Source organism: Pararhizobium sp. P1_E7, assembly GCF_056405855.1.
Genome location: NZ_JBFUBH010000021.1, coordinates 1 through 55,888, shown reverse-complemented (window position 1 = coordinate 55,888; position 55,888 = coordinate 1). Strand labels below are relative to the sequence as shown.

57 protein-coding genes (1 of these 57 cut by a window edge) are annotated in these 55,888 nt (G+C 61.4%); 36 read left to right on the top strand and 21 right to left on the bottom strand.

Features of this window, described 5'->3' with window-relative positions; all coding sequences use genetic code 11:
- The 3 genes from AC1D17_RS18590 to rnd all read left to right on the top strand — a co-directional run.
- Positions 1-151: the final stretch of an MFS transporter gene (locus AC1D17_RS18590; protein WP_477566821.1), read on the top strand. Its footprint begins 1,082 nt before the window's first position; 151 of the gene's 1,233 nt are visible here — the last part of the coding sequence; its start codon lies beyond the left edge, outside the window; the stop codon is at positions 149-151.
- Between the two features lie 109 nt (positions 152-260).
- Positions 261-1,664 (top strand): multicopper oxidase family protein, encoded by a 1,404-nt coding sequence (locus AC1D17_RS18585; protein WP_477566820.1) that lies wholly within the window; start codon positions 261-263, stop codon positions 1,662-1,664.
- Positions 1,665-1,750: 86 nt separating this feature from the next.
- Positions 1,751-2,896, top strand: a complete 1,146-nt coding sequence (gene rnd / locus AC1D17_RS18580; protein WP_477566819.1) for a ribonuclease D — start codon at positions 1,751-1,753, stop codon at positions 2,894-2,896.
- A 112-nt stretch (positions 2,897-3,008) separates the two neighbouring features.
- Here rnd and AC1D17_RS18575 read toward each other — a convergent pair whose 3' ends face one another.
- Positions 3,009-3,416 carry a DUF2000 family protein gene (locus AC1D17_RS18575; RefSeq protein ID WP_477566818.1) on the bottom strand — a complete coding sequence of 136 codons (408 nt, stop codon included), beginning with the start codon at positions 3,414-3,416 and terminating at the stop codon, positions 3,009-3,011.
- Between AC1D17_RS18575 and AC1D17_RS18570 the strand changes: the two genes are divergently transcribed.
- The 3 genes from AC1D17_RS18570 (at position 3,415) to AC1D17_RS18560 (ending at position 7,046) form a co-directional block, all read left to right on the top strand.
- Positions 3,415-4,323, top strand: coding sequence for an AraC family transcriptional regulator (locus AC1D17_RS18570; RefSeq protein ID WP_477566817.1), 909 nt, complete (start codon positions 3,415-3,417; stop codon positions 4,321-4,323). The two genes, AC1D17_RS18575 and AC1D17_RS18570, sit on opposite strands and share 2 nt — an antisense overlap.
- Before the next feature lie 90 nt (positions 4,324-4,413).
- Entirely contained in the window at positions 4,414-5,481 is a 1,068-nt protein-coding gene (locus AC1D17_RS18565; RefSeq protein ID WP_477566816.1) for an adenylate/guanylate cyclase domain-containing protein, read from the top strand.
- A 206-nt stretch (positions 5,482-5,687) separates the two neighbouring features.
- Positions 5,688-7,046: an esterase-like activity of phytase family protein gene (locus tag AC1D17_RS18560; protein ID WP_477566815.1), complete on the top strand. Its 1,359-nt coding sequence runs from the start codon at positions 5,688-5,690 to the stop codon at positions 7,044-7,046.
- Between the two features lie 126 nt (positions 7,047-7,172).
- On the opposite strand, the gene ppx is transcribed toward AC1D17_RS18560, so the two are convergent.
- From ppx to AC1D17_RS18540, 4 genes are all read right to left on the bottom strand, one after another.
- Positions 7,173-8,693, bottom strand: coding sequence for an exopolyphosphatase (gene ppx, locus AC1D17_RS18555; RefSeq protein WP_477566814.1), 1,521 nt, complete (start codon positions 8,691-8,693; stop codon positions 7,173-7,175).
- Between the two features lie 11 nt (positions 8,694-8,704).
- Positions 8,705-10,891: an RNA degradosome polyphosphate kinase gene (locus AC1D17_RS18550; protein ID WP_477566813.1), complete on the bottom strand. Its 2,187-nt coding sequence runs from the start codon at positions 10,889-10,891 to the stop codon at positions 8,705-8,707.
- Between the two features lie 66 nt (positions 10,892-10,957).
- Positions 10,958-11,644, bottom strand: coding sequence for a DnaA regulatory inactivator HdaA (hdaA, locus tag AC1D17_RS18545; protein WP_477566812.1), 687 nt, complete (start codon positions 11,642-11,644; stop codon positions 10,958-10,960).
- 7 nt (positions 11,645-11,651) lie between these two features.
- Entirely contained in the window at positions 11,652-12,788 is a 1,137-nt protein-coding gene (locus tag AC1D17_RS18540; protein WP_477566811.1) for an AI-2E family transporter, read from the bottom strand.
- Positions 12,789-13,019: 231 nt separating this feature from the next.
- Between AC1D17_RS18540 and purM the strand changes: the two genes are divergently transcribed.
- Positions 13,020-14,102, top strand: a complete 1,083-nt coding sequence (gene purM / locus AC1D17_RS18535) for a phosphoribosylformylglycinamidine cyclo-ligase (protein ID WP_477566810.1) — start codon at positions 13,020-13,022, stop codon at positions 14,100-14,102.
- 8 nt (positions 14,103-14,110) lie between these two features.
- Positions 14,111-14,752: a phosphoribosylglycinamide formyltransferase gene (gene purN, locus AC1D17_RS18530; protein WP_477566832.1), complete on the top strand. Its 642-nt coding sequence runs from the start codon at positions 14,111-14,113 to the stop codon at positions 14,750-14,752.
- 171 nt (positions 14,753-14,923) lie between these two features.
- On the opposite strand, the gene AC1D17_RS18525 is transcribed toward purN, so the two are convergent.
- Positions 14,924-15,517, bottom strand: a complete 594-nt coding sequence (locus tag AC1D17_RS18525; RefSeq protein ID WP_477566809.1) for an NUDIX domain-containing protein — start codon at positions 15,515-15,517, stop codon at positions 14,924-14,926.
- Between the two features lie 7 nt (positions 15,518-15,524).
- Positions 15,525-17,657 carry a molybdopterin-containing oxidoreductase family protein gene (locus tag AC1D17_RS18520; protein ID WP_477566808.1) on the bottom strand — a complete coding sequence of 711 codons (2,133 nt, stop codon included), beginning with the start codon at positions 17,655-17,657 and terminating at the stop codon, positions 15,525-15,527.
- A 68-nt stretch (positions 17,658-17,725) separates the two neighbouring features.
- Between AC1D17_RS18520 and AC1D17_RS18515 the strand changes: the two genes are divergently transcribed.
- From AC1D17_RS18515 to AC1D17_RS18500, 4 genes are all read left to right on the top strand, one after another.
- Positions 17,726-18,592: a 23S rRNA (adenine(2030)-N(6))-methyltransferase RlmJ gene (locus AC1D17_RS18515; RefSeq protein WP_477566807.1), complete on the top strand. Its 867-nt coding sequence runs from the start codon at positions 17,726-17,728 to the stop codon at positions 18,590-18,592.
- A gap of 100 nt (positions 18,593-18,692) precedes the next feature.
- Positions 18,693-19,127 (top strand): hypothetical protein, encoded by a 435-nt coding sequence (locus AC1D17_RS18510; RefSeq protein ID WP_477566806.1) that lies wholly within the window; start codon positions 18,693-18,695, stop codon positions 19,125-19,127.
- Positions 19,128-19,135: 8 nt separating this feature from the next.
- Positions 19,136-19,894 (top strand): ribonuclease T2 family protein, encoded by a 759-nt coding sequence (locus tag AC1D17_RS18505; RefSeq protein WP_477566805.1) that lies wholly within the window; start codon positions 19,136-19,138, stop codon positions 19,892-19,894.
- A 41-nt stretch (positions 19,895-19,935) separates the two neighbouring features.
- Positions 19,936-20,526 (top strand): glutathione S-transferase, encoded by a 591-nt coding sequence (locus AC1D17_RS18500; protein WP_477566804.1) that lies wholly within the window; start codon positions 19,936-19,938, stop codon positions 20,524-20,526.
- Positions 20,527-20,844: 318 nt separating this feature from the next.
- Here the strand turns inward: AC1D17_RS18500 and AC1D17_RS18495 are convergent, their stop codons facing one another.
- Complete coding sequence (locus AC1D17_RS18495; RefSeq protein ID WP_477566803.1) at positions 20,845-21,483, bottom strand: outer membrane protein; 639 nt, start codon at positions 21,481-21,483, stop codon at positions 20,845-20,847.
- 358 nt (positions 21,484-21,841) lie between these two features.
- Here AC1D17_RS18495 and AC1D17_RS18490 point away from each other — a divergent pair, with 358 nt between their 5' ends.
- Together AC1D17_RS18490 and uvrC are read left to right on the top strand one after the other, a co-directional pair.
- Positions 21,842-22,609, top strand: a complete 768-nt coding sequence (locus AC1D17_RS18490; protein ID WP_477566802.1) for an SDR family oxidoreductase — start codon at positions 21,842-21,844, stop codon at positions 22,607-22,609.
- Complete coding sequence (gene uvrC, locus AC1D17_RS18485; RefSeq protein WP_477566801.1) at positions 22,606-24,633, top strand: excinuclease ABC subunit UvrC; 2,028 nt, start codon at positions 22,606-22,608, stop codon at positions 24,631-24,633. Before AC1D17_RS18490 ends, uvrC begins: the two co-directional genes overlap by 4 nt.
- Positions 24,634-24,698: 65 nt before the next feature.
- On the opposite strand, the gene AC1D17_RS18480 is transcribed toward uvrC, so the two are convergent.
- Positions 24,699-25,388, bottom strand: coding sequence for an alpha/beta hydrolase (locus AC1D17_RS18480; RefSeq protein WP_477566800.1), 690 nt, complete (start codon positions 25,386-25,388; stop codon positions 24,699-24,701).
- Between the two features lie 72 nt (positions 25,389-25,460).
- A complete protein-coding gene (locus AC1D17_RS18475; RefSeq protein ID WP_477566799.1) occupies positions 25,461-25,601 on the bottom strand; it encodes a hypothetical protein in 141 nt (46 codons plus the stop codon).
- 113 nt (positions 25,602-25,714) lie between these two features.
- Between AC1D17_RS18475 and pgsA the strand changes: the two genes are divergently transcribed.
- Genes pgsA through AC1D17_RS18460 form a run of 3 tightly spaced genes read left to right on the top strand, consistent with a single transcriptional unit; the run spans position 25,715 to position 27,034 of the window.
- Positions 25,715-26,302: a CDP-diacylglycerol--glycerol-3-phosphate 3-phosphatidyltransferase gene (gene pgsA / locus AC1D17_RS18470; protein WP_264219306.1), complete on the top strand. Its 588-nt coding sequence runs from the start codon at positions 25,715-25,717 to the stop codon at positions 26,300-26,302.
- A complete protein-coding gene (moaD, locus tag AC1D17_RS18465; protein WP_477566798.1) occupies positions 26,302-26,562 on the top strand; it encodes a molybdopterin converting factor subunit 1 in 261 nt (86 codons plus the stop codon). The genes pgsA and moaD overlap by 1 nt, the downstream gene beginning before the upstream one ends.
- A 4-nt stretch (positions 26,563-26,566) precedes the next feature.
- On the top strand, positions 26,567-27,034 hold the full coding sequence (locus AC1D17_RS18460; protein WP_477566797.1) for a molybdenum cofactor biosynthesis protein MoaE: 468 nt from the start codon (positions 26,567-26,569) through the stop codon (positions 27,032-27,034).
- A gap of 10 nt (positions 27,035-27,044) precedes the next feature.
- Here the strand turns inward: AC1D17_RS18460 and AC1D17_RS18455 are convergent, their stop codons facing one another.
- Positions 27,045-27,941 carry a branched-chain amino acid ABC transporter permease gene (locus tag AC1D17_RS18455; protein WP_477566796.1) on the bottom strand — a complete coding sequence of 299 codons (897 nt, stop codon included), beginning with the start codon at positions 27,939-27,941 and terminating at the stop codon, positions 27,045-27,047.
- 65 nt (positions 27,942-28,006) lie between these two features.
- On the opposite strand from AC1D17_RS18455, the gene AC1D17_RS18450 reads away from it, so the two are divergent.
- Both AC1D17_RS18450 and AC1D17_RS18445 read left to right on the top strand, forming a co-directional pair.
- A complete protein-coding gene (locus tag AC1D17_RS18450) occupies positions 28,007-28,567 on the top strand; it encodes a CGNR zinc finger domain-containing protein (RefSeq protein WP_477566795.1) in 561 nt (186 codons plus the stop codon).
- Positions 28,564-29,079: a hypothetical protein gene (locus tag AC1D17_RS18445; RefSeq protein ID WP_477566794.1), complete on the top strand. Its 516-nt coding sequence runs from the start codon at positions 28,564-28,566 to the stop codon at positions 29,077-29,079. The genes AC1D17_RS18450 and AC1D17_RS18445 overlap by 4 nt, the downstream gene beginning before the upstream one ends.
- Positions 29,080-29,181: 102 nt before the next feature.
- Here the strand turns inward: AC1D17_RS18445 and ndk are convergent, their stop codons facing one another.
- Both ndk and AC1D17_RS18435 read right to left on the bottom strand, forming a co-directional pair.
- Complete coding sequence (ndk, locus tag AC1D17_RS18440) at positions 29,182-29,604, bottom strand: nucleoside-diphosphate kinase (RefSeq protein WP_264219311.1); 423 nt, start codon at positions 29,602-29,604, stop codon at positions 29,182-29,184.
- A gap of 126 nt (positions 29,605-29,730) precedes the next feature.
- Positions 29,731-30,420: a glutathione S-transferase family protein gene (locus tag AC1D17_RS18435; protein ID WP_477566793.1), complete on the bottom strand. Its 690-nt coding sequence runs from the start codon at positions 30,418-30,420 to the stop codon at positions 29,731-29,733.
- Positions 30,421-30,618: 198 nt separating this feature from the next.
- Between AC1D17_RS18435 and AC1D17_RS18430 the strand changes: the two genes are divergently transcribed.
- The 4 genes from AC1D17_RS18430 to AC1D17_RS18415 all read left to right on the top strand — a co-directional run bounded on the left by AC1D17_RS18430 (position 30,619) and on the right by AC1D17_RS18415 (position 34,608).
- Positions 30,619-31,134 (top strand): DinB family protein, encoded by a 516-nt coding sequence (locus AC1D17_RS18430; RefSeq protein ID WP_477566792.1) that lies wholly within the window; start codon positions 30,619-30,621, stop codon positions 31,132-31,134.
- Between the two features lie 116 nt (positions 31,135-31,250).
- A complete protein-coding gene (locus AC1D17_RS18425; protein WP_477566791.1) occupies positions 31,251-31,472 on the top strand; it encodes a hypothetical protein in 222 nt (73 codons plus the stop codon).
- A gap of 108 nt (positions 31,473-31,580) precedes the next feature.
- The gene (locus tag AC1D17_RS18420) at positions 31,581-32,660 is read left to right on the top strand and encodes a GGDEF domain-containing protein (protein WP_477566790.1); all 1,080 of its coding nucleotides are present in this window, start codon (positions 31,581-31,583) and stop codon (positions 32,658-32,660) included.
- Positions 32,661-32,718: 58 nt separating this feature from the next.
- Positions 32,719-34,608 (top strand): ABC-F family ATP-binding cassette domain-containing protein, encoded by a 1,890-nt coding sequence (locus tag AC1D17_RS18415; RefSeq protein WP_477566789.1) that lies wholly within the window; start codon positions 32,719-32,721, stop codon positions 34,606-34,608.
- An 84-nt stretch (positions 34,609-34,692) separates the two neighbouring features.
- Here AC1D17_RS18415 and AC1D17_RS18410 read toward each other — a convergent pair whose 3' ends face one another.
- Both AC1D17_RS18410 and AC1D17_RS18405 read right to left on the bottom strand, forming a co-directional pair.
- Positions 34,693-35,598 carry a DMT family transporter gene (locus tag AC1D17_RS18410; protein ID WP_477566788.1) on the bottom strand — a complete coding sequence of 302 codons (906 nt, stop codon included), beginning with the start codon at positions 35,596-35,598 and terminating at the stop codon, positions 34,693-34,695.
- 107 nt (positions 35,599-35,705) lie between these two features.
- Complete coding sequence (locus AC1D17_RS18405; protein ID WP_477566787.1) at positions 35,706-37,211, bottom strand: winged helix-turn-helix domain-containing tetratricopeptide repeat protein; 1,506 nt, start codon at positions 37,209-37,211, stop codon at positions 35,706-35,708.
- A gap of 136 nt (positions 37,212-37,347) precedes the next feature.
- On the opposite strand from AC1D17_RS18405, the gene AC1D17_RS18400 reads away from it, so the two are divergent.
- Entirely contained in the window at positions 37,348-37,605 is a 258-nt protein-coding gene (locus AC1D17_RS18400) for a DUF1127 domain-containing protein (RefSeq protein WP_477566786.1), read from the top strand.
- Between the two features lie 13 nt (positions 37,606-37,618).
- Complete coding sequence (locus AC1D17_RS18395; RefSeq protein WP_477566785.1) at positions 37,619-38,785, top strand: MFS transporter; 1,167 nt, start codon at positions 37,619-37,621, stop codon at positions 38,783-38,785.
- A 25-nt stretch (positions 38,786-38,810) separates the two neighbouring features.
- Here AC1D17_RS18395 and AC1D17_RS18390 read toward each other — a convergent pair whose 3' ends face one another.
- The gene (locus tag AC1D17_RS18390) at positions 38,811-39,674 is read right to left on the bottom strand and encodes a DMT family transporter (RefSeq protein ID WP_477566784.1); all 864 of its coding nucleotides are present in this window, start codon (positions 39,672-39,674) and stop codon (positions 38,811-38,813) included.
- A 105-nt stretch (positions 39,675-39,779) separates the two neighbouring features.
- On the opposite strand from AC1D17_RS18390, the gene AC1D17_RS18385 reads away from it, so the two are divergent.
- Together AC1D17_RS18385 and AC1D17_RS18380 are read left to right on the top strand one after the other, a co-directional pair.
- Positions 39,780-41,177 (top strand): aminotransferase-like domain-containing protein, encoded by a 1,398-nt coding sequence (locus tag AC1D17_RS18385; RefSeq protein ID WP_477566783.1) that lies wholly within the window; start codon positions 39,780-39,782, stop codon positions 41,175-41,177.
- 91 nt (positions 41,178-41,268) lie between these two features.
- Complete coding sequence (locus tag AC1D17_RS18380) at positions 41,269-41,487, top strand: hypothetical protein (protein ID WP_477566782.1); 219 nt, start codon at positions 41,269-41,271, stop codon at positions 41,485-41,487.
- A gap of 8 nt (positions 41,488-41,495) precedes the next feature.
- Here AC1D17_RS18380 and AC1D17_RS18375 read toward each other — a convergent pair whose 3' ends face one another.
- A complete protein-coding gene (locus tag AC1D17_RS18375) occupies positions 41,496-42,338 on the bottom strand; it encodes a GNAT family N-acetyltransferase (RefSeq protein WP_477566781.1) in 843 nt (280 codons plus the stop codon).
- A 174-nt stretch (positions 42,339-42,512) separates the two neighbouring features.
- Here AC1D17_RS18375 and AC1D17_RS18370 point away from each other — a divergent pair, with 174 nt between their 5' ends.
- From AC1D17_RS18370 to AC1D17_RS18360, 3 genes are all read left to right on the top strand, one after another.
- Entirely contained in the window at positions 42,513-43,439 is a 927-nt protein-coding gene (locus tag AC1D17_RS18370) for a Gfo/Idh/MocA family protein (RefSeq protein WP_477566780.1), read from the top strand.
- A gap of 132 nt (positions 43,440-43,571) precedes the next feature.
- On the top strand, positions 43,572-43,859 hold the full coding sequence (locus AC1D17_RS18365; protein WP_477566779.1) for a ribbon-helix-helix domain-containing protein: 288 nt from the start codon (positions 43,572-43,574) through the stop codon (positions 43,857-43,859).
- On the top strand, positions 43,859-44,020 hold the full coding sequence (locus tag AC1D17_RS18360) for a type II toxin-antitoxin system RelE/ParE family toxin (RefSeq protein ID WP_477566778.1): 162 nt from the start codon (positions 43,859-43,861) through the stop codon (positions 44,018-44,020). Before AC1D17_RS18365 ends, AC1D17_RS18360 begins: the two co-directional genes overlap by 1 nt.
- 138 nt (positions 44,021-44,158) lie before the next feature.
- Here the strand turns inward: AC1D17_RS18360 and AC1D17_RS18355 are convergent, their stop codons facing one another.
- Positions 44,159-44,608 carry a DNA polymerase III subunit chi gene (locus AC1D17_RS18355; protein ID WP_477566777.1) on the bottom strand — a complete coding sequence of 150 codons (450 nt, stop codon included), beginning with the start codon at positions 44,606-44,608 and terminating at the stop codon, positions 44,159-44,161.
- 8 nt (positions 44,609-44,616) lie between these two features.
- Positions 44,617-46,113: a leucyl aminopeptidase gene (locus AC1D17_RS18350; RefSeq protein WP_477566776.1), complete on the bottom strand. Its 1,497-nt coding sequence runs from the start codon at positions 46,111-46,113 to the stop codon at positions 44,617-44,619.
- Between the two features lie 323 nt (positions 46,114-46,436).
- Here AC1D17_RS18350 and lptF point away from each other — a divergent pair, with 323 nt between their 5' ends.
- From lptF to rsmA, 6 genes are all read left to right on the top strand, one after another.
- Complete coding sequence (gene lptF / locus AC1D17_RS18345) at positions 46,437-47,612, top strand: LPS export ABC transporter permease LptF (protein WP_477566775.1); 1,176 nt, start codon at positions 46,437-46,439, stop codon at positions 47,610-47,612.
- On the top strand, positions 47,609-48,694 hold the full coding sequence (gene lptG / locus AC1D17_RS18340; RefSeq protein WP_477566774.1) for an LPS export ABC transporter permease LptG: 1,086 nt from the start codon (positions 47,609-47,611) through the stop codon (positions 48,692-48,694). The genes lptF and lptG overlap by 4 nt, the downstream gene beginning before the upstream one ends.
- On the top strand, positions 48,694-51,027 hold the full coding sequence (locus tag AC1D17_RS18335) for an LPS-assembly protein LptD (RefSeq protein WP_477566773.1): 2,334 nt from the start codon (positions 48,694-48,696) through the stop codon (positions 51,025-51,027). The genes lptG and AC1D17_RS18335 overlap by 1 nt, the downstream gene beginning before the upstream one ends.
- Positions 51,028-51,275: 248 nt before the next feature.
- On the top strand, positions 51,276-52,214 hold the full coding sequence (locus AC1D17_RS18330; protein ID WP_477566772.1) for a SurA N-terminal domain-containing protein: 939 nt from the start codon (positions 51,276-51,278) through the stop codon (positions 52,212-52,214).
- Between the two features lie 10 nt (positions 52,215-52,224).
- The gene (pdxA, locus tag AC1D17_RS18325) at positions 52,225-53,253 is read left to right on the top strand and encodes a 4-hydroxythreonine-4-phosphate dehydrogenase PdxA (protein WP_477566771.1); all 1,029 of its coding nucleotides are present in this window, start codon (positions 52,225-52,227) and stop codon (positions 53,251-53,253) included.
- A complete protein-coding gene (gene rsmA, locus AC1D17_RS18320; protein ID WP_477566770.1) occupies positions 53,253-54,080 on the top strand; it encodes a 16S rRNA (adenine(1518)-N(6)/adenine(1519)-N(6))-dimethyltransferase RsmA in 828 nt (275 codons plus the stop codon). The genes pdxA and rsmA overlap by 1 nt, the downstream gene beginning before the upstream one ends.
- 237 nt (positions 54,081-54,317) lie before the next feature.
- Here the strand turns inward: rsmA and gmk are convergent, their stop codons facing one another.
- Entirely contained in the window at positions 54,318-54,983 is a 666-nt protein-coding gene (gene gmk / locus AC1D17_RS18315) for a guanylate kinase (RefSeq protein WP_477566769.1), read from the bottom strand.
- A gap of 2 nt (positions 54,984-54,985) precedes the next feature.
- Positions 54,986-55,873, bottom strand: coding sequence for a YicC/YloC family endoribonuclease (locus AC1D17_RS18310; protein ID WP_477566831.1), 888 nt, complete (start codon positions 55,871-55,873; stop codon positions 54,986-54,988).
- Positions 55,874-55,888 lie beyond the last annotated feature (15 nt).

Below are 55,888 nucleotides of genomic sequence, written 5' to 3'. Positions count from 1 at the left end.
CGTGCTTGCCGCCTTCATGCTCTATACGCTGCAGCGCATGATGGCCCGAGGTGCTGTGCCTGCCGGCGAGCGCTCGATGCGGTTTCGCAATCTGCTGCGTACCTCCTTTTTCTTCAACAAGCTGGCGGCAAAACCCGAGGACAAAAAATAAGGCGGTTGAATGCAGACTTGGCGGCTGCGGCAAGATGCACGCAAATGCCAATTGATGAATGCCGCCATCAAGTTTAAACGGAAGCATCTCAATCTGCGGAATCCTGCCCATGCCGTTCATCAGCCGCCGCACAATCCTGAAAGGATCGGCCGCAGCCGCAGCCTCCTTCGCAATCGGCGGGGGGCTTGCGGCGCGAAACGGGATTGCGGCGGCAGCACCGCTGCTGCTCAAGGCGCAGTTTACCGAGGCGGCACTGGCCAGCGACGGCATCACCCCGAAAGTCATGACTTACGGAACAGGCGAAGCGGCTGCGACCGGCATGCCGCCGGTCATCCGCATGAAAAAGGGCGAGCCCTTTGCCGCCCGGCTGATGAACGCGCTCGACGAGCCGACCACGATCCACTGGCATGGCCTGCGCATCGTCAACGCCATGGATGGCGTGCCGGAAATGACACAACCCTATGTCTATCCCGGCGACGGCTTCGACTATGCCTTCACGCCGCCCGATGCCGGCACTTTCTGGTATCATCCGCATTGCAACACGCTGACCCAGATGGGTCACGGACTGACCGGCGTGATCGTCGTCGAGGATCCGGCAGATCCTGTCTTCGATGCCGAGATCGTGCTGAACCTTCGAGACTGGCGGCTCGGCACCGGCGGCGCCTTCATCGCGCCGTTCAAGCCGCGCGATGCGGCCCGCGGCGGTACCTACGGCACGGTCCGCACCACCAACTGGCAGCAGCAGCCGAGCTATGACGCGCCGGCCGGCGGTCTGGTCCGCATCCGGATGGCGGCCACCGACGTGACACGCATCTATACGCTCGCAGCAGAAGGAGCGCCTGCGGTGGTGATCGCGCTTGATGGCAACCCGGTCGATGCGCCCTTCCCGCTCGATCTTCTGGATTTCGGCCCCGGCCAGCGCGTCGAATTGATTGTGCGCATGCCGGACCAGGAAGGCACCGAGGTCAAGCTCGGCAACGTCCGTGGCTCAAGTCCCTTCACGATTGCGACGTTGCGGGCGGCCGGCGCCTCGCTGAAGCGCGATATCCGCGATGTGAAGCCGCTGCCGGCCAACCCGGTTGCCGAGGCGGATCTTTCGACGGCTAAGCGCATTCCGCTCGATTTTACCGCAACGGCCGAGCATGCGCCGGTTCCCAGCATCTGCGGCACCATCGGCTATACGTTCTGGGCGATCAACAAAGTACCATGGCAGGGCGATACGCCCGATCCCGGAGCGCCGGTTTCCGAGCTGAAGCTCGGCAAAAGCTATGTGCTGCAGGTCAGGAACCGCACGCCGCATGCGCACCCGATCCACCTGCATGGCTTAAGCTTCCGCATCCTCAATTCCAACAAGCGGACCGTCCTGCCGCCGCCGACCGACACCATCCTGCTTCTGCCGGACGAACAGGCCGAACTCGGTCTCGTCGCCGACAACCCCGGCGACTGGCTGCTCCATTGCCATATCATCGAGCACCAGAAGACGGGAATGTCCGGATATTTCCGCATCGTTTGAGCTTTTTTCATTGTGACACCCGGCGCGAAGAGATACATCGGGTGAGTTTTTAACGGCCGCATTTCCGCCACAGTGATTGAAGTTTGATGATAGAGACAACCGCCGAACTTGCCGCCGCCTGCGAAACGCTGGCCAGCGGGCAATACCTGACTATCGATACGGAATTTCTCCGTGAAACGACCTTCTGGCCGCAGCTCTGTCTGATCCAGATGGCCGGGCCGGACATTGCCGTCATCGTCGATCCGATGGCAAAGGACATCGACCTTGCGCCGTTTTTCGAACTGATGGCCAATACGGCTGTCGTCAAGGTGTTCCATGCGGCGCGCCAGGATATCGAAATCATCTACAATCTTGGCAAACTGATCCCGCATCCGATCTTCGACACGCAGGTTGCTGCCATGGTCTGCGGCTTCGGCGACAGCGTCTCCTATGACCAGCTCGTCAGCCGCATCAAGAACGTCCATATCGACAAGTCCTCGCGCTTCACCGACTGGAGCCGGCGGCCGCTGTCGGAAAAGCAGCTTGATTATGCGCTGGCCGACGTCACCCATCTGCGCGATGTCTACCTGCACCTGAAGGCCGAGCTTGAGCGCGAAGGCCGCTCGCTGTGGCTGACCGAGGAAATGGCGATCCTCGAAGCCAAGGAAACCTACGATATCCATCCGGATGATGCCTGGCAGCGCTTGAAGATGCGGCTGAAAAAGCCGGTGGAACTCGCCGTCCTGCAGAAGGTGGCCGCCTGGCGCGAGCGCGAAGCCCGCAGCCGCAACGTCCCGCGCGGCCGCATCATCAAGGATGACGGCCTCTACGAGATCGCCCAGCAGCAGCCGAAGGACATGGAAGCCCTCTCGCGCCTGCGCACCATCCCCAAGGGCTGGGAGCGCTCCTCTGCCGGAACCGCGATCATCGAGGCGGTCAATGCAGCGCTCGAATTGCCGAAATCCGAGATGCCGAAGCTGCCGCGGCAGAACCAGGCACCGGAAGGCGCCCAGGCTGCCAGCGAAATGCTCAAGGTTCTGCTCAAGCTGATCGCCGAAAAGCAGGGTGTCGCCGCCAAGATCATCGCCAATAGCGAGGACCTCGAACGGATCGCCTCTGAAGGCCCTAAGGCCGATGTCGGCGCCTTGAAGGGCTGGCGGCGCGAGCTGTTTGGCGACACCGCGCTGAAATTGATCAACGGCGAAGTCGCCTTGCGTTTCGTCGATCGCAAGATCGAGGCCGTCGAGCTTTAAGACTTTTTGATGGAGCTTTTCCGCTTTTCTTCGAATCGCGAAAACGCTCTATCTTTTTTGCTTCGCCGCAATTCCGGACGCAAAACCGCTGCGCACGTTTGCTGGATTTGCTCTAGGGGTGCATCTTTGCGCCCTTGGTGATCTTGTCGGCGATCTTCTTGTCGGCGTGAAGCGCAATGCCGACAACCCTGGCATCGTCTGGACCGAACCGCGAAAACACCTCGCGGTTTGCTGCGTCATGGCCGGTCGCAAACATTTCTTCGACATAGAGCGACGTCTTCACGTCGCGCTCCAGTGCGCGGCGATGAATGGTGCTCATGGTCTTTTCGTCGGCGGATAGCACGATCACCGGCTGGATGCTCAAGGGATTGTAGACGTTGCCATCCGCATCGCGGTAGACTTCGCCGATGATGCCCGGCTTATCGGCAATGATGCCGCTGGTCAGGAACGCTGTAACGTTCAGCTTTTGCCAAACGGCCAGGTCCTCACGTAGCACGATTGCAAATTTGGTATCGAACATGAATGCCAACTCCACTTTAGGAAACAGGACGCTTGAAGCGTCCGGGGGTCCCATAGCCCAAGCCGGAGGCGGCGATCTTGAACGTTTGTGCACACCGGCAGCATCAGACAGCATCAAGGTCGCGCCCGCCTCGGGTGGCATCGAGCGGATCGAGGCGCATTTTCACGGCAATGCCTTCGAACCGCATCGTCACGATACGTATGCGCTAGGCCTGACGCTGCAGGGCGTCCAGGCCTTCCACTATCGTGGAATAGTCCATTACAGCCAGCCCGGTAACATCATCGTGCTGCATCCGGACGAGGTCCATGATGGCGGTGCGGGGACGGACGAAGGCCTGCGCTACCGGATGATGTATCTGCCGCCGGAAATGCTGATCGACACACTTGGAGAAAGGCCGCGCGGCCTGCCCTTCGTTCCCTCGCCCGTTATTGCCGACCGGGCCTTTGCCGCAAACCTTGCGGACGTGATGCGGGATCTCGACGAAGATATCGGCGAATTGCAGATCGACGGTGTGCTGGCCGGGATCGCCGACGCCCTGATGCGGCATGCGGACGCTCCGGGTACGGTGTCCGGCCGGAAATACGACCACGCCGCCATCCGCCGCGCCTGCGACTATCTGCAATCGCGGTCAGACCGGCAGATAAGCTCTGGCGAACTTGAAAACGTCAGCGGCCTCGACCGCTTTACCCTTGCCCGGCAATTCCGCATGAGCCTCGGCACCAGTCCGCATCGCTATCTGGTCATGCGCAGGCTGGAAAAGGCGCGCGCGATGATCGGCAGCGGCAGGAGCCTCGTCGATATCGCGCTCGAAACCGGCTTTTCCGATCAGGCGCATTTCACCCGGCATTTCAAACGAACGCACGGGATGACGCCGGGCCGATGGGCCAACCTGTGTGGCCGGGCCTGAGCAGTCACAGACCGTTACACGAAATACCTTGACCCACAGCCATCGAGGGAAACAATGCCGTTGAACCACCGAGGTGGGCGGAGCTGATTCATGAGAGAAATATCCGCAACGGAAAATTGGCTGCTGATCACGCTCGGCATGGCGCTGAGCGGCGTGATTTATGGCCTGATCGCCTTTCCGGGCGAACCGATCATCATCGGTGCGGTCTTCGCGGTTTTCATGGGCGTCCCGATGATTGCCTTCGAACGGCGAGTTCTTCTCCGTCCGCTCTACAGGCGGATCGAGCGGCTTCCCACATTCGCCTATATCGTCGTGGCATTGGTGATCTACGAGATCCTGATGAGTGTTGGCTATGCGGCGGCCGCGCTTCTGATGTGGTCGCTGAAATTTATCGAGCCGGAATCGCTGACAGATATCCTCATCATGCCGTTTCATGTTTTCCTCTACGCACTTGCCGTTTGCGCCCTGATTGTCTTCATCCTGCGCGTGCGTGACCTGCTCGGCCGTGACGTCTTCACCAGCATGCTGATCAGCCGATACCGGCGTCCGGTGAGGGAGGAGCGCGTTTTCCTGTTCATCGACCTCGCCGATTCGACGACTTTTGCCGAAAGGCATGGCGACCTGCGTGCGCAGGAATATCTGAAGGCCCTTTTTGCCACATTCGCCGAACCGGTTCGGCGCCATAAGGGCGCGATCGATGACTATGTCGGCGATGCGGCGATCGTCACGTGGCCGCTGGAACGCGGCGTCAAATTTGCACGCTGCGTCCGTTGTGTCTTCGATATTCTCGACGAGATCGAAAAGAATGCGGCGACGTGGCGCAAGAACTTCGGTCAGGTTCCCCGGCTGCGGGCCGCCCTTCACGGCGGTTTCATCATCACCGCCGAAATCGGCGTAGACCATCACAAGATCGCCTTTTTCGGCGATACGGTGAACACCACCGCACGGTTGGAAGCCCTATGCAAATCTCTGGGCAAACAGGTGCTGATCTCCACCGAACTTGTGCAACGCATCAAACTGCCGAAAACGGTCGAAATCGAGGACCTGGGCACCCACGCCGTCAAGGGCCGCGGCCAGACGCTTGGCGTCATGGCGTTGAAACAGCAGGAAAAAGTCGAAATGGCGCCGGCGTTCGACCTGCGTATCCCCGCCGAATAGACGGCTTGCCTCGTTACCGTCACCAAAGCTTCATCCAGGCGTCAATTCGCCGACATCAATGCCCTGCTACTGCATAAATTCCTTAAATCGGAATCGATTTAAGGGAAAATTATGCAGCAGATTTAAAGCGCTACGGCGCCGCGCGGCATGAATGACGCGCGCGCCGTAGGCGGAACGTCTCGTTTCAACCGCTCAATGGGGACATGATGAAAAACGCTCTTTTCGCTTCCGTGGCATTCAGCCTTCTGATGACATCCGCAGCTCTTGCCGAAGACACGGTCTTCCCGGCCAAGCTTGCCGCCCATGCCATCCTGCCGGCCCACACGATCATCGCGGCGCCTGCTGACGCGGCCGATTRCCTGAAGACCTCCGGCAAGTTCACGACCCCGGACCGCAAGCGCACGGAAGCTCTAGGCACCGTTCCCGGCAAGGATGGCGTGCGCCTCACCGGCCTGTCGCTGCCCTTCGACGGCCAGCCGATGCAGGGCTTTTCCGGCATCAAGACAATGGCCGACGGCACCTTCTGGAGCATGTCGGACAACGGCTTCGGCTCGAAGCTGAACTCGTCCGACACGATGCTGATGCTGCACAACATCAAGATCGACTGGGATGGCGGCAAGGTCGAGGCGTTGAAGACGCTGTTCCTTTCCGATCCCGACAAGAAGGCGCCCTTCCCGATCGTCATGGAAGGTGCGGCCAAGCGTTACCTGACGGGCGCTGATTTCGACGTCGAATCCATCCAGCCGGTTGCCGACGGTTTCTGGGTCGGAGAGGAATTCGGCCCCTATATCCTGAAGTTCGACCTTGACGGCAAGCTGACCGACGTCATCGCCACCACCGTCAACGGCAAGCCGGTGATGTCGCCCGACAACCCGACGCTCACTGTTCAGGCTGATCCCTCCAAGCCGGTGCCGGCGCTCAACATCAAGCGGTCCGGCGGCTACGAAGGTCTTGCCCTGTCGAAGGACGGCACCAAGCTTTATGGCCTGCTCGAAGGCCCGCTCTGGACCGACGCCGAAACCGTCGAACAGGCCGAAGGCCGCCCGGCCCTGCGCATCATCGAACTCGACGTCGCATCGAAGGCCTGGACCGGCCGCAGCTGGCTCTATCCGCTCGCTGAAGGCGGCGAAGCGATCGGCGATTTCAACATGCTGGACGACAAGACCGCTCTGGTGATCGAGCGCGACAATGGTGCAGGCACCATCGACAAGGCCTGCGCCAACCCGAAGGAACCCAAGCCGGATTGCTTTGCCGTCGGCTCCAAGGTCAAGCGCGTCTACAAGATCGAGTTGACCGACGACAATGCCGGCAAGGCTGTGCGCAAGATCGGCTATATCGATCTCCTGAAGATCGCCGATCCGGACAACAAGAAGCGCCAGGGCGGCGGCGAAGGCTTTTACGACATGCCGTTCGTCACGATCGAGAACGTCGATCGCGTCGATGACACCCACATCATCGTCGGCAACGACAACAACCTGCCGTTTTCAGCCGGCCGGTCGCTCGACAAGGCCGACGACAACGAATTCGTCCTGCTCGAAGTTGGCGAATTCCTGAACGCCAAGTAAGTCACTGTAAAAATAWGTCACTGCAAACGACGAAGACCCCGCAACCGGGTTGCGGGGTCTTCGCTGCATTTTTGAACCGATGCTGGCGTGACCAGGCGCCCTAGCCGTCGCCGGGTCATCTACTGATTACTCGAACCGAAACCCAATCCGCTTGCCCGTCAGCTTGGCAAGCTGCTGCAATCGGCCGTCGAGCCGTTCGCCGGCGAATTCCGAATAGGCGGATGGAACGACGAATTCGAGATCCAGATCGGGCGAGTTCGATGGCCGGATATCGAGATTGCGCACGACGCCGGGCATCGAGGCCGACAAGAGATAGACGACCCTGAGAAGGCCGCCCAGAAGCTTTGCCAGTTCCAAGAGGCGCGGCGTTGCAATGGCAGCGAGCGGCTCGGTGGCGCCGTCGTCGTTCAGGCCCTCGAAACGGTAATAGTTGGCAAGGGCGATATAGGCGCGGCCGGCATGGGTGATGCCGGAGAAGGTGCTATGGGCGATGATGTTGAGCGCCTGCAGGCCCCGATAATCCGGATGGGCGCGCCAACTGATATCGGCGAGCAGACAGGCAGCCTGACGGTAGCGCCCCTCTTCCTCGGTTTCGGTGATGCCGAAATGCGGCACCATCTTGCCGCTCCAGTCGGCAAGCTCGCGGGCATGTTCGGGCGAGCGGGCGCGCAGGATGGCGATTTCACGCGCCGCGGCGAGCAGCGGATCCTGAGCGCGCACAGTGTCAGACAGCAGCGAATAGAGATAGCCTTCGCGAACGCCGAGCGCTGAAAACGAAATCACTGCCGGCTTCATCTGGGCAATGATTTCCTGCACGGCAACGGCCCCGAACGGCAGGAGCGCACGGCGGCTTTTCGAAATGTGGGCATAAGCCGGCGACTTGACATCCTTGGGCTCGATCACCTCCGGCAGGAAGGCCATGGCTTCCTCGAAGGTGATTTCATAGCCCTGCATCATGTGCAGCGGATAGTTGCGCAGTTCCATATGCAGCTTGGCGATCGAGCGCCAGGTACCGCCGACGGCGTAGAAGGTACGGCCGCTGACGTTCTGCAGGACCTGTGCGCCCTTGATGTAGCGGCGCACATGGCTGCGGGCCTTGACGATCGATCCCTCGGCATGTTCCGACAGCCGGATACCGCCAAGCGGTAGGGTGATGCCCCGGCCGATCTTGCTGCCGGCGACATCGACAAGCTCCAGCGAGCCGCCGCCAAGGTCGCCGACGACGCCATCGGGATCATGGTAGCCGCTGATGATGCCGAGCGCGGAGAAATAGGCCTCCTCCTCGCCGGTCAGCACGCGAACTTTCTGATCGAGGATGATTTCGGCCCGGCGGATGAAATCGGGGCCGTTGGAAGCGTCGCGGGCAGCCGCTGTCGCCAGCACGAAAACCGTGGAGGCGCGCGCCTGCGTTGACAGCGCCCGGAACCGGTGCAGCGCTTTGAGCGCCCGCTCGACGCTCTCGGCGTCCATCCGGCCGGTCGCATCGATGCCCTTGCCGAGGCCGCACATGACTTTTTCATTGAACAGAACGGCCGGAGACCGGCTCAGCCCCTCATAGATCACCAGTCGAATCGAGTTCGATCCAATATCCACGACGGAGACCGGGGCAATTCCAGGCAAACGCCCCTGGGCTTCAGACTCTACCATGCAATTCCAGTTTATCTTCTACGGCCGCTATCCCAGCCGGCAATTACCTTCGGCGTGCTGGATTTCAAGGCCTCTCCCCGGCCCGACAGGCTAGGATTGGTCATGAAGTAGACCTGCGCATTGAACGGCTCGGAATCCTTGGCGACTTCCATACGCCGCGACGTTCCGTCAGGAAGGATCTCGTAGCTCTGCTGGTTATCGATGAGATTACCCAGCATGATCTGCGACAGAACCTGTTCATGCACAGTCCGGTTGATGAGAGGCACAAGGGTCTCCACCCGCCGGTCCAGATTACGCGGCATCATGTCCGCCGATCCGATATAGACGAGCGCATGCTCGGAGGGAAGCCCATAGCCGTTGCCGAAGCAGAAGATGCGGGAATGCTCGAGGAAACGCCCGACAATCGATTTGACACGAATATTGTCGGATAGTCCCCGGACCTGCGGCCGCAGGCAGCAGATGCCGCGCACCACCAGATCGATCTCGACGCCGGCGCGGCTGGCGCGGTAGAGCGCATCGATGATCTCCGGGTCGACCAGCGAATTCATCTTCATCCAGATCGATGCCGGGCGGCCAGCCTCTGCATGGGCGATCTCTTCGCCGATATGCTGCAGGATGCGCGGCCGCAGCGTGTGCGGCGAAATCGCCAGCTTCATGCCGGCCTCGGGCTCGCCGTAACCGGTGATGAAATTGAAGATATTGGCCATGTCATGAGCAATCTTCGGATTGCAGGTGAAGAAGGACAGGTCGGTATAGATCTTCGCCGTGACCGGGTGATAGTTGCCGGTGCCAAGGTGACAGTAGGTCCGGAGCTTGCCTTCCTCGCGGCGCACCACCATCGACATTTTCGCATGCGTCTTCAATTCGATGAAGCCGAACACGACCTGCACGCCGGCGCGCTCCAGATCGCGCGCCCAGCGGATGTTGGCCTCCTCGTCGAAGCGGGCCTTCAGTTCAACCAGCGCCGTTACCGACTTGCCAGCCTCGGCGGCGTCGATCAGCGCACGCACGATCGGGCTGTCGTTCGAGGTGCGGTAAAGCGTCTGCTTTATCGCCAGAACGTCAGGATCGCGCGCAGCCTGGAGCAGAAACTGGACCACCACGTCGAAGCTCTCATAGGGGTGGTGGACGACCATGTCCTTTTCGCGGATGGCGGCAAGGCAGTCTCCGGCGTGTTCGCGGACACGTTCGGGAAATCGCGCATTGTACGGCTCGAAACGCAGATCCTCCCGCGGCGCCTTGGTGATTTCGGAGAGCGTGTTGAGGGCCAGAAGACCCGGCAGAACGGCGACGCGGTTTTCCGGCACGCCGAGTTCGCCGACGACGAACTGGCGCAGTTCCAGCGGCATTTCCGAATCGATCTCGATGCGGATCACCGAACCGCGCCGGCGCCGTTTCAGGGCCGTCTCGTAGAACCGGACAAGATCTTCGGCTTCTTCCTCGACCTCGATATCGCTGTCTCGAATGATGCGGAACGTGCCGGAACCCTTGACCTCATAGCCCGGGAACAGCCGCTCGATGAACAGGCTGACGGCATCCTCCAACGTGATGTAACGGATCACCGATTTTGCATCGGGCAGCCGAATGAACCGGTCGAGCGCCACCGGCAGGCGCAACAGCGCCGTCATCGGCTCGCGCCCGCGCGTGCTCACCAGTTGCAGGCCCATGGTGAAACCAAGGTTGGGGATGAACGGGAACGGATGAGCGGGATCGATCGACAGCGGCGTCAAGACCGGAAAGATCGACTGCTCGAATTCGTTGGCGAGCCAGCCGCGGTCCTGCACGGAGAGCGAGATCGGCCGGACGATCAGAATGTCTTCCTTGGCGAGATATTGCTGCAGGACGGCGAGAGAGGCCTGCTGCTCCATCTGCAGATTGTCGATTTCCTTGAGGATGTCTTCCAGCTGTTCGGCCGGCGTCTTGCCGTCCGGGCTGCGAACAACGACTCCCTGGCGGACCTGGCCCTCGAGGCCGGCGACGCGCACCATGAAGAATTCGTCGAGATTGGCGGCCGAGATCGACAGGAAACGCACGCGTTCCAATAGGGGATGCGCGGTGTTGAGGGTTTCTTCAAGGACACGGCGGTTGAACTGCAGCCACGAAAATTCGCGGTTGATGAAGCGCTCCGGGCTGGTCATCAGGTCGATGTCGTCGGCGACCGGCGCGTTTGCGATCGTTGCAGATGTCACAGTATCCATTATCCCCGGTCCGCCTTTTGCTTTTCTCGAAGCTGCTAGCGCAGTTTGACGACCTAACTATGACAGTCAATCGATTTCGCGTGTCTTTCCAAGGGTGTTGAGCACTTCCAGCGCCAACGCCCTGTTGATGCGGGTCCCCCGTGCAAGCGCCAGGTGATCCAGCCGCTCGACGATCGTCTGGGCGGATTCGAGCGAACGCTCCATACGGGCAACGATATAGCCGATCAGCCGGTCATCGACGGCAAGCTGGCGGTCGGCCAGAAGCTTGACCAGAACCTGCGCCAGCAATTCGTCATCCGGCTCGCCGATCTCGACCACTGTCGCCGCCTTTAGGCGCGAGCGCAGATCCGCCAGTTCGACCGGCCAGGACATCGGCCAGAGCCGGCTGGTGATCAACAGGCTGGTGCCGTTTTCGCGGACGCTGTTGATGACATGGAACAACGACCTGTCGTCGAAGCCGCGCCGGTCGGCGTCCTCGAACAGCACCGGATTTGCCGCCGCGATCCCGGCCGCATTGCTATCCACCGTCGGGTGAATGGAAACGGCTTGACTATTTTCCCGCCAGATCGCCGCAAGGTGCGATTTTCCCGATCCCACCGGTCCTGCCAGGATCACCACGGGCGACGGCCAGCGCGGCCAGCTGTCGATAATGGAGACGGCTGCCTTCAAGCGCTCGGACACGAGCAGGTCGTCACGACCCGTCTGCGGTTCGTGCTCGAAAACGAGCGGCAACTGTTCGAACTTGCGGACCATTACGCTGTTACTCTGGAAGCTTGTACTCGGGGCTCTTGTATTCCGGCTCGACCATCGGCCTGTGGCGGTGGCCGTGGTAGAGCGTGCTATCAAGGTACCGGCCGATGCCGAAGCGGACAAGCACGCCGATGGCAGCAGCGCACGGCACCGCCACCAGCAGCCCGACGAACCCGAACAGCGCGCCGAAGGCCAGAAGCGCAAACATCAGCCAGACGGGATGCAGGCCGACGCTCTTGCCGACAAGCCGCGGCTGGAGGATATTGCCCTCCATGAACTGCCCGGCGAAGAAGATCGCCGCGACGATGCCGATATGCAGGTAATCCGGCCAGAACTGCACAAGCGCCACGCCGACGGCAAGCACCAGGCCGACCATCGAGCCGACATAGGGAATGAAGCTGATCATGCCGGCAAACAGGCCGATCAGCAGGCCGAAATTCAGGCCGGCCAGGGTCAGGGAAATACCGTAGAACAGGCCGAGAATGATGCAGAGCGAGCCCTGCCCGCGCACGAAGCCAGCAATCGTCGTGTTCATGTCGCGGGAAATCTGGCGGACGGTCGCAACATGGTCGCGCGGAATCCAGCTGTCGACCCTATCGACCATCCGGTCCCAGTCCAACAGCAGATAGAAGGCGACCACCGGCGTGACCACGAACAGCGAGATGATATCGAGCAGCGCCATGCCCGAATTCCACAATTGCTGGAACAGCGTGCCGAGGAAACCGGCACTTTGCTCAAGCAGCTTGGCGGAATTCTGCTTGATCGTGTCCATCTGCCCGGAAATCCAGTCGGGCAGCCAGGCGGCATCCGGGCTGGTCAGAAACGCCTGCAGCATGGAAACATAACCCGGCATCTTCTGGATGAATTCGGACGCCTGGGTAAACACGATCGGGATGATGAGGACCAGCGACAGCGCAAAGACGACGATGAAGGCGACCAGAATGACGACCGTTGCCATCAACCGGCTAAGACCAATTCTTTCCAGACGGTCAGCGACAGGATCTAGGAAATAAGCGAGCGCCATGCCGGCGATGAACGGCAGCAGAATGGTAGAGAACACCATCAGGAAGGCAATGAATGCGGCAAGGAAAAGCAGCCAGAAGACGATCTGGCGCTGCAGCCCGCTGCCGCTCAATTTGTTGACCATGCCGCTGTTCCGATGCCCTGTCCGGTGTCTTGCCGCTGGCGCTGCCCAGCGCTGCTTTCGTTACTGGAGATAGGATGTGGCAGCGACCATGGTCAAGCCTGTGGCGTAAAAGGGCCGACAATGGCTGGCAAAACATCAAAAAAGCGGGAGTATCGTGGGCAATATGCTTGCACTTGCGCCACCACCATGCCAATCGCAATCCAAATATGACGAGCCGGCGGAGATCAAGCCATGAGCGAGCCAGGAAAGAACGGTCTGACCTACAGCGATGCGGGTGTGGATATCGACGCCGGAAACCTTTTGGTGGAGAAGATCAAGCCGCATGTGCGCTCGACACGGCGCCCGGGCGCTGACGGCGAGATCGGCGGGTTCGGCGGCCTTTTCGACCTGAAGGCGGCCGGTTTCAAGGATCCGGTCCTGGTTGCCGCCAATGACGGCGTCGGCACCAAGCTGAAGATCGCCATCGACGCCAACAAGCACGACACGGTCGGTATCGATCTCGTCGCCATGTGCGTCAACGACCTGGTCGTGCAGGGCGCCGAGCCGCTGTTCTTCCTCGACTACTTCGCCACCGGCAAGCTCGACCCCGACCAGGGTGCATCGATCGTTGGCGGCATTGCGGCCGGCTGCCGCGAGGCGGGCTGCGCGCTGATCGGCGGCGAGACCGCCGAAATGCCGGGCATGTATTCCGGCGGCGACTACGATCTCGCAGGCTTTGCCGTCGGTGCCGCCGAACGCGGCCAGCTGCTGCCGGCCGGTGATATCGCCGAAGGCGACGTCATCCTTGGCCTCGCCTCCTCCGGTGTGCATTCCAACGGCTACTCGCTGGTCCGCAAGATCGTTTCGCTTTCCGGTCTCGCCTGGGACGCTCCGGCACCGTTCGGTGAAGGCACCGGTTCTGAAACATTGGCCGACGTTCTGATGACGCCGACGCGCATTTATGTGAAGCCGCTTTTGAAGGCGATCCGCGAAACCGGAAAGCTGAAGGCGCTCGCCCACATCACCGGCGGCGGTTTTCCGGAAAACATTCCTCGGGTCCTGCCAAAGCATCTGGCGGCAGAAATCGATCTTTCCGCCATCAAGGCGCCAGCCGTCTTCTCGTGGCTTGCCAAGACCGGCGGCGTCGCGGCGAACGAGATGCTACGCACATTCAACTGCGGCGTCGGCATGATCGTGGTCGTCGCCGCTGAAGATGCCGAACAGGTCACCTCGGTGCTGACGGCCGAAGGCGAGACCGTCTTTGCGCTCGGCCGCATGGTTGCCCGCGAAGAAGGCGCTGCCGGCACGGTCTACAAGGGCACGCTTGCTCTATGAACGATACGGTGAAAGCGGCCCGCAAACGGGTCGTGGTGTTCATTTCCGGCGGCGGCTCCAACATGCTGGCGCTGGCAAAGGCCGCCAGCGAACAGGACTATCCCGCCGAAATTGTCGCCGTCATCTCCGACAAGGCGGATGCGGGCGGACTGGCAAAAGCGGCGGCCCTCGGGATTGCCACGTTTTCCTTCGTGCGCAAGGACTATGACAGCAAGGACGCGCACGAGGCGGCGATCCTTTCGGCGCTCGAAAACCTGTCGCCCGACATCATCTGCCTGGCCGGGTATATGCGGCTGCTCACCGCCACCTTCATCAATGCCTATGAAGGCCGGATCATCAACATCCACCCGTCCCTGCTGCCCCACTTCCCGGGCCTGCACACCCACCAGCGGGCAATCGACGCCGGCATGACGAAAGCCGGCTGCACCGTGCATTTCGTCACCGAAGGCATGGACGAAGGGCCGGTCATCCTGCAGACCAAAGTCCCGGTGTTGCCGAACGACACGGCGGAAACGCTAGCTGCACGGGTGCTGGTCGAAGAGCACAAATCCTATCCGGCAGCACTGCGGCTCGTGGCCGAGGGCAAGGTGCGGATGGATGGTGGGCGGACCTTGCACTATCAAGGCGACCTCACGGAAGACCTATCGTAAATCCGGTCATCACCTTGACCCTTTTTACGGTCATTTTTATCCCGTTGAAACCAAAGTCGGTCAACGTAGAAGCCAAAGTTGCGCCCTTGCTGTGGCGCGCAGCACTGCGCTGGTTACCCTGGACCGCAAGCTTGATGCAGCAGCGCGTGTGGCAGGGTTGAAAACGTTTGGTTAGCCGAGCCTCTCCCGATTCAGCATCGCCCACTGCAAAAGCATGATGGTCTTGCCGTCGCAGATTTCGCCCGTGCCGATCATCGCCATCGCCTCGGTGAGCGGGACCTCCAGAACCTCGATATCCTCATCCTCGTGCAGGGCGCCGCCGCCATCTTCGGCGCGGACCGTTACGTCGATGATCGCGGCGAAGAAATGGACTGTCTCCGTCACCGCGCCGGGTGACATGAAGGCGTGAAAGAGCGGCCGGACGTCCGTCACCAGATAACCGGTTTCCTCCATCACCTCGCGCTTGATCGCCTCGGCCGGATGGTCGCCATCGAGCAGTCCGGCCGGAGTTTCGAGAAGCCAGCCGGAATGGCCGTTCAGATGTGCGGGCATGCGGAACTGGCGCACCAGGATGACGCTGTCGCGGCCGGGATCGTAGAGCAGGATGGTGGCGCCGTTGCCGCGATCATAGACCTCGCGCTTCAGCGTCTTGGTGATCCCGTTCGAGCCGGTATAGTTGAAGGTGACGTTGCGCAGATGGTACCAGTTTTTCGAAAGCGTCTCGTCCTTGAGGATGTCGACTTCCGCATTTGCAAATTTCGTCATTGATCGTTCAACCCTTGCGCAGCCATACGTGATTGTCGTGGAAGGCAGCACCGCCATAGGGGGCTGCAGCGTCGGCGCCGGTCAGCACATTGATGCCCTCGCCGTCCAGATGCGCGTCGTTCGGCCAGAGGCCTTCGGCGATGACCACGCCACGCCGCGTGCCGCCGCCGATTTTCGCATGCAGGCGGATCTCGCCGCGCTTATTGCCGATCCGCACGATATCGCCATCGGCAATTCCCAGAGCGATCGCATCGTCCGCCTGGATCATCACTTCCGGCCGAACCTCCTTCTGCAGGGAAGATGGCGTCTCAGTGAAGGTCGAGTTCAGGAACGACCGCGCCGGTGAGGTCGCCAGCCGGAATGGATGGGTCTCGTCGGCCACTTCGATCAGATCGACATGATCGGGAAACTGCGGCAATTGACCATGGGGTCCGAAAACGCCCAGCGCCTTCGGTGGCCGGTTCGGCGCCGGCGTGCCGGTCCAGTCGGCCTTGAAGCGGAATTTGCCATCGGCATGGCCGAAGCCGTTGATGAAATGCGCCGTGTCGAAATCCGGCTGGACATCCAGCCATTTCTCGCGTTTCAGCCCTTCGTAGCCGATGCCGTAATTCACCAGGATATGGTCGATATGCTCGCGCTCGCTCAAGCCGAAGCCGGGCCGGTCTGAAACGCCGAGGCGCTTGGCCAGCTCCTCGATAACGAACAGATTGGTGCGCACGGTCGAAGGCGGTTCGACGACCTTGGGACCGAGCAGGATGTGCTGGTGGCCGCCGCCGCGATAAAGATCGTCATGTTCGAGGAACATGGTGGCGGGCAGCACGATGTCGGCGAGCTTGGCCGTATCGGTCATGAATTGTTCGTGCACGGCGACGAACAGATCGTCGCGCAGAAAACCCTGCTTCACCAGCCGCTGCTCCGGCGCGACATTGACCGGATTGGTATTCTGGATGAGCAGCGCCGTCACAGGGCCGCGATGGCGCAGCGCCTCGGCATCGCCGGTCAGCACCCGGCCGATCTGCGATTGATCCAGCATGCGGATATCCGGATCCAGCATCACTGAGCCAACCAGTTCGCGCTTGTCGAACTTGAAGATATCGTTGTTGGAATGGAATGCCCCGCCGCCCTCATGCTTCCAAGAGCCGAGCACGGTCGGCACCGAGGCTGCCGCATGGATTGCGACCGCACCGTTGCGCTGGCGGGTAAACCCGTAGCCGAGACGGAAGTAGGTTTTCGGGGTGGTGCCGACGAGTTTGCCGAACGCTTCGATCTCGTCGACCGGCAACCCGGTAATGACTGACGCCCATTGCGGCGTGCGCGTCTTCAGGTGCTGTTCGAGACCAGCCGGATCATCGGCATACTGGGCCAGATAGGCGCGGTCCGCATAACCGTCGCGAAAGGCGATGTGCATGACGGCGCAGGCAAGTGCCGCGTCGGTGCCCGGCTTCAGCACCAGGCCCATATCGGCCTGCTTGATGGTTGGATTGTCGTAGATGTCGATGACGACGATCTTGGCGCCGCGCTCCTTGCGAGCCTTTACCGCATGGGTCATCACGTTGACCTGGGTGGAAACCGCGTTCGTCCCCCAGATGACCACACAGTCGGATTTGGCCATCTCGCGCGGATCGGGACCGCGCAGCGAGCCGGTCGCCATGCTCATTCCGGTCCAGGCAAGGTTGGTGCAGATCGAGCCGAAGAATCCGGAATATTTCTTGGCATGCCGCAGGCGATCGATCGAATCGCGCTGCACCTGCCCCATCGTACCGGCATAAAAATAGGGCCAGACGGCCTCGGAGCCATGGCTCTGCTCGGCCCTGACGAAGGCCGACGCGATCTCGTCCAGCGCGTCCTCCCAGGAAAGCTCCTGCCAGTTGCCCTCGCCCTTCGCACCCTTGCGGCGCTGCGGCACCATCAACCGGCCGGGATGGTAGATGCGCTCGGAATAGCGGGCGACCTTGGCGCAAATGACGCCCGCCGTATAGCTATTGGCGCCCGAGCCGCGCACCCGGCCGATCCGGCCCTCGGGCGTCACATCGACCTCCAGCGCACAGGCTGAAGGACAATYGTGCGGACAGACAGTGTGGCCGACGGACTTTTCTGGTTTTATGGGGGTCGCAACGTTCATGGCTTTTCTATATGGCATCGCGAAAGGGTCTCAAAGTCCCAACCGCCATCCATTCAAACATTTCATCCGGACGATAAGGGACGCGAATGAATTACCGTCACATCTACCACGCCGGAAATTTCGCCGATGTCCTCAAGCACGCGGTGCTTGCCCGGCTGATCGTCTACATGGCGCAGAAGGACAAGGCGTTTCGCGTGCTCGATACGCATGCGGGCATCGGGCTCTATGACCTCTCCAGCGAAGAGGCGCAGAAGACCGGCGAATGGGTTGACGGTATCGGCCGCATTCTCGATACGGACATTCCGGCCAAGGCAAAGGCGATCCTTCAGCCCTATCTCACCGCCGTTCGCGATCTCAATCCGGATGGCGGCCTGACGCTCTATCCCGGATCTCCGAAGCTGACGCGCATGCTGATGCGGCCGCAGGACCGGCTGTCGGCGATGGAACTGCATCCCGACGACTACGAGACGCTGCACCGCCTGTTCGACGGCGATTTCCAGAGCCGCATCACCGAGCTCGACGGCTGGCTGGCGCTCGGCGCCCATCTGCCGCCGAAGGAAAAGCGTGGCGTCGTGCTGGTCGATCCGCCGTTCGAGATCGCGGGCGAATACGAACGTCTGGCCGATGGCCTCGCCAGGGCCTGGCGGCGTTTTTCCGGCGGGACGTTTTGCCTGTGGTACCCGCTCAAGCAGGGCGCGCCGATCGCCGAGTTCCATACCGCACTAAAGGCACTGGAAATCCCGAAAATGCTCTGCGCCGAACTCTCGGTCCGCAGCGACCGGGATACAACCGGCCTGTCGGGTTCCGGCCTGATCATCGTCAATCCGCCTTTCACGCTGAAGGACGAACTGGATATCCTCCTGCCCTTCCTCAAGGACCGGCTGAAGCAGGACCGCTACGCCTCCGCCCGCGCCTTCTGGCTGCGCGGCGAGGAAGTGCTCGAACGTGATTGAACAGGGGCGCGATTGAACAGCGGCGCGATTGAACTGGGGCGAACGGGGCTTGACGCTCCGCCCGCAAGGGACGCAATCTGCGATTAGCCAGGAGGGGATCATGACAGGAATGCTTGTGCGCACCGTTCTTTTCTCCCTGACCGCCATGGCGTGCAGTGCGGTGCCGCTAAAGGCAGCCGACCATATCAATTATGGCATGGTGCGCGTCACGGATGCCTGCCATAGCCCGCAAGTGCTCGGTTTCATCACGTCCGGCTTTAGCGCACGGGCCACCCACTATCTGAAAATGGATATAGCCATCGCCGAAATCCGCGACATGCAGCAAAACCGCATTGTCCTGCGCGACACAACCCGCCCGGTCCAACGCGAATATTGCCGCGCCACCGCCGTTACCACCGACGGAGAAAAACGGGCGCTCTGGTATCTGATCGAACGCGGCTTCGGTTTTGCCGGCATCGGTTCGAACATCGAGTTCTGCCTGAGCGGCCTTGATCCCTGGCATGTCTACGGCGCGCAGTGCGCGTCGTTGCGGTGAGTGGCGTAATGTCTGGTCTGCGCGGCCTGATCGTCGCCCTTGCCGGCCTTCTGGCGCTTGCTGCGTGCGGTGGCGAGGAAAAAGCCCCGCAGGCCAAAAAAGACGCGCCCGCCTCAAACACCGCGACCGCCAACACGCCGATCATCGGCACTCCGGCCACCGGTGGGCTGAAGAAACCGCAGGCCGTTCCGCTGGGCAGCGGTTTCGATTTCTATGTCCTGTCGCTTTCCTGGTCGCCAAGCTGGTGCCTGGAAAACGATCCGTCGGGACGCTCGATGCAATGCGATCCGGACAACAATCACGGCTTCATCGTCCATGGGCTCTGGCCACAGAACGAACAGGGTTTTCCGGAATTCTGCCGCACGCGCGATCCGGACCGGGTGCCGGAAACGCTGGGACGCTCCCTGTTCGACATCATGCCGTCGATGGGTCTGATCGGCCATGAATGGCGCAAGCACGGTTCCTGCTCCGGGCTGAGCCAGAAGGATTATTTTACCGTCCTGCGCGCTGCCCGCGAAAAACTGACGATACCGCCGGGTTTGCGGTCGGTCGGACCGAACCGGAAAACAAGTGCGGCCGACATCGAAACGGCGCTGACATCGGCCAATCCGGGCCTGCGCACCGACGCTGTCGCCGTGACCTGCGCTGCGGGACGCGTTGGCGAAGTGCGCATCTGCTTCAACAAGGATCTCAGCTTCCGTGCCTGCAGCGGGATCGATCGTGGCGGCTGCAAGGTGAAAAGCCTGAGCCTGCCAGCCACCCCCTAGATCAACCGAAAGAATCGAACATCCAACGAAAGAAAACTCGCATGAAGATCTTCTATTCCCCCACCTCACCCTATTCCAACAAGGTGCGCATGGCAGCGCGGCACGCCGGTATCGCTGCTGAAGGCGTGTTGACCGACACCAACGGCAACCCGCAGGAGCTGATCGCGCAGAACCCGCTCGGCAAGATCCCGACGCTGGTGACCTCCGATGGCAAGGCGATCTACGACAGCCGCGCGATCATGCATTTCATCGACCGCGAGACCAAGGGCAAGCTCTATCCGCGCAATGCCGAAAAGCGGACCGAGGTGGAAATGCTGGAAGCGCTGTGCGACGGCATCTGCGACTGCCTGCTGGCGATCGTCTACGAAAAGCGCTTCCACCCGCCGGAAAAGATCCATCAGCCCTGGATCGACAGGCAGTGGGAAAAGGCCGGGCGCGGCCTCGATCATCTCAATGCCAATATGCCGAAGACCGGCGCCAAGCTGCATGCGGGCCATTTCGCGCTCGCCGCACTGCTGCGTTATCTCGAACTCCGTTTCGCCGGCGAGTGGCAGAAGGGCCGGCCCAAGCTGAAGAACTGGCCGACGAAGTTCGAAAAATTCTTCCCGGACTACGTCCAGTTCAAGGTGTGATCCCTACTGCACCGCGTGTGGATCATGGCGCGACAGTATACGCCACGGCGTATTTTAGCGCTGGGTTGCCCCTCACCCTGGCCCTCTCCCCGCTTGCGGGGTGAGGGCTGACGGAGGTTGCCGCTGGTCCCTTCTCCGTCTGCGGCGAGAAGGTGGCCGCCCTTCTTGTCAAGCAAGCAGGGCCTGATGAGGGGCCATTGCCGTGTATGGCGTGATCGACGGCATTCTTTGCCCCACATTCGAGACGTCGCAGGAACGCTTCTGAAACGCAAAAAGGCCGGATCGCTCCGGCCTTTTTGTCATTTACAATCCGATGGATCAGAACTTGACGCCCATACCGACGCGGACGCTGTGTTCGTCGTAGCCCGACGAAACGTTGCCGCCCTTCAGGCTGAAGTCCTTCGAACCGTAATCGGAATAGCGGTATTCGACGCGCGCCGTGACGTTGTCGGTCACGAAGGCTTCTACACCGGCACCGGCGGTCCAGCCGAGCAGCGTGTTGGAGTCCGTGCTGCCCTTCTGGGCGGCCTTGACGTTGGACGCTGCAACACCGGCCGTACCGTAAACCAGGACCGGGTTCAGATCGACACCGACGCGGGCACGGACCGAGCCGTTTGCACGCTGCTTCAAGCCGACATCGCCATTGCTGCTATCGTTGTCGCCGTAGTTGATATCGGCTTCACCGCCATAAACGATCTGGCCGCTCTGCATGTTGTAACCACCGTAGAGACCACCACCGAGGCCGGCAGCCGTACCATTGCCGTTGGCGTCGAACTGGCCGTGGCTCCAGTTGGCCGTACCACCGACATAGGCGCCCGACCAGTTCTTCGCAGCCGGCTCGGAGTATTCGGCGGCCGGAGCAGCCGGAACTTCGTCGATTGCGTCGGCAGCCTGAACGGCGGAAAAGGCGATGAGGGATACGGCAGATGCCATAAGGGTGCTGATGAGAGTACGCATTAAAGTCTCCTTTACAAACCGATGTTCCGGACCCTCGCGGTCCTAAATTGATACATCGGGGAATTTCAATTAACCCGCCCGGTTGACGAGGAAATTGACGATCAAATGCGGATTCACAAGAGCCAAATTGTGAAATTTTAGTGGCACGAGCATGGCCAAAATTCGATGTTGCTTCAGCGCCACAGGGTAATTATTAACCACAAAACAATATTAATGAAATATATACTATAACATCTCAAAACAATTCAATTTACCTCTTTCCTATTAATTTTTCCGAAACGAATGCGTGGGCTGTTTCGCAATATCGGGCGGCCTCCTATATCCTTGCAGCATGCAGGACATCGAATCGCAAAACGGGATGCCGAGGGCTCCTTTGAAAACAGCACTGGTGACGGGCGGCGCCCGGCGCATCGGCAGGGCTATCGTCGAGGATCTCGCAGCCCATGGCTTTGCCGTGGCCATTCACGCCAATACATCGCTGAGCGAGGCCGAAGCGCTTGCGGCGGATATCCGTGCAAGAGGCGGCAAGGCTGCTGCGATCACAGCCGATCTTGCCGATACCGCTTCGGTGCTGACAGTCATGGACAAGGCCGTCGCCTCGTTGGGGCCGATCGGCCTTTTGGTCAACAATGCCTCGCTGTTCAAGAAAGACAGCCTTGAGGAATTCGACGAGACGATCTGGGACCGGCATTTTGCTCTTCACGTCAAGGCCCCCTCCCTGCTTGCCCGCGACTTCGCCGCGCAATTGCCGGGTGAGAATTCCGGACTGGTCGTCAATATTATCGATCAGCGGGTCTGGGCTCCCAATCCAAGATTTTATTCCTATATGTTATCGAAGTCGGCTCTTTTGACGGCGACAAAGACGATGGCGCAGGCTTTGGCCCCGGCAATCCGCGTCAACGGCATCGGCCCCGGCCCAACGCTGCCGAACGAACGGCAGAACAGAGACGACTTCGAAGCCCAGGTCGAGGCGCTGATCCTGAAAAGAGGTCCGCACCTCAACGAGTTCGGCCGGGCGATCCGGTTCCTGTTCGACACGCCGTCGATCACCGGCCAGATGATTGCGCTTGATGGCGGCCAGCACCTTGCCTGGGAAACGCCGGACATTTTGGAGATTGTGGAATGAGCGGGCGCGTGCCCAACGATGGCGGCATTCTCTACGACGAAAATGCCAGCGACGACGAAGACCTGGCCGACGTGCCGGACGTGGCTGTGCCCGCACCTATCGTCGACTGGGCAGAGACCAGCGCCATTCCCGACGGTTTGCGCGGTGCGGACCTGATTCAGGCCTTCGTCAAGCTTTTGCCCAACAGCCCCGGCGTCTACCGCATGTTCAACGAGGCGGGCGACGTGCTTTATGTCGGCAAGGCGAGAAGCCTGAAGAAGCGTGTCAGCAACTATGCGCAGGGCCGGCTGCACTCCAACCGCCTGACCAAGATGGTGCGCGAAACCGCCAACATGGAATTCGTCACCACGCGCACCGAGATCGAGGCGCTGCTGCTCGAAGCCAACCTGATCAAGCGCTTGCGGCCGCGCTTTAACGTGCTTTTGCGCGACGACAAGTCGTTTCCCTATATTCTGGTGACCGGCGATACGCGGGCGCCGGCACTTTACAAGCATCGCGGCGCGCGCAGCCGCAAGGGCGATTTCTTCGGCCCCTTCGCCTCGGCCGGCGCCGTCGGCCGCACCATCAATTCGCTGCAGCGCGCCTTCCTGTTGCGCACCTGTACCGACAGCGTCTTTGAAAGCCGCACCCGCCCTTGCCTACTGCACCAGATCAAGCGCTGCGCTGCACCGTGCACCCATGAGGTCAGCGACGCCGATTATGCCGAGCTGGTCACCGAGGCCAAGGATTTCCTGTCCGGCAAGAGCCAGGCGGTGAAGGCGACAATCGCTGCGGCGATGAGCGAAGCCTCCGACAATCTGGATTTCGAACGGGCAGCACTTTATCGCGACCGGCTGGCGGCGCTGTCGCATGTCCAGAGCCACCAGGGCATCAACCCCTCCGGCGTCGAGGAAGCCGATGTCTTTGCCATCCATCACGAGGGCGGCGTCTCCTGTATCCAGGTGTTCTTCTTCCGCACCGGCCAGAACTGGGGCAACCGCGCCTATTTCCCCAAGGCCGATCCGACCTTGACCTCCGCCGAGGTGCTGAGCGCCTTCCTTGCCCAGTTCTACGATGACAAGCCCTGCCCGAGGCAGATCCTGCTCTGCGAGACCGTCGAGGAACAGGATCTGCTCGGCGAAGCGCTCAGCGAAAAATCGGGCTACAAGGTCGCCATTCTGGTGCCGCAGCGCGGCGAGAAGAAGGACCTGGTCGAGCACGCCGTTGCCAATGCCCGCGAGGCGCATGGCCGCAAGCTGGCCGAGACCGCCTCGCAATCGCGCCTGCTCGAAGGCTTTGCCGCGACGTTCAAGCTCGAGCGCACCCCGCGCCGCATCGAAATCTACGACAACTCCCACATCATGGGCACCAATGCCGTCGGCGGCATGGTGGTGGCCGGGCCGGAAGGTTTCGTCAAAGGCCAGTACCGAAAATTCAACATCAAATCGACCGACATCACCCCCGGCGACGACTTCGGCATGATGAAGGAAGTGATGACGCGGCGGTTTTCACGGCTGCTGAAGGAAGAGGGAAAACCCGACCGTAGCGTCGAGACAACCGAGGATACCGCTTTTCCGGCCTGGCCGGACGTCATCCTGATCGACGGCGGCCAGGGCCAGATGACGGCGGTGCGGGCCATCCTCCAGGAACTGGATATCGAGGATTGCGTGGTCGCCATCGGCGTCGCCAAGGGCGTCGATCGCGAAGCCGGCCGCGAGCGGTTCGTCCCGCCCGGCGGCAGCCGCGACGGCTTCTCGCTGCCGCCACGCGACCCCGTGCTCTATTTCATCCAGCGCATGCGCGACGAGGCGCACCGGTTTGCCATCGGCTCGCACCGGGCGCGGCGCAAGAAGGAAATGGTCAAGAACCCGCTCGACGAGATCGGCGGCATCGGCCCGACGCGCAAGCGCGCGCTTCTCCATCATTTCGGCACCGCCAAGGCCGTCTCGCGGGCGGGGATCAACGACCTGATCGCCGTCGAAGGCATTTCCGAAGCGGTGGCGCGGCTGGTCTACGATCATTTCCATGAGGATGGCGCGAAGTAGACCCGTTGCGGCGGGCGCAATTACCCGCCGCTATTGCCATCAAGGCCGGAGATTGAAGCCGGTTGCTACCGGTCCTTTGCGGCCTCATCGATCAAGGCAGCGACCTCGGCGGGCATCGAGGCCAGCGAGGCGTGGCTCGCTTTCAGCGTAATGACCTTCTTCGCGTTGAGCCGGCCGGACATCCAGCGCTGGTTGTCCGGATGGATCATCCGGTCCTCGCTGGAAATCTGGTACCAGCTGCTTTTGGTTTTCCATGCCGGATTGCTGATTTCGTTGCCGAAGGTGCTGGCGAGCGGCGCCTTCTGGGTAATACCCATGACAAGCCCTTCGTCAGCGCTTAGGTCCTGGCAGAAGCTCTCGTGAAACTTGTCCGGCTTCACCCAGAGATAACCATCGCTGTCCGGCGCCAGATTGGCGGCGGCGGCGGGTGGATTTTTCGCCGTGATGCCGCCGGGGCTCTCGCCGGCATCAGGCGCAAATGCCGCGATATAGACAAGACCTGTGACATTCGGCTGGTTGCCCGCCTGGGTGATGACGGCGCCGCCATAGGAGTGACCAACCAGAAGAACAGGCCCGCTTTGCTGGGCAATCATCTTGCGGGTGCGCTCGGCATCGTCGGCCAATGAGGTCAGCGGCAATTCAACCGCCTTGATGGACTGATGGCCTAAACGGGCCAGTTCCACGATGACTTTGCTCCAGTGGGCAGCCCCGCCCCAGAAGCCGTGAACGAGAAGGATCGTCGGAACAGATGTCATAGGCGTTCTCCCTGGCTAAGATGGATCAGAAGCAGAGGACATGCCCAAGTTATAGTCCCACTTCGGGATCCATCAAAGGTCAAACGCCGACCGGCACCGGCCGCAACGCAGGTGGCAGCCGCCCAGACCGGACAGCAGGCGGGTCAGCTCCGCCTGACGCCACGTTCCGGTCTTGAGGACGATGCGCTTCAGGTGGGTGCGGATCTGGTTCACCGTGCGTTCAGACGAATTCCGCCATAATTCAGGCCGATCTCTCAATGACCGGTTGACCTCGCTGTCACAAAGTCTTTCATCTGTATCCAAGAACTCGCAGAGAACCCGAATCGATGTCCACGACGCCTACCACCTACAGCATCCCCAATCTCCTGACTTATGGACGCATTCTGGCTGTTCCGCTGATCGTTCTGTGCTTCTTCATCGAAGGTAAGCTGCAGAGTTCCGACTTTGCCCGGTGGACTGCGCTTGTGCTGTTTGCGATCGCCTCGATCACCGATTTCTTCGATGGCTATCTTGCGCGCATCTGGCAGCAGACCTCCAATATCGGAAAAATGCTCGACCCGATCGCCGACAAGCTGCTGGTCGCCTCCGTCCTCTTGCTCGTTGCCGCCGACGGCACGATCGCCGGCTGGTCGATCTGGGCTGCGATCATCATCCTGTGCCGCGAAATCCTCGTCTCCGGCCTGCGCGAGTATCTCGCCGCATTGAAGGTCAGCGTACCGGTGACGCGCATCGCCAAGTGGAAGACGACGATCCAGATGGTCGCCATCGCCTTCCTGCTCGCGGGCCCTGCCGGCGACAAGGTGCTTCCGTACACAACGGAAATGGGCATCGGCCTGCTCTGGCTTGCGGCGGCCATCACGCTCTATACCGGCTACGACTATTTCCGCGCCGGCCTCAAGCACATGGTCGACTGATGGCGAGCGTCAATCTCGTCTATTTCGCCTGGGTGCGCGAACGGATCGGCAGGGCTGAAGAAACGCTGGAGCTTCCGGAACACGTCGTCACGGCCGGCGATCTGCTTGCCTATCTGAAGACGCGCGGTGAAGAATACGAGGCGGCGCTGGAGCACGAAAATGTCATTCGCGTCGCCATCAACCAGGAACATGTCGATCACGACGAACCGATTGCCGGCGCGCGGGAAATCGCGCTGTTCCCGCCGATGACCGGGGGCTGACGCGGTGACTGGCGTACCCATCACCGTTCGCGTCCAGCCCGGCGATTTCGATCTCGCCGCGGAGGTCGCGGCACTGTCGGCTGGCCGCCACGATATCGGTGCGGTCGTCACGTTCTGCGGACTTTGCCGCGACGAAGCCGGCACGCTGAGCGCCCTTGAGCTTGAGCACTATCCGGGCATGGCCGAGGCCGAAATCACCCGCATCTGCAATGAGGCCGTCGTCCGGTTCGGCCTTCAAGCGGTGACCGCCATCCATCGCTACGGCAAAATATTGCCTGGCGAAAACATCGTTCTCGTCGTCACTGCCTCGCCGCACCGGCAGGCAGCCTTCGACGGCGCCAATTTCATCATGGATTTCCTGAAAACCGCAGCCCCCTTCTGGAAGAAGGAACATGCCGCCGATGGCAGCACGGGTGGCTGGGTCAGCGCCAAGGATGAAGACGACAGCGCAAGGGACCGCTGGTCGGAGTGATCAGGATCGGTCAGGGTTGAAACTGTTCCTTGCGGGTGAGCACCAGAAGCAGGACCAGGAACGAGAAGATCGCAAAGTCCCGCCAGAGCATCGGCCCATAGGCGCTCCAGAGCGTTTCGCTCAAGCCCATCGCTGCGGCCYCGGCCGCTGCCAGGAGCGGCGCCGTCTGCCCACCGATGGCGGCAATGAACAGCACCTTGACCCCGAACACGATACCGGCGCCGAAATCCATCGTGCCGTAGTAGGACGTCGCCAGAATGCCCGCGATCGCCGCCAGCAGCGCCGAAAACCCATAAGCCGCAAGAAACACGCGCCTGCCATCGACGCCGCAAAGCGCTGCCGCTCCGGTATCGTCCGATACCGCCCGCCACGAGCGGCCCCAGGCGGAACGCGCCAGAAACAGATGCCCTCCCCCGACCAGGGACAGCATCAGGGCGGTGTTCAACAGCTGGATCACCGTCAGCGTCACCGGAAATCGCGGATCGGGAAAGAGTGTCAGCGGTGTGTTGAGGAAAGGCGGCAGCCAGAGGCTGCGGGTCTCCGCCGCAAGCCGCGACAGTTCCATCAGCACCAGCGCCACGCCAAGCGAGGCCACCACCACCGTATTGGCGGATGTGGCGGCGAGCCCGCGCATCACTGAGCGGCCGATCAACAGGCCGGCGCCCAGCGTATAAACCAGCGACAGAACGGCCCCGAGCGCCAGTGCCGCAGGCAGCACCAGCCACAGATGGTTCCAGGCGAAATCAGAAAACAAGAGAAAAATCTGGCCGGCGAACCCGAACAGCGCGCCATAAGTCAGGTCCGCCCGCCGGGTCACGGAAAAGGCGATCGAATAACCGAAGGCAAGCAGCGCATAGAGAGCTGCGATAGGCAGGGCACTGGCAAGCTGCTGCAGAAAATAGGCCATGACACATCCACTGATGACAAAATCATTATAACTGGTAAAATGCGTTTGACCAGTTAGGATATTGCATGACGTTTTCCTGGACCCAGCATCGCTTTGCCGGTGGCGCGCTTGCTCTCGATGTCGCCAATTCGGTGATCCTGCGCTTCGACGCCGAACGGCGGATCGACCGTTATGCCGATCCCCTTGCCATGAGCGACTTTGCCGCCGCGGCCAACCGCTTCTCCGCCGAAAGGGAACTGTTCGGGCCGCTCGAACCTGTCGCATGGGAAAACCAAAGCGCGTTTCTGGATTTGCGCGAGGCGACCGACCGGCATTTTCGCGCCGCAATACTCGGCACAGCATCCAGCGAACACCTGGCCGACCTGCTCGATGCGGCATCCACCATCATCCGCAGGCATCCGGTGAAAAGCCCGCGCACGCCGCTCGATGCCGCCACGGCCCGCTCGGCGCTGATGCTGGCGATGGTCAGCGAGCCGGAGCGGCTGAAAATCTGCCCCAACTGCCAGTGGCTGTTTCTGGACCGAAGCCGCAACCGCAGCCGCACCTGGTGCGACATGACCGTGTGCGGCAACCGCGTCAAGGCGAACCGCCATTACCGGCGCCAGAAGAAGGAGTTGACCGCATGAACAGCAGGCGCCTCACCCTTGCCGCCACGCTTCTGACAGCCATCACCGTTCTTTCCGCCTGCCAGCGCGAGACCGGTCCGGACCCGCTCAAACTCACCGGCAAGATGTTCATCTTCAACTACCGCCTCGCCTATGCCACCTACATGATCACGCTGACGAAGACCGAACCGGTCCCGGATGGCAGCACCGTTACCGCCACATTCGAAAATCCGGYGGGCGGCCCACCCCTGACGCTTGACCGCAAGCTGTTTCCAAAGCTCGACAAAGTCGTGCTCGAAAGCCCCGACATCACCTGCGTCAAGAAGCAGAAGCCCTATGCGGTGACGATCGAGGTCAGGGGGCCGGACGGCTCCGTCCTACAGACGCTCAAAACCACCGTCGTTTCCAATCTCGACGAGGACATCCTGCCGGCACAAGCGCTGGTGGTCGGCCCGGCCTATGACAAGAACCCGGGCGTCTTTAGGAACGGCAAGGCCCCGGAGCATTTCGAAACGGCCAAGTGCCCGACTTAAATTGGGTGCGGTGCCGCCAAAACGCAAAAAGCCGGAGCGTTTGCGCCCCGGCTTTCACTGTGTCTTTTCAAATCCTTCGGGCCAAAACCCTCAGAGATTGATTCAGCCGACGATTTCGGTGTCGGAGAACCAGTACTTGATTTCCTGGGCAGCGGTTTCCGGAGCGTCCGAACCGTGAACCGAATTTTCGCCGATCGACAGAGCGTGGGTCTTGCGGATCGTGCCTTCGTCGGCGTTTGCCGGATTGGTCGCACCCATGATTTCGCGGTTCTTCAGGATGGCGCCTTCGCCTTCGAGAACCTGAACGATGGTCGGGCCGGAGGTCATGCCTTCAACCAGTTCGCCGAAGAAGGGGCGTTCCTTGTGAACGGCGTAAAAGCCTTCAGCTTGACGCGTGCTCATCCAGACGCGCTTGGAAGCCACAACGCGCAGACCTGCGTCTTCGAGCATCTTGGTGATGGCGCCCGTCAGATTGCGCTTGGTTGCGTCCGGCTTGATCATCGAAAATGTGCGTTCAATCGCCATAGTCTCAATTCCCTTGGTTTTTCGTGGATTTTTCCGTGAATTTGGCGGTTCAATAGCCGCCAATTCCGCGCAAAACAAGGGGGAGATCCAAGCAGGTGCTGAAAAGTGTGACAGCGCGGCGAAGTTTCACGCCGCTGTCACAGAACGTCCCACACCGTCGTAGAGGTCGAGGCAACGCTCGAACCATTCCTTCACCGGGTCACCGTCTTCGAGAATCCGCTTTCGCGACGTGATGCGCGCCCACTGCAGCGGACCAAAGACGATATAGTCGGCAAACAGCGGTGTCTCCCCACCGATGAAGGGCTGTTTTTTCAGCATGGTGCGCAGCGGCTCCAGCTTGCCGGCAAAGGCACGCAATTCCTCGTCGCCCGTTTCCGCAACCGCCTCCAGGCTGGTGCCGAAACGGACTTCGCGCGACGTGCGGAAATAGGCCTGATCGAGCGGTTCGAGGCCATCATGGATATCCATCAAGATGATGCGCACCAGCGATGTATGCAGCGTCATCAGCGACCAGCTTTCGATAAACCGTGCCATGGCCTTGCCGCCCTCGCCGCCAAACAGCGACGGGCGATCCGGATAGGTCTTCTCGAGATACAGCGCGATTTCGAAGCTGTCGCCGACCAGTTGGTCCCCGTCGCGCAGCAACGGCACGATCTTGGTTGCCGCGTTCTCGATCACCGGTATCTGTGTAAAGCCCACCGGCTTGGTATCGTGATCCAGCCCCTTGTGGGCAAGCGACAGAACGGTCTTCCAGGCATGGGGGGAAAACGGACGGCTCCGGTCAGCTCCGCAGAGCGCATAAAGGATGCGGTTCATCTCGTGTCCTTATCTTCGTTTCATCAGCAAAGGCCTATTCCAGACCAGCGGTCACGAACAATCAAATCAGTAAATTTCATGGGTTCCATCACCCACCGCGATGCTATTGCGCTACTGCGTAATTGAAGTGCTACAGCGCCGCGTGTCATGAATGACGCGCGGCGCTGTAGACTGCCGAAAACTTCAAAGGAGGCTGCGATGCTCGATCACTACCGGATGTTTGCCGACTACAACCGTTGGGCCAACCGCCTGCTCTATACTGCTGCCGCCAGCCTCAGCGACGCGCAATATCGCGAGAACAAGGGCGCCTTCTTCGGCTCGCTGCACGCGACATTCAACCATGTCCTTGCTGCCGACCGGATCTGGATGAAGCGGTTCACCGGCACCGGCGAGGCTCCCGCCTCGCTCGACGCCATCCTGTTTGACGATCTCGCCAGCCTCTCATCGGCGCGGGCGGCCGAAGACGAGCGTATCATCGCCTGGATTGCCGGTCTCACCGAGGACGGCCTTGCCGGCCGTTTCACCTATTCGCCGGTCACCAACCCCGCGCCCGTCACCCAGCGCCTCGCCCCGCCGCTCGCCCACTTCTTCAACCACCAGACGCACCATCGCGGCCAGTGCCATATGACACTGACGGCGCTGGGCGGTCCGAGCCTTGCACTGGACATGAGCTATTTCCTGCGGACACCGGAACACCGGCACTATGCCGACTGAGTAAACGCCGGAAATCATTTGGTTCTTCGCGACAGTCACATCATCGTCACAAGGTTTAAGCAAGTCAGGCGCGCCATTATCCTCCGTGATTTTTGATTGAGGAGGAGGATGACGCCATGGATTRGTATCCCATCGAGGCACTTGAAGCTGGAAAGCTTGCCGTGCTGCATTTTGCCAATCAGGACGAGCAGCGCTGGGTCGGATATATCCATGGTGACGGCGTTTGCCATTGGCCGGAAAACGTTTCAGGGCGCCGGCCGGATGGCTGGCAGGATCTCTCGGCCCTCTTCGCCGCCCTGCCGGACAGCGCAAAACAGATCGTCTCGAAGGCGCTATAGGTGCAGCACCTGAAACTTCGCAGCCCTTTGTCAGTCTTTTAATCCCGATGCGGTATCAGCTGTGTCTTGCAACCGCAGCACTTCAAGCGGCCTTGTGAGGGATATACGATGACGGACAAGCCACAGAACGACGGCAATCAGGCGCAAAATGCCGCGATCCTGCTCAAGGTCGCCCAGACCATGGCAAAGCTCGGCGTTGCCGCCTTTCCGCGCAATTACGAGCTGTTTTACGAGGCGCTGTCCGGCAGCACTCCACAGCTAACACGGGACGTTGCAGCCCTTGGCGCCCACCCGGCGCAAAACCAGATCGAGCAGATCGGCGTCAAATACCACCTTTCCGGCTTTGCCGCGATCAAGGCGGAGACGATCCGCGCCGATACCGCCCGCTCGATCTCCGCAGTCAGCCATGCCTTGAAGGACAGCATTGCCAAGAAGGAAGTCTTTGCCGCGATGCTGCGCAGTTTCATCACCCGGCTGGAGACCGATCCGGTCGCCGGCATGTCCGACTTCGCCGATGACGCCGCGCGCCTGCGCGATGCGGTCGCCGTGTTCGAGCGCGAGGAAAAGGCCTTTGCCAATGCGATGAACGAGACGGTGGCCCAACTCGGCGGTATCGACGGCGATATCGAGACGATGCGCAAGGCAGCGACCCGCGATCCCGTCACCGGCCTTGCAAACCGGATCGCCTTCTCGGCCAAGCTGACGGCACTTTACGACGACGGCAAGGCTGTCGGTCCGGCAGCGCTGGCGCTCGTCACCGTCGAGGGCCTGCGCGACATGGGCGAGCGCCATGGCGCCGCAACCGTCGAAAAGGCGCTGAAGAAGCTGGCGCCCGAGTTCCGCAAGTCCGTCAAGAAGAACGATTTCGTCGCCCGTATCGGCACCGACGAGTTTGCCTTCGTCTTCCATGATGTCTCGGCCGACAATGCCGAGGCGATTGCCCAGCGTATCTGCGCGTCGGTCGAAGGCGTACAGGTCGCCTTGCCGAACCGGGCGTTCACGACGCAGACCCTGTCGCTATCGACCGGCATCGCCATGGCGTTTACCGCATCCGGCGGCATCGATCTTTTCACCCAGGCCGAACTGGCGCTGCGGGCCGTTCGCAGCGGTGGCAAGCCCGGCACATTGGTGTTTTCAGCCGCGATCGGCGGCCGGACGAAAAAAACCTACTCTCCCCACGCCGCCTGACCATACCGCGCTGCGGCAAACCCTTGCCTTCTGGGCTGAGTTCGGCCAAAACGCGGCCATGATCACGCTCAATAACGTTTCGGCCCGCATTGTCGGACGCCTTCTCATCGACCAGGCCACCGTCGCGCTGCCGGCCGGCATCAAAGCCGGCCTCGTCGGCAAGAACGGCGCCGGCAAGTCGACCCTGTTCAAAATCATCACCGGCGACATGGAGGCCGAGACCGGCTCGGTCTCGATCCCGAAGAACGCCCGTATCGGCCAGGTGGCGCAGGAAGCCCCCGGCACCGAAGAGCCGCTGCTCGAGATCGTGCTCAAGGCCGACAAGGAGCGCGAGGCGCTGCTCGCCGAAGCCGAGACCGCCACCGACCCGCACCGGATCGCCGATATCCATATGCGGCTTGCCGATATCCAGGCGCATTCGGCCGAATCGCGCGCTGCCAGCATCCTGGCCGGCCTTGGGTTTGACGCAGCTGCGCAGCAGCGCCCGGCCTCCTCGTTCTCCGGCGGCTGGCGCATGCGTGTGGCGCTGGCTGCGGTGCTGTTCTCCGAGCCGGATCTGCTTCTGCTCGACGAACCGACCAACTATCTCGACCTTGAAGGCACTCTGTGGCTTGAGGATTACATCAGCAAGTATCCGCACACGGTCATCATCATCAGCCATGACCGCGATCTTCTGAACACCGCCGTCAATGCGATCATCCATCTCGACCAGCAGAAGCTGACTTTCTACCGCGGCTCCTACGACCAGTTCGAGCGCCAGCGCGCCGAGGCCAACGAGCTGCAGGCCAAGGCCAAGGTGAAGAACGACGCGGCGCGAAAACACCTGCAGTCGTTCATCGACCGCTTCAAGGCCAAGGCCTCCAAGGCCCGCCAGGCGCAGAGCCGCGTGAAAGCGCTGGAGCGCATGGGCACGGTCTCGGCCGTCATCGAGGATCACGTCCAGGGTTTCAAGTTCCCCGATCCGGAAAAGGAAGCGGCCTCGCCGATCATCGCGCTCGAAAGCGGTTCCGTCGGCTATACGCCGGGCAAGCCGATCCTGCAGCACCTGTCCCTGCGCATTGACACCGACGACCGCATTGCGCTGCTCGGCTCGAACGGCAACGGCAAGTCGACCTTCGCCAAGCTGATCTCCGGCAGGCTTCCCGCCACCGGCGGTTCCGTCCAGGTGGCGCCGGGCCTGAAGATCGGTTTCTTCGCCCAGCACCAGCTGGACGACCTGATCCCGGAACATGATGCCGTCGAGCATGTGCGCCAGCGCATGCCGGGTGCGACCGAAGGCAAAGTGCGTGCCCGCGTCGCCCAGATGGGCCTTGCGACCGCCAAGATGAGCACGCCGGCAAAGGACCTCTCCGGTGGCGAAAAGGCCCGTCTGCTGATGGGGCTTGCCGCCTTCGATGCGCCGAACCTGCTCATTCTCGACGAGCCGACCAACCATCTGGATATCGACAGCCGCAATGCGCTGATCCAGGCCCTCAACGAATATACCGGCGCCGTCATCCTGATCTCGCACGATCGCCACCTGATCGAGGCGACGGCCGACCGACTGTGGCTGGTCAAGGACGGCACCGTCTCCAATTATGACGGCGATCTTGAGGACTATCGCAGCACCATCGTCCAGAGCTCGCGCGGCAAGGGCGGCAAGGACAAGGGCAACGGCGCAGACGACAACCGCTCGAAAGCGGAGCAGCGCAAGGCCAATGCCGACAAGCGCGCAACCTTCGCGCCGCTGAAGAAAAAGATCAACGATGTCGAATCCTTGACGGCAAAACTGCACAAACAGATTCAGGCCCTCGACAAGGAGCTTGAAGACCAGGACCTCTACGAAAAATTCCCCGCCAAGGCCGCAGCCAAGGTCAAGGAACGGGCCGAGGTCTTGGCCAAGCTGAACAAGGCCGAGGAACATTGGATGGAGCTATCCAGCGAATACGAAGAGGCGATGGCGAGTTGATCTCGCCATCTTCCTTCTGCCTCCGCACCAACCCGCTTGGCAAAGCGCCCCGGCCGAACGCCTGATTAGGCCCCTCATTCTTCTTCACGTGGACAGCGCAGGCTTGCGGGCCGGGATGGTCATCGCCGCGACCCCGGTGATGACGCAGGCAAGCCCGGTCAGTGCGGTGCTGCTGATGCTCTCGCCCAGAAAGACGACGCCGATGGCCACGCCGATCGGAACGCGGATATAGGCCTGTGCCGTCGTGCCGACCGAGCCCAATGTATGCACCAGCCGGAAATAGATAACGAAGGCAAGCGCCGTCGAAAACACCGAGAGGCACAAAAGGGCAAGAAGCGACGATGCCGAGGGAGACAATGTCCAGGGCCGGTCAATCGCAAAGCTGAGCGGCATGAGAATCACAGCGCCGCAGATCAGCGAGCCCGCCGCCGGCATCATCGGATCGAGCGTCTTGAAACCGCGGCCGTAGATGGCCGCCCCCGCATAGCAAATCGTCGCGGCGACGATGGCCAGCTGTGCCGGCAGCGCCTCCCCCGCCCCGTCAAACGCCTCAACGCCGACGACAAGGCAAATGCCGGCAATCCCCGCAATGACGCCGAAAAGCTTGCGTCCCGTCACCGGTTCATGGCGCGTCAAAAGAGCGGTCAGCAGAAAGGCAAAAATCGGCGTGGTCGAATTCAGGATGGCGGCGAGGCCCGCATCGACGGTTTTTTCCGCCCAAGCGATCAGCGTGAAGGGGATTGCGCTGTTCAGGCATGCCTGCAACAGGAACCTGCCCCAAGTCGCCATATCCCTTGGCAGAAAAAGCCCCCGGACACGCAGAACCGCCAGCAACAGCAGACCGGCAATCAGGGTGCGGGTGGCAATCAGCGTGACCGGCGGGATGGTTTCCACGCCAATTTTGATGAATGTGTAGGATGCGCCCCAGAGCGTTGCGAGCCCGATCAAAAGCGCGATTTCCTTTTTCAAGTCTATAGTATCCGGTGTCATGATTATCTCGCATCGGGAGGATTGCCTAAATCGTCCTCCGGTTTATCGCCAATGGCGCCCGCAATGCTTCGATGAAGACCGAAGTGAGGACGTTTCTGCCCTGCATCTCATTCCGGAAGACCGGCCTTGCGATAGCCATCGACGAAATGCGCAAGGGTCGCTGCGTCGCGGAACGGCTCCGTCGCGGCCCAGTGGCGGGTGGTGAAGTTGGGGTTGCCGACGAGGAACAGTTCGGCCTCTGCATGCGCCTCGTCGAGCCGGCCGAGCTGCGCAAGGCTTGCCGCCAGAAAACGCCGCGAGCTTGTCCGATAGGTCTCATCCCGGCGCAATGTCTCAACGGCGGCTTCGTACTCGCCGGCCGCATATTGCGCCTGGCCGAGCGCAAGATAGTACCAGCTTGCCGGATAAGGGTTCAGCCGGAACGCCTTGGCGATGTGCTCAAGGCCCTCCCCGACACGGCCGGCCAGCACTGCGATGTCGGACAATGCCGCAAAGGTATCGGCCTCGTTCGGGTCGAGCTCGATCGCCCGGGCGAATTCAGCGTCCGCCTCGGCGAAGTGGCGCTCATAGGCAAGCAGGTAGGCGAGGACCCAGCGGCAGCCTGCATCGTTGGGATCGATCGCGACCGCCTTGCGCGCCAGTTCCAGCGCAACGTCGCGGCTGGGCTCCGTCGGGCCGCCGGAATGGACCCACCCCATCCAGTGGTTCATGGCGAGCCAACGATAGGCCTCGGCATAGTCCGGATCGAGCAAAACCGCGCGCGTCAGCATCAGATGCGCTTCTCTTGCGCTCTGCGGCGTGTCGTCCATCAACTTGCGCGCCCGAACGCACAGATCGTAGGCCTCGATGTTTTTGGGCCGATGGCGCGGCGGCGGGGCACGCAGCTGGCCGAGCAGCGCCTCAACGATCTTGGCCGCAACCTCATCCTGAACGGCAAAAATATCATCCAGGCTACGATCGAAGCGTTCCGCCCAGAGATGATCGCCGCTTGCCGCATCGACCAGCTGGGCGTTGATGCGCACGCGCCCGGCGGCACGTCTTGCGCTGCCCGTAAGCAGGTAGCGCACGCCAAGATCCCCGGCGATCCCGCGCACGTCCATCGCCTTTTTCTTGTAGGCAAAGGCCGAGTTACGGGCGATGACGAACAGGCCGGGTACTCTGGACAGGTCGGTGATCAGGTCCTCGGTCAAACCGTCCGCAAAGGATTCCTGCTTCGGATCCTTGCTGACATTGACGAAGGGCAGCACGGCGATCGATGGCATGTCGGGCAGTGGCAACGGTTTTTGCGTTCGCCCACCGGACTGCTCGACGGCACCTGTGAAGCGGTAACCGACGCGCGGCACCGTGGAAATCCATTCACCGCCGGCGGCGGGGCCAAGCAGTTTCCTCAGCTGCGCGATCTGGACGGTCAGGTTGCCTTCCTCGACAGCGGTGCCCGGCCAGCCGGCATCCATCAACTCGGCCTTGCCCAGGACTTCGCCGGGCCGTCCAACCAGCGCTGCAAGCAGCTTGAGCCCGCGGTGGCCGACGGCAACGGGGATATCGTTCCGAAGGAGCGTTCCCGCACCGGAATCAAGCACGAACGGACCAAAGGCAAAGCGCGATCCCTGCATAGGCCGAATCGATAGCCGGTTTGGAAGTTTTTGGAAACTCTTTGGGCGAGCTTAAGGACGTCGCTGACCGTATCCGGCAGACTTCATCCTCATTCAGGTCGCGGGCCTCCGGGCCTCAAACCATAGGGAGGTTGCCATGAACGATACTCGCACACTTGCGTCGGCCCCGCATCAGCCAGCACCCCTGGAAACGCCCCTGGCGCCGGCGGAGCTGTTGCGCCCGCATCACGATCCGGCGACCCTGCAAAGCATTTTTACGACCTGGGAAGAGCGGAGACGCTTTCGTCGAGACCTCGAGCAAATGTCGAGAGACAGTCCGCATTTGATCGGGGACATCGGGCTGACGCGCCGGCAGGCCGAGGCAGAGATCGCCAAGCCCTTCTGGCAAATATAGGGCGAACGCTGCAATGACTGCCGAAAGCACGATATCGCCGCAAGATGATCGGCTCCCATGGGCCGCGATGGCAGGCATCATCGCGACCATCACGGCGTTTGCCGTGGCACAGGGGCTGACCTATCCCCTGCTCAGCTTCATCCTTGAACGAAAAGGGACGACGTCAGGCCTGATCGGCCTGTCGGCGGCGATGACGCCGCTGGGCTTCATCATATCCGCGCCCTTCATTCCCGCACTCGCCCGGCGCGCCGGCCCGGCGCGGCTTGCGGTCCTGTGTTCAATCCTCGCCCCGCTCACCCTGGCTGCAATCGCCTGGACGCAGGACATCTGGGCCTGGATGCCGCTGCGCTTCCTGCTCGGCTTTTTCGCCAATCCGCTGTACGTGGTCAGCGAAACCTGGCTGATCTCGATCACGCCCGCGTCACGCCGGGGCCGTATCATGGGGCTCTATTCGTCGATTGTTTCGGCCGGCTTTGCCATCGGCCCGCTGTCGCTCGGTCTGGTCGGCAGTGAGGGCTGGCCGCCTTTCGCGATCGGTATCGCGGCCCTGCTGTTCTGCGGCATGATCGTGCTTGCGGTCGCACCGCGCATGCCTGACATGCCGCATGAAGGCGAGGCAGCCTCTGTCGGCGGCTTCTTCGCTCTGGCGCCGCTCCTGTTGTTTGCTGTTTTCACGGCAGCTGCCTTCGAGCAGACCCTGGTTTCCCTGTTCGCGGTCTATGGCGCAGCATTCGGCAGCGCTGAGCAGCGCGTCGCCTCGCTCATCACCTGTTTCGTTGCAGGCAACGCCGTGCTGCAGATCGTGCTCGGGCGCGCGGCCGAACGGTTCGGCTCGGCGCCGATCATGCTGCTCTGCGCCCTGGCATCGCTCCTCGGCTGCCTGGCCCTGCCGCTGAGCTTCGATTCGTGGCTCATCTGGCCGCTTGTCTTCGCCTGGGGCGGGGTCTCGTTCGGGATCTATACCCTGGCGCTGATCCAGCTCGGCGAGCGTTTCACCGGTCAGGCCCTGATCGCCGGCAACGCGGCCTTCGCGCTCGCGTGGGGCATCGGCGGCATCGCCGGCTCGCCCTCAGCCGGGCTGGCGATGCAACTCACCGGCCACGAAGGACTGCCAGCGTCCCTCGGCCTGCTGTCCGGCCTCCTGGTGGGGTTCCTATTGGCGCAGAGACGGCGGGCCTGATCGGGTAACGCTATCCGGTTCTGATCTACCGCGCGAACTTTCGCGCTCCGGCCACGCACAGGATAACGGCGACGGTGAGCGCAAGCATGGTCCAGGTCACCGGTTCATGCAAAAGGGTCGCCGCCAGTGCCAGCCCGAAGAACGGTTGCAGCAATTGCAACTGGCCGACAGCGGCGATGCCGCCCTGCACAAGGCCGCGATACCAGAAGATGAAACCGATCAACATGCTGAACAACGACACATAGGCAAGGCTGAGCCAGGCAGGCAGCGCGATGCCCGAAAAGGTTGCCGGCATGACGGCAATCGACAGCGCGATCATGACCGGCAGCGACAGGACCAGCGCCCAGGAGATTACCTGCCAGCCGCCAAGCGTCCGCGACAGCCTTGCCCCTTCGGCATAACCGAGCCCGCAGACGACGATGGCGGCAAGCATCAACCCATCGCCGGCGGGGGAAGCCGTTCCTCCCTGCGCAAGAGCAAAACCGGCCACCAAGGCGCTGCCGAGAGCAGAGAATATCCAGAATGCCGGCTTCGGCCGCTCGCCGCCGCGCAGCACCCCGAAGATTGCCGTCGATAGCGGAAGCAGGCCGATGAAGACGATCGAATGGGCCGAGGTAACATGCTGGAGCGCCAGTGCCGTCAGCAGCGGAAAGCCGGCCACGACGCCAAGGGCAACGACCACAAGCGAGACGATATCATTGCGCGACGGCCGCTTCTGCCGGAAGGCGAGAAGCAGGCCGAGCGCGATCATACCGGCGATGGCTGCCCGTGCGACCGTCAGGAATACCGGGTCCAACTGCATCACCGCCACGCGCGTGGCCGGCAGCGACCCGCTGAAGATTACCACACCGATCAATCCGTTGATCCATCCGCTCGCCATTTTGTCCATTCGGGCACTCCTTCATTTTTGCCCTTATCGGTGGCGGCGGCTGGAAATTCCAGCCACAGTCCGATACAGTTTGGCAAAACTGTTATGGCATCGGATCAAGTACAGATGTTCGACGAGACAAAGAGCGGCACCCGTATCACGATGGTCACCGCCGCAATAAAACAACGTATTTCGGGCCGCAGCCTGACGCCCGGTGACAAGCTGCCGTCGATCCGCGCCTTTGCACGAACCATGCAGGTATCCACCTCCACCGTGGTCGAAGCCTATGATCGCCTCGCTGCAGAGGGTGTGATCCAGGCCCGTCCCGGCTCCGGTTTCTACGTGGCAAGCCAGGCAGCCCCTCTCGCCTTGTCGGAAATCGGTCCGAAACTGGACCGGGCGGTCGATCCCTTCTGGGTCTCGCGCCAGTCGCTCGACGCCGGCGGCAGCGATCTCAAACCGGGATGCGGCTGGCTCCCGCCATCCTGGCTGCCGGACGATGGCGTGCGCCGCGCCTTGCGGACATTGTCGCGCGCCGATGGCCCGTCGCTGGCCGATTATGGCACGCCGCTTGGCCTGCCGCCCTTGCGTCAGCTGATCGCGCGCAGACTGGCTGACCACGGCATAGACGCCTCGCCGGACCAGATCATGCTGACGGAATCGGGAACCCAGGCCATGGATCTCCTGTGCCGGTTCCTGCTTGAGCCGGGCGATACCGTCATGGTGGACGATCCCTGCTATTTCAATTTCCATGCGCTGCTGCGCGCCCATCGCGCCCGCATCGTCAGCGTTGCCTATACGCCCACCGGCCCGGACATCGACCTTTTCGCGCAAGCGCTTAAGGAGCACAGGCCCCGGCTGTACATTACCAATTCGGCCATCCACAACCCGACGGGGGCAACGCTCTCGCCGGTGACGGCGCACCGGATGCTGAAGCTTGCCGAACAATTCGGCCTCACGATTATCGAGGACGATATCTTTGCCGATTTCGAACATGTGCCCGCGCCCAGGCTCGCCGCCTTCGACGGTCTTGACCGCGTCATTCACATCGGCAGTTTTTCCAAAACCCTGTCGGCATCGGCGCGCTGCGGCTTCATCGCCGCCCGCCCGGACTGGATCGAGGGGCTGATCGACCTGAAGATCGCCACCACGTTCGGCGGCGGTCGCCTCGCGGCCGAACTGGTGCTGAATGTGCTGCGGGACGGCAGCTACCGCAAACATATGGAGGGACTGCGCCGGCACCTCTTTCGTGCCATGGGCGAGGTGAACGTCCGGCTGAAGAATCTCGGTATCGAACCGTGGATCGAGCCCCAGGCCGGCATGTTTCTATGGAGCAGGCTGCCGGACGGACTTGATTCGGCTGATGTTGCCCGGCAAGCCCTTGCCGACAATATCGTTCTCGCGCCCGGCAACGTCTTCAGCCTGTCGCAATCGGCAACCAGCTTTCTGCGGTTCAATGTCTCTCAATCCCTGGATGACCGCGTGTTTACGGCGCTGCGCAAGGCCATGGCGGGAAAGCGATAGCCGGCGGAGGAACGTTCATCCACAAGCAAACCCTAAAATTTTACCAAAACCTTTAAGCCACCGTTCAAATGGAGGCTTTAATTTTGCCATCATGAAACACGAAACCCAAAATGTCTTCCGGTTCCGGCGCGTCAAATGGGGCGATCCCCGGCACGCGATGAACGCGCTGCGCAACAAGGAGCCGGTTTTCGTCGATGAGACGCCGGCACCCGGCAGGCTATTTTGGGTTCTCGTCGTGCTCCTTGTGATCGCCGTCTTCATCAGCATCATGATCTTCGGCGGCCATCGCAACCTGCCGTTTTGGCACTGACCTCGGCCTTACCCCAGCTCGAATGTCGTAATCCCGTAAATCTGCCCGAGCGGCAATTCCGGCACCGGACCGCGATACATCCGCGCGGTTTCGAAAACCGGCTTCAGATTGTAGCGATCGCTAAGCGCCCGGGCCGCAGCGTTGGGTTCGGGGATATCCAGATAGACCTGGCCGCCGCCGACGCTCGTCACCAGCTTGCGGAAAATCAGGTCGGCGCCGGTCTCCGTATCGGCAAACAGCGGACCGATCTTGTGGCCCTCGCGGCAGGCGCGGATGGTGCCGTAACCCAAAACCTCGGCGTTTCGCACCAGGGCAAAACTTTCGCGCGTGCCCATTGATTTCAGCCATTCACGCAGGAATGCGTCGCGCCGAGCCGGATTGAACCTCGCATCATAGTCGGCCAGCATCGGCACGAGCACCGGAGAGACCGAAACGAGCTCCGTACCGGGCGGCTCAATGCACTGGACCTCGCCGCCATACCGGAAGTTGGCATGGGCATAGGCAAAGCCCGACTTGCGGTAATTGTCCTGCTGGGCCACCACGCCGTCGAGCCCGACCGTCCGGCCTTCCGCCTCCGCCAGCGCCCTTTGCCAGAGTGCAAGGCCGATCCCCTGCCCGCGATAATCGGGATGCGCCATGTAGAATCCGAGAAAGGCATAGTTTTCGCCGTAGCGTACCAGCGACAGAGCCGCCGCCATGGTGCCGTCTTCCTCGGCAATCCAGTAGCCGTCCGGATCCGCCGCCCAGAATGCCGGCGCATCGTCGAGGCCAGGGTTCCACCCCTCTCTGGCTGCCCAGTCGATCAGGACATCGAGATCGGCGCGGCTGGCTTTTCGAAGGAAAGGGGGCATGGAGACTCCTGTTTGTCACTGCAGACTATCCAAATAGCGCAGCTTGGCTATTGTCCACACCTGCGGTGACGATTGTCTGCAGGTCGTCGTTGACGGGCAGCGACTGCCGCTTGCCCGCTTTTCGCTTTCTGCTACAAAGCCCGTCATAAAGTCATACAAATCGAGCGAAACACCATGAGCCCCATCCATATCTCGATCGTCGGCGTCGGCAAGATCGTCCGAGACCAGCATCTGCCCGCCATCGCCAGGAATGCCGATTACAAGCTGATTGCCGCCGCCAGCCGCCACGGCGTCGTCGACGGCATCGACAATTTCAAGTCGATCGAGGCGATGCTCGAAGCGGTTCCGGCCATCGATGCCGTGTCGCTGTGCATGCCGCCGCAGTTCCGCTATGCCGCAGCCCGCACGGCTCTGGAAGCCGGCAAGCACGTGTTCCTTGAAAAGCCGCCGGGCGCGACGCTGAGCGAAGTGGCCGACCTCGAAGCGCTCGCCGCCTCCAAGGGCCTGTCGCTGTTTGCCAGCTGGCATTCGCGCTATGCGCCGGCCGTCGAGGCTGCAAAGGCGTTCCTCGCCTCGACCAAGATCAACGACGTCAAGGTGATCTGGAAGGAAGACGTGCGCCACTGGCATCCGAACCAGGATTGGATCTGGGCCGCCGGGGGCCTCGGCGTCTTCGATCCGGGCATCAACGCCCTGTCGATCGTCACGCATATCCTGCCCAATCCGCTGTTCATCACCTCGGCAACCTTGGAATTCCCGGAAAACCGCGACGCGCCGATCGCCGCCTCGATCGTCTTCAGCGACGCCCGCAATCTGCCGGTTTCGGCCGAATTCGACTGGCGCCAGACCGGCCACCAGAGCTGGGACATCGTCGCCGAAACCGATGCCGGCCTGATGGTTCTCTCCGAAGGCGGCGCCAAGCTGTCGATCGACGGCAAACTGGTGCACGACGAGCCGGAACAGGAATACCCGGCCCTCTACGCCCGCTTCGCAGAGATCATCAAGGCGAAGACATCCGATGTTGATCTCTCGCCGCTCAGGCATGTCGCCGACGCCTTCATGCTGGGGCGGCGCAAGTTTGTGGATGCGTTTTTCGATTGAGCGTTTCGATGTGACGTTCAAGGCCGCGCACTATCCGGTGCGCGGCCTTTTTTGTATCAGTGCCCGATATGATTAAATCGTACTGCGTGGTAAAATCCTGCATCGAATAATCAGGGAAAGGAGGATCCGGCAATGCGAACGACCCAAGCCCTCAGCATAACCCTTCCCATCGAAATGGCTGAAATGGTCAAGGCAAAAGTCTCGTCGGGCGAATACGCAAGCGAAAGCGAAGTTATTCGTGACGGGCTGCGCACGCTCGCTGCCCGCGATGCGGCGATTGAAAAATGGCTGATTGAGGAAGTCGTGCCGACCATCGACGCTCTGGACAAGGATCCCACTAGGGTCCGGTCGGTCGCCGAGACCCGTGAAGAGCTGCGGCTCTACATGGACGGTGTTAAGAATGGCAACAAGGCGGGCTGATGAGCTACGTCGTTGGTTTTGACGTATCTGCGCGAGCCGACATAAAGGATTTGTATCGTTACATCCTGGCCAATGCGGGCGAGCAAGTCGCAGACGCTTACGTCGATAAACTTCTTGAATATTGCGCCGGCTTCGAAACATTTCCCGAACGCGGGATCTGACGTGAAGACATTTCTCCAGGATTGAGACTGGTCGGCTATCGTCGGCAAGCAACTATCGCCTTTCGCATCTACGGCAACACCGTCACCATCGTGCGAATATTCTACGGCGGCAGAAACGTTATTCTCTAGACCGTCCTTCTACGCCTTCTTCACCCAGCGCCCATCCTGATTCTGCTGCCAGTAGGTCAGCGCATGGCCCTCGCCCTTCAGCACCTTCCACTGCGCCCGCGCGCCTTCCAGCTGCGCCTGATCGTAGCCGTCGAACATGAACACCACGCGCTCATAACCGCCGACCGGCGGCGGCACTGCGCCATCGATGATGAAGCGGACGGTGGCGTTGTTATCGTTGCCCTCGCCGGCGGTCAAAAGGATCGGCTGGTCGCTTGAAAATTCCGCTGCATCGGTGCCATGCGGCAAAAAGCTGTCGTCGCGATAGGTCCAGAGATGATTGTCGAGCATGTCCCGGCGCTCATCGTCTAAGGTCTGAACGACCACGCGCCAGCCGCGCTCGACACAGCGGTCAAGCAGCGGCGGCAGCGCGTCTTCGAGCTTGGATTCCGTCAGGTGGTAGAACAGGATTTCGGTCACGTCTCAGGTCAGCTCTCGTAATTGGCGCGGATCAGTTCATCCAGCAGCCTCACGCCGAATCCGGAAGCCCAGGACTGGTTGATCTCGTCGGTCGGCGAGCCCATTGCAGTTCCGGCGATGTCGAGATGCGCCCAGGGCGTATCCTTGACGAAGCGCTTGAGGAACTGCGCGGCGGTGATCGAGCCTGCATAGCGGCCGCCGGTGTTTTTCATGTCGGCGAACTTGCTGTCGATCATCTTGTCATATTCCTTGCCGAGCGGCAGGCGCCACAGCCGTTCCTGGGTCGTCAGCCCCGCCGCCGTCAGCTGGCCGGCAAGCCGGTCGTCGTTGGTGAACAGGCCCGCATGATGGCTGCCAAGCGCCACCATCACGGCGCCGGTCAAGGTCGCCAGATTGATCATGAACTGCGGCTTGAAGCGGTCGTTACAGTACCACAGCGCGTCACACAGGACGAGCCGGCCTTCGGCATCGGTGTTGATGATCTCGATGGTCTGGCCGGACATCGAGGTGACGATGTCGCCCGGACGCTGGGCGTTGCCATCCGGCATGTTTTCCACAAGACCGATGATCCCGACGACATTCGCCTTGGCCTTGCGGGTTGCGAGCACGTGCATCAGGCCGGTGACGGCGGCCGCACCGCCCATATCGCCCTTCATCTCTTCCATGCCAGCGCCAGGCTTGATCGAGATACCGCCACTGTCGAACACCACACCCTTGCCGACGAAGGCGACCGGCCTGTCCTTCGGCTTGCCGCCCTTCCACTGCATGACCGCCAGACGAGGCGGCCGCACCGAGCCTTGCGCCACCCCGAGCAGCGCGCCCATGCCGAGCTTCTTCATTTCACGTTCGGTCAGGATTTCGACTTCGACGCCGAGCTTTTCCAGCTCCTTCGCCTTGGCCGCGAATTCGACGGGGCCGAGAACATTGGCAGGCTCATTGACCAGGTTGCGTGCGATGAAAACGCCCTCGGCGATCGCCTGCGAATTTGCCGCCGCTTTCTTGGCGGCGATGACGGCGCCCGTGACGATCGTCACTTTAACCGGCTTCGGCGGTCCCTTCTGGTCGTCATCGTCCTTCTTCGCCGTCTTGTAGGTATCGAAGCTGTAGGCATTCATCTCCATGCCGAGGGCAAAATCGGCCGCCGCCTTGCCGGAAACCTCGACGCCCGGCGCATCGAGGAAAATCGCAACCTTGTCGGCACCGCGGATCTTCGATGCCGCAGCTCCTCCGGCCTTCAGCCAGTCATGCGCCGTCAGATCGGCACCGTCGCCGATGCCGAGCACCAGGATGCGATCGACAGGCGCGCCCTGCGGCGCAACGATGTCGAGGGCCCGCAACGATTTCGCCTTGAACTTGGCGATTCGCGCGGCCTTGGCAATAATTGCATCCGGATCGGCTTCCGAAGCCCCGGCCGCCTCTTTTCCGTCAAGAGTCTTGAGCAGGATCGCCAGGCCGCCCGACAGGCGTGCCGACTTGCTGAAACCGATTTCAAATTTCAATGACATGAAGAAACTCCAGAATTGCCGTGGGCCGGCGCCGGTCTGTTACATGGCGGTTACAGTGGCAAACATTCGCCATCAACCGCAAGCCCGGAAACAGGTTCATGCACCGTTGTTGGTTTTGATGGCCTTGGCAAGGCGCACCCTTATGTTTAGATGCTGTTAACTATCATTCTTTGCCGAGCCTTAGCCCTGCTCTTTTACAATTTGGTTGTCGTGGAAAACTTGCAAACCGGTTCATTCAAAGCGATACGGGCATCCCGCGCGGCCATGTCCAGGCCCGCGATGCCAAACCGGACAAACGGCAGGAAGATGGGCCAGGACCCCGCATGAAGTTGATCGAGCGCTATATCCTGAAGCGGGCAACGGGCATGTTCCTTGCCACGCTTTTGCCGCTGATGGCGATCGTCTGGACGACGCAGGCGCTGACCAGCGTCAATCTGGTAACCGATAGCGGCCAGTCGGTGCTGGCTTTCCTGCGCCTTGCGACGCTGATCCTGCCGTCAATCATTCCGCTCATTCTTCCCTTCGCGTTGGTGATTGGCGTGGCGCAGACGCTGACGGCGATGAATGCCGATTCGGAGTTGACGGTTCTGAATGCCGCCGGCAGCTCGCGCATGACGATCATCCGTCCGGTGATCTATCTCGGTCTTGCACTCAGCGTCGTGTCGTTCGCCGTCGATAACTTCGTCGAGCCCTATTCGCGCATGGCCGTGCGCAAGATGATCGCCACCGCCCATGCCGACCTTCTGTCGTCGGTCGTTCAGGAAAACACCTTCCGCAAGATCGCCGATGGCCTCTATGTCCAGGTCGCCTCCCGGCGCAGCGGCGGCGTCCTGCACGGCATTTTCGTCGCCGATTCGCGCGACCCCGCGTATGAGCTGGTCTATTACGCCCGCGAAGGCGCTGTCGACGAGAACGGCTCGGCGCTGGTGATGAAGGACGGCGAGGTGCATCGCAAACTGCCCGATGGCAATGTTTCGATCATCAAGTTCGACAGCTACGCCTTCGATCTGACCGACATGACGAAGATGGCCGGCGAAGCGACGATCCGCGCCAAGGACCGGGATCTGCCCTTCCTGATCAATCCGGACCCGAAGGACCCGGTCTACGAGAAAAATCCGGAGTCCTTCACGGCCGAACTGCATCGCCGCTTCACGGAATGGACATACCCTTTGTTGTTCGCCCTGATCGCGCTGGTCGTCAGCAGCGATGCCCGCTCGCACCGGGAAGCCCGCGTGCATCCGATGATCACGGCGCTTTTGACCTGCCTGTTCATCCGGTGGATGACCTTCTATGCGGCCAACAGCGCCGAGGAATCGCGTTTCTTTATCCCGATCATGTATCTGATCCCGCTTGGCACCGGCTATCTGGCGATACGCCAGCTGATGGGCAACAGGCGGCTTGAAATTCCGCTCACCCTGGAGCAGAAGGTCAACGAGATTCTGGTTCGCCTGCGCCTGACCAAGGTTGCCCCGGCATCTGACGGGAACCAGACTCCATGATTTTCACCACGCTCGGGCGTTATTTCTTCAAGCGCTACGCGATAACCACCTTCTGGTTCCTCGCGGGCATTTTCTCCTTGATCTTCATCATCGATTTCAGCGAACTTTCCAACCGGATGTCGCAGCTGCCGCGCTATTCGGTCATGGGCGCTCTGTTGATGACGACCTTTCGCATACCGATGATCCTGCAGCAGACCGTGCCGTTCGTCGCTTTGTTTGCCGGCATGGCGGCCCTGATCTCGCTCAATCGCCGGTATGAGCTGGTGGTGACACGCGCCGCCGGCATTTCCGTCTGGCAGTTCCTGCAGCCCTTCGTCATCGGTGCCTTCCTGTTCGGCGTCCTGACGGTGATCGCACTCAACCCGATCGCCGCCTGGGGCACCAAGCAGGCGGAGGCGCTGGAAGCGGAATGGGGCAGCTCGTCTTCCGCCACCTCCGCGATCTCCATCCCGTGGCTGCGCCAGATCTACGGAAACGACGATACGATCATCGGCGCCCGGTCCGTCCAGGACGAAGGCAAGACACTGGTCAATGTCACCGTGATCCATTTCGATCCGCTCGGCACGATCGTTTCGAGACAGGATGCCGCGTCGGCAAAACTGGAAAATGGTTACTGGCTTCTTAACGACGTAACGGAAACGCGCAACGGGCAGTTGCCGCAACGCCTCGCAACGGTACAATTGCCGACGCATCTCAAGCCCGAATTCGTTCAGGAAACGTTGACGAAGGCTGATTCCATTCAATTTTTCGATCTGGGACGCAAGATCGAAGTGGCGAAGTCGTTCGGCTTCCCGACCAATGGTATGGAAACCCAATTCCACTCCATGCTGGCGCTTCCACTGCTTCTGGTCGCAATGACGCTGATCGCCGCAAGCGTCTCGTTGAAATTTAGCCGGTTTAACCAATCGAGACCGGTAATTCTCGGTGGAATCCTGTCGGGCTTCGTGCTTTATGTCGTCACCGTGCTTGTCAAAGCATTCGGGAGCAGCGGCATAGTGCCTCCGTTCGTTGCAGCCTGGTTGCCAGTTGTTGTAGCGATGGCGCTGGGCTCGACGATTCTATTGCATGAGGAGGATGGCTAGTGGCGGCAAGCAACCGCAAACATATCAGGCTGCTGGCGGCCATTCTGCTTTCCGGTGTTGCGTTGCAGGCGCTGACGCCGGCGGCTTCCGCATGGGCACAAGACACCAATATCGATTCGTTCAATCCGAAGCTCCCCGAAGACGCCAAGATGCTGCTGTCGGCCAACGAGCTCGTCTACAACAAGGATGCAGAGCGCGTCATTCTGCGCGGCGCCGTCCAGATCAATTATGGCGGCTACCAGATGGTGGCCCAGCAGGTCGAATACAGCCAGAAGACCGGGCGCATCATTGCGACCGGCGAGATCGAGCTGATCGAGCCCGGCGGCAACAAAGTTTATGCCGATCAGATGGACGTGACCGATGATTTCGGCAACGGCTTCATCGAGCGGCTGCGGGTCGAAACCACCGACCTGACCAAGCTGGCCGCAGTCAGCGGCGAGCGCCGCAATGGCGAGGAAATGATCCTCAACAACGCCGTCTATACGGCGTGCACGCCATGCGCGACCAATCCGGACCACAAGTCGCTCTGGCACGTCAAGGCGCAGCGCATCGTCCAGAACGGCAAGACCCATACGATCCGCATGGAGAACGCCAAATTCGAGCTGTTCGGCAAGCCGATCCTCTACCTGCCGGTGCTCGAAGTTCCGGACCAGACGATCAAGCGCAAGAGCGGCTTCCTGGTTCCGAAATTCGGCTACACCCAGAAGCTCGGCGCCGGCGTCAGCGTTCCATATTACTGGGCGATTTCGCCCTATATGGATGCAACCGTGACGGCAACAGGCCTGACCCGCCAGGGCTTCCTGCTCCAGGGCGAATTCCGTCAGCGCTTCGAAAACGGCGAACATATTCTCAGCATGGCCGGTATCAGCCAGCTGAACCGCGGCAGCTTTACCGGCAACACCGTCGATGCCCAGGAAACCGCCCGCGGCATGATTGGCTCCAAGGCCAAGTTCGAGATCAACCCGCGCTGGACCTTCGGCTGGGACGTTCTCGTTCAGAGCGACAACAACTTCGCCAAGACCTACGAGCTTTCGACCTTTGACGGCACGACCTACACGAACCAGGTTTATCTGTCCGGTCTCGGCAAGCGCAATTCCTTCGACGCCCGCGCCTTCTATTTCGACATCCAGGATGCGGACCCGGACAGCATTGCCGAAAATCAGCAGGCCGTGGCCCAGGTTCTCGACTATTCCTACACGCACCCTGAGCCGGTGCTCGGCGGCGAGCTGACAACCGACATCAACCTGACAAACGTCAATCGCAACCGCGAAGACGAGTTGGAAATACCGGGCATTGTCGATCGCTTTCCCGGCCTTGAGGGCACCTATCACCGCTTGACGGCCGACGTTGAATGGAAACGCAACTTCATCGTACCGGGCGGCCTGTCGCTGACGCCGATACTTGCTGCCCGCGGCGATCTGATCGGATCGTCGATGGCCAATCCGGGCATCGACTATACCGGTGACTTTAACAGCGACGACACGGCCACGCGGCGCATGCTGACAGCCGGTATCGACGCGCGCTACCCCATTCTTCTGACGACCGACTACAGCAGCCACATCATCGAACCGGTCGCGCAGATCTTTGCCCGTCCCGACGAAGAATATGCCGGCGGCCTGCCGAACGAGGACGCGCAGAGCTTCGTCTTCGACGCGACATCGCTGTTCGATCGCGATAAGTTCTCCGGCTATGATCGCATCGAAGGCGGAACGCGGGCCAATCTTGGCGTCCGCTATACCGGAGCGCTTGGCAACGGCTACGCACTGCGCGCCATTGCCGGCCAGTCGTTCCATCTTGGCGGCCTGAATTCGTTTGCGACCGACGATCTGGTCAAGGCCGGATCCAATTCGGGTCTCGAAAGCGACCGCTCCGACTATGTGACCATGGTCGGTATCGACGCCCCCTCCGGCATCACGGCAAGCTTCAGCGGCCGTTTCGATGAGCGCAATCTGGACATGCGCCGCGCCGATGCGACGCTCGGTTATCAAGGCATCCTCTGGCAGACGGCCCTGACCTATACCAGCATTCAGGCGCAGCCGCTCTACGGCTCGACCAGCGACCAGGATGAAATCCAGACGGCCGCGGCTTACAAATTCGCCGATTACTGGTCGGTGTTCGGATCGGTCACCTACGATCTGAACAGCAACGTCATCACCCGCAACGGCGTCGGCATCACCTATGACGACCGGGACACGATCTTCTCGCTGGTCTACAAGGAAGAACGCGACACCGACCAATCCATCGCCAACGACTGGTCGATCGGCGCACGCATAAGCTTCCGCACACTCGGCGATATCAATGTTGGCGACACGGATTTCGACGGTTTGAACTGAGGCGCTCCGTCCCGGCGGCGCGCTCCTTACCTCTGCGGCGCTCGCGCCTCGGAAGTATTGCTTCAGGTGATTGACGGCCCGGCCCGCTATTTTGCGGCGACTGGAAGGTCTTGTCATTGTTCGGCCGCATGTATTATGCATCTTCGCGCAGAAATGCGCAGGATGATGGCGCTTGGCATGAAGACCATGGCCCCGGATACGCGGGCCCCGGACACACGATGTCCGGTGGAAAATGAAAAGGACAAAGAATGGGCGGGAAGCTTTCGATCACGCGCACGGTTTTGGCAATGATCCTTGCCTGCGGCCTGGCACTTTCCTCCGCGCCGGCCACTTACGCCGCGAGCAAGGTTGTCGCTGTCGTCAACGGTGCACCGATCACATCCGGCGATATCGCCAAACGTGCCGCCTTCATGCGCCTGCAGAGGCAAAGCGGCGGCACAGCGGCGGCCCGCGAGCAGATGATCGATGAAGCCCTCAAGCGCGAGGAAGTCCTGCGCGTCGGCGCCTCCGTCAGCACAACGGAAGTCGAAGGCGCCGTCGGGCGCTTCGCGGCTGGCAACAAGCTCTCCATTCAACAGCTCTCGCAGGTGCTTGACCAGGCAGGCGTCGGCATCGACCACTTCAGAAATTATGTCGCCGTTGCCATGAGCTGGCCACGGGTCGTCAATGCCCGCTTTGGCAGTGGCGGCGGACGGCTGTCGAACCAGGACCTCGTCCGGCGCATGCAGGAAAACGGCGGCACCAAGCCGGTGACCACGGAATACTTCCTGCAGCAGGTGATCTTCGTCGTACCGGCCTCCAAGCGCAACGCCATCATCGGCAAGCGTCAGGCCGAAGCCAACGCCTCTCGCTCGAAATATCCGGGCTGTGAGCAGGCAAAGGCGTTTGCCGCGACGATGCGCGATGTGTCGATCCGCAATCTCGGCCGCATGATGGCGCAGGAACTTCCGGCCGACTGGAAGCCACTGATCGAAAAGGCCGGCGACGGCACGACGACCGGAACCCGCGTCACCGAACGGGGCGTCGAATATCTCGCCATCTGCAAGAAGCGCGAAGTGTCCGACGACCTGGCCGCCGAAATCGTTTTCCGCGCCGAAGATCTCGGCAAGAAGACTGACGGCGAAGACCCCAACAGCAAGCGCTATATCGAGGAACTGCGCAAGCGTGCGCAGATCGTCGAAAAGTAACTTAAGCATCATGAGCCCGACACGCGACAGGCCGCTCGCCCTGACCATGGGCGATCCGGCCGGGATCGGCCTCGACATCAGCCTTGCCGCCTGGGTGAACAGGCAGGCCTGGCGGACACCGCCGTTCATCTTCGTCGGCGATCCCGCAGCCCTTCAGCAGCGCGCCGATACTCTTGGCCACGGCATCGCGATCCGCGAGACGGATTGCGCTAAGGCCGTCTCCGCCTTCAAGGACGCACTGCCGGTGCTGCCGGTGGCCTGCGCCTCGCCGGTCAAGCCAGGCGTGCCGGATTGCGCCAATGCGGGCGCGATCACCGGCGCCATCGAAACTGCCGTTAGGCTGACGATGGAGGGCTCGGCCTCTGCCGTCGTCACCAATCCGATTGCCAAGTCGGTGCTCTACGACGCCGGTTTCAGTTTTCCCGGCCATACCGAATTTCTCGCCGATCTCGGCCAACGCCTGACCGGCGAGGAACTGCTGCCGGTCATGATGCTCGCCGGACCGAAACTGATGGCCGTGCCGGTGACGATCCACATCCCGCTGAAGGATGTGCCGGCGCAACTGACCTCCGGCCTGATCTACCGGACCTGCACGATCACCGTGCGCGACCTCAAGAATCGCTTCGGCCTTGCCTCTCCGCGCGTCGCCGTTGCCGGTCTCAATCCGCATGCCGGTGAAAATGGCGCGCTGGGTCTGGAAGACGATGCGATCATCCGTCCCGTCGTCGAGCGGCTGAAAGCCGAGGGCGTCGACATCACCGGTCCCTTGCCCGCCGACACGATGTTCCATGACCGCGCCCGCGCAACCTATGACGTGGCAATCTGCATGTATCACGACCAGGCGCTGATCCCCGCCAAGGCGCTCGGCTTCGACGACAGCGTCAACGTCACGCTCGGCCTGCCGTTCATCCGCACGTCGCCGGATCATGGCACGGCGTTCAGCCTTGCCGGCAAGGGCATTGCCCGCGCCGACAGCCTGCTGGCAGCCCTGCGCATGGCACAGAAGCTGGCCGGCAACGCCGCTCAAGGGAAAAACTGATGGCAGCGATCGACGGTCTTCCACCCTTGCGCGATGTCATTGCCCGCCATGGCCTCGACGCCAGGAAAGCACTCGGCCAGAACTTCCTGCTCGATCTCAACCTCACCCAGAAGATCGCCCGCACGGCCGGTCCGCTGGAGGGCGTGACGGTGATCGAGGTCGGTCCCGGACCCGGTGGCCTCACCCGCGCCATCCTGTCGCTTGGCGCCAAGAAGGTGATTGCGATCGAACGCGACGCCCGCTGCCTGCCTGCCCTTGCCGAGATCGCCGATTTCTACCCCGGCCGTCTCGAGGTGATCGAGGGCGACGCGCTGAAAACGCCATTCGAGGACCTCGTTACCGATGGCCCGGTCAGGATCATCGCCAACCTGCCCTACAATGTCGGCACGCAGCTTTTGGTCAACTGGCTCCTGCCGAACGCCTGGCCGCCCTTCTACCAGTCTATGACGCTGATGTTCCAGCGCGAGGTGGGCCTCAGAATCGTCGCGGAAGCCGATGACGACCACTACGGCCGCCTCGGCGTGCTCTGCGGTTGGCGCACGAATGCACGCATGGCCTTCGACGTACCGCCACAGGCCTTCTCGCCGCCACCGAAGGTGACATCGTCCGTGGTTCATCTGGAACCGCTCGAAAACCCGATCCCCTGCTCGGCTGCCAATCTGGAGAAAGTGACGATGGCGGCCTTCGGCCAGCGCCGCAAGATGCTGCGCCAGAGCGTCAAATCGATCGGCGGCGAAACCTTGCTGGCCAAGGCCGACATCGACCCGAAGCGCCGCGCCGAAACACTTTCGGTGGAGGAATTCTGCCGGCTGGCCAACTGCCTTTGACGGCATCCAAGACGCTCGCCTGAGGGGCGTCGCCCCTCGTCACCGATCGTGTCTCACAGGTGGTGGTATTGAGATTTCGTGCGCCCGCTCCGATTTCCCTCTTCTCCCCCGCGGGAGAAGTGCCGAGCGCATGCGAGTCGATGAGGGGGGGCTTTCCGCAAGTTCACAGCCAGCGCCCCTCATCCGGCCCTACGGGCCACCTTCTCCCCGCTGGGGAGAAGAGGAGGAGCCATGCTGTCAAAGCTTCGGCGTTTCCGTCAAAAGCCCGTTGACGAATTCAAACAGGCCGGGGCGTCGGTCGCGGCGCAGGCGTTCGGCTTCGACGATGGCCTGCACCGAGGCAAAGGCGCTGTCGAGGTCCTCGTTGACGACGATATAGTCATATTCCAGCCAGTGCTCGATCTCCGAGCGGGAATTGGCAAGCCGCGTGGCGATGACCTCTTCAGTATCCTCGGCGCGGCGGTGCAGACGGGACTGCAGTTCGGCCATGGTCGGCGGCAGGATGAAGATCGAGACGACATCGCCACCCATCTTTTCCTGCAGCTGCTGGGCGCCCTGCCAGTCGATATCGAACAGCATGTCCTGCCCTTCCGACATGGCGGCCTCGACGGCGTCGCGCGGCGTGCCGTAGAAATTGCCATGAACCTCGGCCCATTCCAAAAGCGCATCGGTCTGACGCAGACCCTCGAATTCCCGGATCGACTTGAAGAAGTAGTGGCGTCCTTCAATCTCGCTCGGGCGGCGCTTGCGCGTCGTGACGCTGACCGAGATGCTCATATGCGGGTCGGATTCGAGCAGGTTGCGCGCAATCGTCGACTTCCCGGCACCCGATGGCGACGAGATCACCAGCATGAGGCCGCGGCGCTGGATGGTTTTGGTAGAGGTTTGGCTGGCGGGGCTCATGGTCACTCCAGATTCTGGACCTGTTCGCGGAACTGGTCGATGACGACCTTCAGTTCAATGCCGGCGGCGGTGACCGTAGCGGCATTCGACTTGGAACAGATGGTATTTGATTCGCGGTTAAATTCCTGGGAAAGGAAATCGAGTTTGCGGCCGACGGGGCCGCCTTTTTTCAACAGATCGCGGGCGGCCACGACATGGGTGCGCAGGCGGTCGATCTCCTCGCGGACATCGGCCTTGGCTGCAAGCAGCGCCACTTCGCCATAGAGGCGGTCCTGATCGACCATCGAGCCTGCGTCCATCACCAGCGCCACCTGGCTGGCAAGGCGGGCGGTGATCATGGCCACGCTGCGCGACGGGTCCGCCTCGATCTCGCCCGTCAGCATTTCGATCCTGTCGATCTGCTCGAGCAAAACCCGGTAGAGCGCGACACCTTCGCCCGCGCGCATCGCTGTCATCTCGTCGAGCGCCAGCCGCAGGCCGGTGAGGATGTCGGCGTCACGTGCGGCGCGCTCGCCGTCCTGTTCCTCCGGCTCGCGAAAATCGACAATGCCGCGAATGGATAACAGCGTATCGAGACGCAGCGGCGCCGGATCGATGACATCGCGCAGCTGATCGCGCAACGACAAGACGGCGGTCAGTGCATTCTGGTTGATCACGGTTTCGACGCCGGCCTCGCTGGCACTGACGTTCAGGTTCATTTGCATGTTGCCGCGCGAAAAGCACTCGGCCGTCAGCCTGCGCACGTCGGTCTCCAGATGCTCGGTGCCGGCCGGCAGCCGCAGCCTGAGATCGAGGCCCTTGCCGTTGACCGAACGTAATTCCCACGCCCAGCGATAGCGCCCGCAGGTCCCTTCGCGGCGGGCAAATCCCGTCATGGATTGCAGCGGCATCGTCTTGTCCCCCGA

Excerpts from the sequence above, each read along its gene's own strand:
- AC1D17_RS18585 (WP_477566820.1), top strand. The coding sequence starts at position 261 with ATGCCGTTCATCAGCCGCCGCACAATCCTGAAAGGATCGGCCGCAGCC.
- rnd (WP_477566819.1), top strand. The coding sequence starts at position 1,751 with ATGATAGAGACAACCGCCGAACTTGCCGCCGCCTGCGAAACGCTGGCC.
- AC1D17_RS18570 (WP_477566817.1), top strand. The coding sequence starts at position 3,415 with ATGAATGCCAACTCCACTTTAGGAAACAGGACGCTTGAAGCGTCCGGG.
- AC1D17_RS18575 (WP_477566818.1), bottom strand. The coding sequence starts at position 3,416 with ATGTTCGATACCAAATTTGCAATCGTGCTACGTGAGGACCTGGCCGTT.
- AC1D17_RS18565 (WP_477566816.1), top strand. The coding sequence starts at position 4,414 with ATGAGAGAAATATCCGCAACGGAAAATTGGCTGCTGATCACGCTCGGC.
- ppx (WP_477566814.1), bottom strand. The coding sequence starts at position 8,693 with ATGGTAGAGTCTGAAGCCCAGGGGCGTTTGCCTGGAATTGCCCCGGTC.
- AC1D17_RS18550 (WP_477566813.1), bottom strand. The coding sequence starts at position 10,891 with ATGGATACTGTGACATCTGCAACGATCGCAAACGCGCCGGTCGCCGAC.
- hdaA (WP_477566812.1), bottom strand. The coding sequence starts at position 11,644 with ATGGTCCGCAAGTTCGAACAGTTGCCGCTCGTTTTCGAGCACGAACCG.
- AC1D17_RS18540 (WP_477566811.1), bottom strand. The coding sequence starts at position 12,788 with ATGGTCAACAAATTGAGCGGCAGCGGGCTGCAGCGCCAGATCGTCTTC.
- purM (WP_477566810.1), top strand. The coding sequence starts at position 13,020 with ATGAGCGAGCCAGGAAAGAACGGTCTGACCTACAGCGATGCGGGTGTG.
- AC1D17_RS18525 (WP_477566809.1), bottom strand. The coding sequence starts at position 15,517 with ATGACGAAATTTGCAAATGCGGAAGTCGACATCCTCAAGGACGAGACG.
- AC1D17_RS18515 (WP_477566807.1), top strand. The coding sequence starts at position 17,726 with ATGAATTACCGTCACATCTACCACGCCGGAAATTTCGCCGATGTCCTC.
- AC1D17_RS18510 (WP_477566806.1), top strand. The coding sequence starts at position 18,693 with ATGACAGGAATGCTTGTGCGCACCGTTCTTTTCTCCCTGACCGCCATG.
- AC1D17_RS18505 (WP_477566805.1), top strand. The coding sequence starts at position 19,136 with ATGTCTGGTCTGCGCGGCCTGATCGTCGCCCTTGCCGGCCTTCTGGCG.
- AC1D17_RS18500 (WP_477566804.1), top strand. The coding sequence starts at position 19,936 with ATGAAGATCTTCTATTCCCCCACCTCACCCTATTCCAACAAGGTGCGC.
- AC1D17_RS18495 (WP_477566803.1), bottom strand. The coding sequence starts at position 21,483 with ATGCGTACTCTCATCAGCACCCTTATGGCATCTGCCGTATCCCTCATC.
- AC1D17_RS18490 (WP_477566802.1), top strand. The coding sequence starts at position 21,842 with ATGCCGAGGGCTCCTTTGAAAACAGCACTGGTGACGGGCGGCGCCCGG.
- uvrC (WP_477566801.1), top strand. The coding sequence starts at position 22,606 with ATGAGCGGGCGCGTGCCCAACGATGGCGGCATTCTCTACGACGAAAAT.
- AC1D17_RS18480 (WP_477566800.1), bottom strand. The coding sequence starts at position 25,388 with ATGACATCTGTTCCGACGATCCTTCTCGTTCACGGCTTCTGGGGCGGG.
- pgsA (WP_264219306.1), top strand. The coding sequence starts at position 25,715 with ATGTCCACGACGCCTACCACCTACAGCATCCCCAATCTCCTGACTTAT.
- moaD (WP_477566798.1), top strand. The coding sequence starts at position 26,302 with ATGGCGAGCGTCAATCTCGTCTATTTCGCCTGGGTGCGCGAACGGATC.
- AC1D17_RS18450 (WP_477566795.1), top strand. The coding sequence starts at position 28,007 with ATGACGTTTTCCTGGACCCAGCATCGCTTTGCCGGTGGCGCGCTTGCT.
- ndk (WP_264219311.1), bottom strand. The coding sequence starts at position 29,604 with ATGGCGATTGAACGCACATTTTCGATGATCAAGCCGGACGCAACCAAG.
- AC1D17_RS18435 (WP_477566793.1), bottom strand. The coding sequence starts at position 30,420 with ATGAACCGCATCCTTTATGCGCTCTGCGGAGCTGACCGGAGCCGTCCG.
- AC1D17_RS18430 (WP_477566792.1), top strand. The coding sequence starts at position 30,619 with ATGCTCGATCACTACCGGATGTTTGCCGACTACAACCGTTGGGCCAAC.
- AC1D17_RS18420 (WP_477566790.1), top strand. The coding sequence starts at position 31,581 with ATGACGGACAAGCCACAGAACGACGGCAATCAGGCGCAAAATGCCGCG.
- AC1D17_RS18415 (WP_477566789.1), top strand. The coding sequence starts at position 32,719 with ATGATCACGCTCAATAACGTTTCGGCCCGCATTGTCGGACGCCTTCTC.
- AC1D17_RS18410 (WP_477566788.1), bottom strand. The coding sequence starts at position 35,598 with ATGACACCGGATACTATAGACTTGAAAAAGGAAATCGCGCTTTTGATC.
- AC1D17_RS18405 (WP_477566787.1), bottom strand. The coding sequence starts at position 37,211 with ATGCAGGGATCGCGCTTTGCCTTTGGTCCGTTCGTGCTTGATTCCGGT.
- AC1D17_RS18400 (WP_477566786.1), top strand. The coding sequence starts at position 37,348 with ATGAACGATACTCGCACACTTGCGTCGGCCCCGCATCAGCCAGCACCC.
- AC1D17_RS18395 (WP_477566785.1), top strand. The coding sequence starts at position 37,619 with ATGACTGCCGAAAGCACGATATCGCCGCAAGATGATCGGCTCCCATGG.
- AC1D17_RS18390 (WP_477566784.1), bottom strand. The coding sequence starts at position 39,674 with ATGGACAAAATGGCGAGCGGATGGATCAACGGATTGATCGGTGTGGTA.
- AC1D17_RS18385 (WP_477566783.1), top strand. The coding sequence starts at position 39,780 with ATGTTCGACGAGACAAAGAGCGGCACCCGTATCACGATGGTCACCGCC.
- AC1D17_RS18380 (WP_477566782.1), top strand. The coding sequence starts at position 41,269 with ATGAAACACGAAACCCAAAATGTCTTCCGGTTCCGGCGCGTCAAATGG.
- AC1D17_RS18375 (WP_477566781.1), bottom strand. The coding sequence starts at position 42,338 with ATGCCCCCTTTCCTTCGAAAAGCCAGCCGCGCCGATCTCGATGTCCTG.
- AC1D17_RS18370 (WP_477566780.1), top strand. The coding sequence starts at position 42,513 with ATGAGCCCCATCCATATCTCGATCGTCGGCGTCGGCAAGATCGTCCGA.
- AC1D17_RS18365 (WP_477566779.1), top strand. The coding sequence starts at position 43,572 with ATGCGAACGACCCAAGCCCTCAGCATAACCCTTCCCATCGAAATGGCT.
- AC1D17_RS18360 (WP_477566778.1), top strand. The coding sequence starts at position 43,859 with ATGAGCTACGTCGTTGGTTTTGACGTATCTGCGCGAGCCGACATAAAG.
- AC1D17_RS18350 (WP_477566776.1), bottom strand. The coding sequence starts at position 46,113 with ATGTCATTGAAATTTGAAATCGGTTTCAGCAAGTCGGCACGCCTGTCG.
- lptF (WP_477566775.1), top strand. The coding sequence starts at position 46,437 with ATGAAGTTGATCGAGCGCTATATCCTGAAGCGGGCAACGGGCATGTTC.
- lptG (WP_477566774.1), top strand. The coding sequence starts at position 47,609 with ATGATTTTCACCACGCTCGGGCGTTATTTCTTCAAGCGCTACGCGATA.
- AC1D17_RS18330 (WP_477566772.1), top strand. The coding sequence starts at position 51,276 with ATGGGCGGGAAGCTTTCGATCACGCGCACGGTTTTGGCAATGATCCTT.
- pdxA (WP_477566771.1), top strand. The coding sequence starts at position 52,225 with ATGAGCCCGACACGCGACAGGCCGCTCGCCCTGACCATGGGCGATCCG.
- rsmA (WP_477566770.1), top strand. The coding sequence starts at position 53,253 with ATGGCAGCGATCGACGGTCTTCCACCCTTGCGCGATGTCATTGCCCGC.
- gmk (WP_477566769.1), bottom strand. The coding sequence starts at position 54,983 with ATGAGCCCCGCCAGCCAAACCTCTACCAAAACCATCCAGCGCCGCGGC.
- AC1D17_RS18310 (WP_477566831.1), bottom strand. The coding sequence starts at position 55,873 with ATGCCGCTGCAATCCATGACGGGATTTGCCCGCCGCGAAGGGACCTGC.